Origin of the sequence: Selenomonas ruminantium subsp. ruminantium ATCC 12561 (assembly GCF_000424065.1) — a bacterium.
GTDB classification, from domain to species: domain Bacteria; phylum Bacillota; class Negativicutes; order Selenomonadales; family Selenomonadaceae; genus Selenomonas_A; species Selenomonas_A ruminantium.
Map to the genome: position 1 here is coordinate 1 of NZ_KE384129.1, position 42199 is coordinate 42199.

Annotated in this window: 31 protein-coding genes; 4 read left to right on the forward strand and 27 right to left on the reverse strand. The window is 48.4% G+C overall.

Going from position 1 to position 42199, the window contains the following annotated elements; all coding sequences use genetic code 11:
• The 3 genes from G598_RS0116355 to G598_RS20165 form a co-directional block, all read right to left on the reverse strand.
• Window positions 1-2576: two-partner secretion domain-containing protein (locus G598_RS0116355; RefSeq protein WP_026767829.1), on the reverse strand; the 2576-nt coding region annotated here is incomplete at its 3' end.
• A gap of 94 nt (window positions 2577-2670) precedes the next feature.
• On the reverse strand, window positions 2671-4341 hold the full coding sequence (locus G598_RS0116360; protein WP_037364951.1) for a ShlB/FhaC/HecB family hemolysin secretion/activation protein: 1671 nt from the start codon (window positions 4339-4341) through the stop codon (window positions 2671-2673).
• A gap of 170 nt (window positions 4342-4511) precedes the next feature.
• Window positions 4512-4670, reverse strand: coding sequence for a hypothetical protein (locus G598_RS20165; RefSeq protein WP_157833388.1), 159 nt, complete (start codon window positions 4668-4670; stop codon window positions 4512-4514).
• A 111-nt stretch (window positions 4671-4781) separates the two neighbouring features.
• On the opposite strand from G598_RS20165, the gene G598_RS0116365 reads away from it, so the two are divergent.
• Window positions 4782-6059, forward strand: coding sequence for an L-cysteine desulfidase family protein (locus G598_RS0116365; protein ID WP_026767831.1), 1278 nt, complete (start codon window positions 4782-4784; stop codon window positions 6057-6059).
• 292 nt (window positions 6060-6351) lie between these two features.
• On the opposite strand, the gene G598_RS0116370 is transcribed toward G598_RS0116365, so the two are convergent.
• A complete protein-coding gene (locus tag G598_RS0116370; protein ID WP_336433152.1) occupies window positions 6352-7728 on the reverse strand; it encodes an RNA-guided endonuclease InsQ/TnpB family protein in 1377 nt (458 codons plus the stop codon).
• 4 nt (window positions 7729-7732) lie between these two features.
• Here G598_RS0116370 and bioB point away from each other — a divergent pair, with 4 nt between their 5' ends.
• Window positions 7733-8707, forward strand: coding sequence for a biotin synthase BioB (gene bioB / locus G598_RS0116375; protein WP_026767833.1), 975 nt, complete (start codon window positions 7733-7735; stop codon window positions 8705-8707).
• On the opposite strand, the gene G598_RS0116380 is transcribed toward bioB, so the two are convergent.
• The gene (locus tag G598_RS0116380; protein ID WP_026767834.1) at window positions 8698-9255 is read right to left on the reverse strand and encodes a flavodoxin family protein; all 558 of its coding nucleotides are present in this window, start codon (window positions 9253-9255) and stop codon (window positions 8698-8700) included. The two genes, bioB and G598_RS0116380, sit on opposite strands and share 10 nt — an antisense overlap.
• Before the next feature lie 147 nt (window positions 9256-9402).
• Between G598_RS0116380 and G598_RS0116385 the strand changes: the two genes are divergently transcribed.
• Window positions 9403-10395: an endo alpha-1,4 polygalactosaminidase gene (locus G598_RS0116385; protein ID WP_051180472.1), complete on the forward strand. Its 993-nt coding sequence runs from the start codon at window positions 9403-9405 to the stop codon at window positions 10393-10395.
• Window positions 10396-10440: 45 nt separating this feature from the next.
• Here the strand turns inward: G598_RS0116385 and thiT are convergent, their stop codons facing one another.
• From thiT to trpD, 20 genes are all read right to left on the reverse strand, one after another.
• Entirely contained in the window at window positions 10441-11007 is a 567-nt protein-coding gene (gene thiT, locus G598_RS0116390) for an energy-coupled thiamine transporter ThiT (protein WP_080657076.1), read from the reverse strand.
• A 64-nt stretch (window positions 11008-11071) separates the two neighbouring features.
• On the reverse strand, window positions 11072-14656 hold the full coding sequence (locus G598_RS0116395) for a transporter (protein ID WP_157833389.1): 3585 nt from the start codon (window positions 14654-14656) through the stop codon (window positions 11072-11074).
• The gene (pelG, locus tag G598_RS18345) at window positions 14631-16124 is read right to left on the reverse strand and encodes an exopolysaccharide Pel transporter PelG (RefSeq protein WP_051180474.1); all 1494 of its coding nucleotides are present in this window, start codon (window positions 16122-16124) and stop codon (window positions 14631-14633) included. The genes G598_RS0116395 and pelG overlap by 26 nt, the downstream gene beginning before the upstream one ends.
• A gap of 12 nt (window positions 16125-16136) precedes the next feature.
• A complete protein-coding gene (gene pelF / locus G598_RS0116405; RefSeq protein ID WP_026767838.1) occupies window positions 16137-17552 on the reverse strand; it encodes a GT4 family glycosyltransferase PelF in 1416 nt (471 codons plus the stop codon).
• Entirely contained in the window at window positions 17549-19372 is a 1824-nt protein-coding gene (locus tag G598_RS0116410) for a DUF2194 domain-containing protein (RefSeq protein WP_026767839.1), read from the reverse strand. The genes pelF and G598_RS0116410 overlap by 4 nt, the downstream gene beginning before the upstream one ends.
• The gene (locus G598_RS18350; protein ID WP_157833390.1) at window positions 19365-20276 is read right to left on the reverse strand and encodes a hypothetical protein; all 912 of its coding nucleotides are present in this window, start codon (window positions 20274-20276) and stop codon (window positions 19365-19367) included. Before G598_RS18350 ends, G598_RS0116410 begins: the two co-directional genes overlap by 8 nt.
• Window positions 20273-22375 (reverse strand): NAD-dependent epimerase/dehydratase family protein, encoded by a 2103-nt coding sequence (locus G598_RS19455; protein WP_051180478.1) that lies wholly within the window; start codon window positions 22373-22375, stop codon window positions 20273-20275. Before G598_RS19455 ends, G598_RS18350 begins: the two co-directional genes overlap by 4 nt.
• A 16-nt stretch (window positions 22376-22391) precedes the next feature.
• On the reverse strand, window positions 22392-23438 hold the full coding sequence (gene holA / locus G598_RS0116425; RefSeq protein ID WP_026767841.1) for a DNA polymerase III subunit delta: 1047 nt from the start codon (window positions 23436-23438) through the stop codon (window positions 22392-22394).
• A gap of 175 nt (window positions 23439-23613) precedes the next feature.
• Window positions 23614-24579, reverse strand: a complete 966-nt coding sequence (locus G598_RS0116430; RefSeq protein ID WP_026767842.1) for a type I phosphomannose isomerase catalytic subunit — start codon at window positions 24577-24579, stop codon at window positions 23614-23616.
• 113 nt (window positions 24580-24692) lie between these two features.
• Window positions 24693-26042: an NADP-specific glutamate dehydrogenase gene (gene gdhA / locus G598_RS0116435; protein ID WP_026767843.1), complete on the reverse strand. Its 1350-nt coding sequence runs from the start codon at window positions 26040-26042 to the stop codon at window positions 24693-24695.
• A 144-nt stretch (window positions 26043-26186) separates the two neighbouring features.
• Window positions 26187-28772, reverse strand: coding sequence for a 3'-5' exonuclease (locus G598_RS0116440; protein WP_026767844.1), 2586 nt, complete (start codon window positions 28770-28772; stop codon window positions 26187-26189).
• Window positions 28773-28908: 136 nt separating this feature from the next.
• Window positions 28909-29100, reverse strand: coding sequence for a hypothetical protein (locus G598_RS0116445; protein WP_026767845.1), 192 nt, complete (start codon window positions 29098-29100; stop codon window positions 28909-28911).
• A 71-nt stretch (window positions 29101-29171) separates the two neighbouring features.
• Window positions 29172-31562 (reverse strand): DNA internalization-related competence protein ComEC/Rec2, encoded by a 2391-nt coding sequence (locus G598_RS0116450; protein WP_026767846.1) that lies wholly within the window; start codon window positions 31560-31562, stop codon window positions 29172-29174.
• A 15-nt stretch (window positions 31563-31577) separates the two neighbouring features.
• Complete coding sequence (locus G598_RS0116455; RefSeq protein WP_026767847.1) at window positions 31578-32156, reverse strand: helix-hairpin-helix domain-containing protein; 579 nt, start codon at window positions 32154-32156, stop codon at window positions 31578-31580.
• 104 nt (window positions 32157-32260) lie between these two features.
• Window positions 32261-32614 carry a hypothetical protein gene (locus G598_RS0116460; protein ID WP_026767848.1) on the reverse strand — a complete coding sequence of 118 codons (354 nt, stop codon included), beginning with the start codon at window positions 32612-32614 and terminating at the stop codon, window positions 32261-32263.
• A gap of 202 nt (window positions 32615-32816) precedes the next feature.
• A complete protein-coding gene (gene serA / locus G598_RS0116465) occupies window positions 32817-34403 on the reverse strand; it encodes a phosphoglycerate dehydrogenase (protein WP_026767849.1) in 1587 nt (528 codons plus the stop codon).
• 785 nt (window positions 34404-35188) lie between these two features.
• Complete coding sequence (gene trpA, locus G598_RS0116470; RefSeq protein WP_026767850.1) at window positions 35189-35962, reverse strand: tryptophan synthase subunit alpha; 774 nt, start codon at window positions 35960-35962, stop codon at window positions 35189-35191.
• A complete protein-coding gene (trpB, locus tag G598_RS0116475; protein ID WP_026767851.1) occupies window positions 35955-37145 on the reverse strand; it encodes a tryptophan synthase subunit beta in 1191 nt (396 codons plus the stop codon). Before trpB ends, trpA begins: the two co-directional genes overlap by 8 nt.
• Window positions 37142-37948 carry an indole-3-glycerol phosphate synthase TrpC gene (gene trpC, locus G598_RS0116480; RefSeq protein WP_026767852.1) on the reverse strand — a complete coding sequence of 269 codons (807 nt, stop codon included), beginning with the start codon at window positions 37946-37948 and terminating at the stop codon, window positions 37142-37144. The genes trpB and trpC overlap by 4 nt, the downstream gene beginning before the upstream one ends.
• Complete coding sequence (gene trpD / locus G598_RS0116485) at window positions 37945-38976, reverse strand: anthranilate phosphoribosyltransferase (RefSeq protein ID WP_026767853.1); 1032 nt, start codon at window positions 38974-38976, stop codon at window positions 37945-37947. The genes trpC and trpD overlap by 4 nt, the downstream gene beginning before the upstream one ends.
• A 615-nt stretch (window positions 38977-39591) precedes the next feature.
• Between trpD and serC the strand changes: the two genes are divergently transcribed.
• The gene (gene serC, locus G598_RS0116490) at window positions 39592-40683 is read left to right on the forward strand and encodes a 3-phosphoserine/phosphohydroxythreonine transaminase (RefSeq protein ID WP_026767854.1); all 1092 of its coding nucleotides are present in this window, start codon (window positions 39592-39594) and stop codon (window positions 40681-40683) included.
• A gap of 108 nt (window positions 40684-40791) precedes the next feature.
• Here the strand turns inward: serC and mnmM are convergent, their stop codons facing one another.
• The gene (gene mnmM, locus G598_RS0116495; RefSeq protein ID WP_026767855.1) at window positions 40792-41364 is read right to left on the reverse strand and encodes a tRNA 5-(aminomethyl)-2-thiouridylate-methyltransferase MnmM; all 573 of its coding nucleotides are present in this window, start codon (window positions 41362-41364) and stop codon (window positions 40792-40794) included.
• A 65-nt stretch (window positions 41365-41429) separates the two neighbouring features.
• Window positions 41430-41984, reverse strand: a complete 555-nt coding sequence (gene pyrR / locus G598_RS0116500) for a bifunctional pyr operon transcriptional regulator/uracil phosphoribosyltransferase PyrR (protein WP_026767856.1) — start codon at window positions 41982-41984, stop codon at window positions 41430-41432.
• Window positions 41985-42199: the final 215 nt, after the last annotated feature.

Sequence of the window (42199 nt, forward strand, 5' to 3'; positions counted from 1 at the left end):
TCCGTGTCGTAGAGTTCTCCGGTTTGCTCATAGCTGCCGTCCTGCACATTCGGTGTGCCGTCATAACCTTTGGTCACATCATTTACCGTCAGCGTTAACGAGGCGGGGGTAATGCTGCCATTTACAGTAGGAAGGCCGCCCCCTCCGTTATAACTAGTAGGACCTTTATAGACATAGTTTCCCATATCTTTTCCCACCAGCTGTATAGAATATCGCGCTGTCGGCTTAGACTGTTCAACATGTTTATTAAAAAAGGTTCCCGTTACAGCTAGTGACACATCGTCACCTTCAACAACGCCGGAAAGGGTGCCTGTTGTAGTATAACTTCGTGTACCATCATAAACTTTTGTTGGTTCATTGATTTTTCCCACCGTCACTTCCTTCGGGGTGATGGTGACGATATCGTTCACCCAGTTAATGCCTTTTTCCTGCGTAGAGGTCAGTGTGGCGGCAGTTTTGTACACCCCCGCTGAGGCTGTGCCGTCATATTCCTGACTGGGATGGACAACATCCTTGCGCTTCATAAAGGCGGTTAAAAGCGGCATGGTTGCGCCTTCGTAAATGCGCCAGGCGGCATTTTTGTCCGCGCCATCCGCCGTGAGGTTAAAGCCTGTATAGCTTGCAGCAGCTGTTGCCTGTTCTGCCTCGAGTTTGCCGGTATTAGTGAGCGTACCGTTCCCGCCGCCGCTAATATCACTATGGTTATTCGTTCCCACCTCAACCATATCATTTGCAGCTGCCGCAGTGGTGACTTCTCCGGTGTTATAGGCACCGGTAATCTGCCCGGCAGCCTGTCCGGCAATCCCGCCGGCCAATAGACTGCCCCTATGCATCTCTATCATGTCACCTGCCTTAATACTGCCGGACACTGCGCCGGTATTATAGCTGCTTGTTAAAGTACCATTGCTGCCCTGCATGCCCACGATACCACCGGCATAGAGACCTCCTTTCATCATATTTATCACATCTCCTGACTCTATACTGCCGGAGACCGCGCCGGTGTTATAAATGTTCGTTAAAGCTCCCGCATTGCTGCCGACAAGACCGCCGGCATAAATCCCCGATTGGTCGGAGTCAGAATCCACATACGCTCTCGCATTTAAGCTTGCGGATACCGTTCCCGTTCCATGGTAAGCCTGCGCAATCCCGCCGCTATTGGTTCCGGCCAGACCGCCCACATGCAGGGCAACTGCGTTCCTTCCAACACTCAAACTCTCCCCCGACAGGCTGCCCGTTACCGCACCGGTGGTATAGGCTTTGCTGATTGTGCCTTGATTCTCACCGACCAGACCGCCGACATAGCCCTTTATATCTTTTCCCTCTTCGCGACTGTTAACCCTTCCCCTCTCAGTTGTCTGCACGGTTACGGTATTCGTGCTATATACATTGCGGATTGTGCCTGCGTTCACCCCCGCCAGACTGCCCGCATTAACCGTATAGGCATTTGCTGTCGTACGATCACCGCCAAAGGTCACGCTCACCGAGCCATCCAGCAAACCGACATTTTCCACAACGGCAGCCGCTCCGAGCGAACTGAACAGCCCCACCTTGGAAACCGCCCCATCATACAATACCTGCGTGCTCGTGGCAGCCCCGGAATCGCCGTTCAACTGACGCACATCAATCTGCAAGCCCTTGATGGTATAGCCTAAGCCATCAAATTTACCGGTAAAGCCGTTTTCAGCCGTCATGCCGATGGGCGTGAATTTCTGTATGCCCGACGCATCAATATCTTTTGCCAGCATATAATTGCCGTTCAAATTATTTTGCATATTCTGCAGCTCTGCCGCATTATGCACCAGCATATAGGTCAGCGGTGCCTGCTCCTCGCCTGTGGGCGAGGTAAGCGTCCATTTCGCCCCAGCCAGCCAGTCAGCATCCGGCACAAATTTCGCATTCTCTTCCGTATACTCCGTAGAGTCTACCTCTGTAGATATGTTGCCATCATTTACATCGTAGCCGATATGTGCCGGATTAACCGATTTTACGGTAATGCTCTCACCTTTTTCTGAATCAAGCTGCACGTTTTTCACGTTGGTAAAGGTAACGTTATTGCCCTCGACCGTAATTTCCTTTACGGCGTTCAGCGTTCCCTTGTTGACAATATCCCCGCTAAATTCGGTTGCATTCGCCAAGGCGGCATTTGCTGTAGTAAAATCATTTAAACTATTCTGAATATCCGCCGTAGACAGATGCAGGCTGCCCACATTGACCGTAGCACCGTCCCCAAACAAAATCCCATTGGGGTTTACGAGATAGACATTTGCCTCCCTCCCCGTCAAGGCACCGTAAATCTCCGACATATTATTGCCGGTTACTACATTGAGATAGGTATTGGCACCGGCAAAGTCCACCGTTTCCCCTTTGGCTACCGAAAAATCCTGCCAGGTCAGCAGATTGTCGGTGACGGTACTGGCAATCGTCATGGTGTCTCCCGCAGTCGTAATCGTGGCGGTAGTTGACTGCCCGCCTGTCGGCATGGCACTAGCTGCCGGCATAATGCTGAATGCACCGGCCATCAAGGACGCCAAAATTCCATAACGCGCCCTGCGGGATAATTTTTCATTCCATTTCATCTTCCCTCAATCCTTTCCAAGCCGTTAAGCCATTACAACGAAAAAACTTCCTTTTAACCAAAGGCGGGCACAAGGAGTACCCGCCTTATTTTCATCAGAATATTTTACCCAAGATAAACCACATGCGCTGTTTGCTGTTGGCATCGCGCGAGAGATTGTCGGCAAAGCCTATGCGCCGTGCATAGTCCAAGCGTGCGAACCAGTCATTGGGTTTCGAATAGGTCAGCCCAATGCCCCAGCCTTTCAAAGTCGTACTGCCGGAGACGGATTTTTGCGTTTTGACCGAACCGGCATCAAAGTAAGTGGACAGCGTCAGCCCCGGAACCTGCGTATGGTAACGCAGTTCGAGCGTGCCGAGCAAGCCTTCATCGCCGGATGCTTCGCCCTGCGGATAAGCTCTTACGCCACGGGCACCACCTAAATAGATATGCTCACTGCTGTCCAGATTGCTGGTTGCCTTTTGCCCCGACAATTTCAGCATCACATCGAAGGGGCCGCCCAATTTCTGCACAGCCGTGGCATCCAACGTGCCTTTGGTAAAGCGCCCCTTGGTACCGCCTGCGGTTGCCAGTGTATCGGCTACCGCCGAATCCGGACTAAGCGTCCCCGTATGCAGGGTTACATTGTATTGCAGGGCGTTATTCTGGGTGCGGTTTCTGCCGTTCAGCCCCAAGCTGAAGCTATGGGAATGACGGTCACCGATATTGGTACCATTGAATTCATCATTTAACTTGCGGTAGTTGTACGCATAGATGACATTCAGGCCATTGGCGGCGGTATTTTGCAGGGGTGTTTTCCCATACAGGCTGATGGTATGAGCAAAGCCTTTAACGCCCAACTGACTCCAAATGCTGCCCAGTTCATAGTCCGAGTAGCTGTAGCCAATGCCCACCATCGTAGCACTATGCCCCAGCGGCGTTTCAAAACCGACATTATACCCATGCTGATTGGCGTTGGAGATAAGCCCGCCCACATTGATGCGGCTGCCAGAACCTTCCAGATTGCGCCAGTCGGCCTGTACACCGTAGCGGTAACGTCCTGCGGCGCGGCTGCCGTAGTTTTCGGCATAAACGACATAGGAATCTCGGTCATGATGGTTAATCGTCACCTTGAGATTACTGGTGCCTTGTGTGCTCCCCGGTGCCAGTACCGCATTAACCGCAATGCCCGGAATATCGCGCAGGTTGCGCAGAGCCTTTTCCAGCTTTTTCGTGCGGATAATCTCGCCCTGCTTCAAGCCTGCCAGATACCCTTTGGCCAGCCGTTCCTGCATTACGCCATTGGTTTCCACCGTCACGGTATCAAAACGCCCCGGCTCAATCGCCAGCGTCAGATTTCCCTCTACCGCTGTCTGTTCCGGGATATAGGCAAGCGCCGCCGGATAGCCATGACTGCGGGCGTAGGTCGTAATCTTATCCACTACGGCATTTAACTCAGCGGAGCCGATTTCGTGTCCCGTAAGCTCTGTGGTCAGCGCATTCAGTTCTGCGTCCTTCAGCTTCATATTCTCATGCCTAATGGTGACGCTCTGCAACTGGAAATGCGTGCCTGCTGATGCATCGGTACTTTCCATCTGTGCAGCGGCCACCACCGGCTGGTTATCCGACACCTGCGGACGTTCAATGCTCTCGCCCGGAGCTGGCACAGCAGATGCAGCCCAAACATTTACCGGTGTCGCCCAAAAAGCCGCTGCTGCCGCCACACTCACACCATAGATGATGCTGCTGCGTAATTTGCCTGATTCCTGTCTGTTAAAATTCTTCAATGTGATTTCCCCTTTTTGCCAAGTCAGCCACGCGAAAAAACCTTCCTTTTCCAGACAAATGAGCATAGAAAACTCACCTGCCCGGAAAAGGAAGGCCGATAACTTCACGATTAACTTGTTGATAACCGACTATCAGACAGGCACATTTGCCCCCCCCCGCAAAGACAGTCTCAGGCACACAAAAACCACACCGCATCGCCAAAATCCCCAATACCTGCGTTCCCATGTCCTGTCACTCCCTTTGCGCCAACAAATACCTGCCATAATCTACATACATATTCGCTGCCTTTCGGACAATCTCCTGCCACAAAATCATATTTTCCGTTCATTTATTTTATCGGACAAAAACACGAAAACTTAAATGGTATATATTCTGCTCTATTCTTCTGACGAAAAATCCCGTATAATGATAAACATCATATACGAATGGAGATACCACAATGAAAAAAAACAGCCCCATCTATAACTGCTATGTCGAAATCCTCAAGCGGGAGCTGGTACCCGCCATGGGCTGCACCGAGCCCATCGCCATTGCCTACTGCGCCGCCAAAGCCCGCGCCGTTCTTGGCTGCCTGCCGGATAAAGTCACCATCGCCGCCAGCGGCAACATCATCAAGAATGTCAAAAGCGTCATCGTGCCCAACACCGGCGGCCGCAAGGGCATCGAAGCTGCCGCCGCCATCGGCATTGTCGCCGGCGACGAAACCGCAGGACTCGAAGTTATCGCTAAGGCCTGCGAAGACGATAAGGCAAAACTCGGCGATTACCTCGCGCATACGGAAATAAACGTGGAATTTGCCCAGTCTGACCATGTTCTCGATATCATCGTCAAGGTCAGCAAAGGCGAGGACAGCGCCGAAGTTCAGGTAGTCAACGAACATACCAATATCACCAAAATCACGCGCAACAGCGAAGTCCTGCTCGAAAAGGAAATCGTAACGACCGTAGAGGAAGGCAAACCCGATTACGAATGTATGACCATTGAAGATATCTACGATTTTGCCATGACTTGTGATATCGCCGATGTGCAGGAAATCCTGGACCGGCAGATTGCCTATAACACGGCCATTGCCGACGAAGGACTCAAAAACGATTACGGCGCCAATATCGGCAAAACCCTGCTCAAGGCTTACGGTCAGGACGTCCGCATCCGCGCCCGTGCCAGAGCCGCCGCGGGTTCCGATGCCCGCATGAACGGCTGTGAACTGCCCGTAGTCATCAACTCCGGCAGTGGCAATCAGGGCATGACCGTATCCCTGCCCGTCATCGAATACGCCAAGGAACTCGGTGCCAGCAAAGAACAACTCTATCGCGCCCTGCTTCTCGCCAACCTCGTGACCCTGCATGAAAAAGAAGGCATTGGCCGCCTTTCCGCTTACTGCGGTGCCGTAAGTGCAGGCGCGGGTGCGGGGGCCGGTATTGCCTGGCTGTGCACTGGTGACTATAAGACCGTCATTCACACCATCGTCAACGCGCTGGCCATCACCTCCGGCATCGTCTGTGACGGTGCCAAAGCCTCCTGCGCCGCTAAAATCTCTGCTGCCGTCGATGCCGGCATCTTAGGTTTTGAAATGTACCGCAACGGTCAGCAGTTTTACGGTGGCGACGGTCTGGTGAAAAAAGGCGTAGAAAATACCATTCGCAACATCAGCCGTTTGGGCCGTATCGGCATGAAGGAAACCGACAAAGAAATCATCAGCATGATGATTGACCGATAATTGAGCCAATCCCTTCTGTTCACAAAAAAGCAAATGTCAACCATGCACATTTAGTATGTTGACATTTGCTTTTTTTTCGTCTATTGTAATAGATATCACGAGCAAAGGATATGATGACGTCAACTGCTCCCGCTTGTCGCTTCGCGCCTGAAGCGGGAGCTTGTAACTCGGAGAAGCATAGGTAGTAACGGCATCTAAAGATGCCTTCCTAATTCCGGTTACATTTTAGAAGTGTTTTAGGCTTAACGATACACCACCGGGCAGTTGACAGTGCCCGCTTGGCTACCGAAATTTATTCGGCAGTACTTATTTCGTTAGGTTTGCAAAATTGAGGATTATTGTCCCCAGAAATCCACATGGTTCCAAGAAGCTGGATGTTCATCGCTCCAATGCGGTCATCATTAGAATTGTACCCACATTGACAGCTGTACAGATGCCTATGGTGGTCGCGATTTTCTTTATGGATAGTACCGCATTTCGGGCAGCGCTGAGAAGTATACTTCGCAGATACTTTCAAAACTTCAGAGCGGTTCTCATGGGCTTTATAAGTTAGGAATTGTTCCAACTGATAGAATGCCCAACTACGCAGGTTGTAGTTTTGTTTAGCGTTCTCAGACAGGTTGGATTCTTCGAAACTAACGCCAGTCAAATCTTCGAGTACAAAAAGCGTGTCTTTACCATATTTCTCAACGAGTGTCTTAGAAATCTGATGGTTTACATCAGACATCCAACGGTTCTCTCGCCCAGAAATGGCTTTAAGTCTACGCTTCGCAGATTTAGTACCTTTGGACTGGAGCTGCTTGCGTACTTCTTGGAATTTATGGCGTTTAGTGGCAATCTTTCTACCAGAGACAAACTCGGTTTTACCTTGTTCGTCGTAACTAACCGTAAGAAAACGAAGCCCGCGGTCAATACCGACAACGTGACGGACATTCTCTTTCTGGAAATCCTCGACAGCTTTGGTTACGGGAATATGGAGATACCACAAGCCTTTAAGTTCAACTAGCTTGGCTGTTCCAAGGTCATAGGAGCCGTCAAGGTATTCAGCGAAGTGCTCGCCTTCAAAGGCACATTTGGTTCTCTTGCCGAGCGTATTGATAGATAAAGTTTGCCCGTCATCAACGAAGCTATAATCACGGTTGCGAACCAAATCGGCTTGTGGACGGCTGAAAAACACGGGTTTCCAGAGCCATTCCAAAGTTCTGGCAATACGCTGCCAGTTACCATTTTCATCCTTGTATCTATAAGGATTCTGAAAAAGTTGCTGCTTAACGGTTTTATATCTGGCGATAGCGGTCTTGATGGAAGACTGAGCTAACTGGGATTTCAAGCCAAACAAGCCACGAAGGTCGCTGTACAGCTCTTTATTGAGACTTTGATACGCCATATTGAACTGGTTGTCGAAGATATATTGGGACACAAAGTTACAAGCCTGACGATATTGTTCAGTCATTTGACGGAACAAAATTTCTTGTTTGGACGTAACATGTATGCGAAGTTTTATTGTTTTGGTTAGGTTGGACACTTTTCTCACCTGCCTTTCTAAGACATATATTACTTCATTAAAATTATTATAACATAATTTTTGCTGAAAATCTATTGTTTTGTATTGAAAGGAGGGAGCGGGCATTCCTCCCCGACCTAAGAGGTCAGGGTATCCTGCCCGCATTAAGATGAAAGCCAAACTGACTGCACTTGAAGAAAAGATTATCCACGGCTATCGACTGTCCCGCAAAGATGAAGCTGATGTAAACGAGCTGCTTACTGCTCCTTTGGATGAGTTAATGGCCTGCGCCGGCAGACTGCAAAAGCATTTTTGCGGCAATCACGTCGACCTCTGCACCATCATCAACGGGCGCAGCGGCCGCTGCAGCGAGAACTGCAAATACTGCGCACAGGCAGCCTGCCATCATACCGGCATTGAGGAATACGCTTTCCTGCCCACCGAAGAAATCATCGCCAATGCGCGCGCCAATGAACAGGCCGGTGTAAACCGCTTTGCCATTGTCACCTCCGGCCGGGCGCTGGGCGGAGCAGAATTCGACCAGGCCATAAAAACCTACGAAAAGATGAATACCGAGCTAACCATCGACCTCTGCGCCTCCCACGGCATTCTAAACCGCGAGCAGTTCCGCAGACTGCGTGCCGCCGGCGTCACGAGCTACCATCACAATATCGAAACCTCCCGCCGCTATTTCCCGCAAATCTGCACGACTCATACCTATGACGACCGCATAAAGACCATCCACCTGGCTCAGTCCGAAGGACTCAGCGTATGCTCCGGCGGCATCATCGGCATGGGCGAAACCTGGGAAGACCGCATCGACATGGCCTTCAGCCTGGCTGAACTGAACATCCAATCCATTCCCATCAATGCGCTGATGGCCATAAAAGGCACCGGACTGGAAAACCAGCCTGCTCTGCCCGCAGAAGATATTCTGCGTACCATTGCCATCTTCCGTCTGATTAACCCCGAGGCCAATATCCGTCTGGCAGCGGGACGAAAACTATTGCCGGATAACGGCTCTACAGCCTTCCTGCATGGAGCATCTGCCTCCATCACCGGCAATATGCTCACCACCTCTGGCACCACAATCGCCGAAGATTTGGCCATGCTGGCAAAACTCGGGCTCAGCAATCAGGCTTGACACACCTTTTTCTGTTTCTTGGCCAAATAACGCTTTCGCATAACCAGCTTTCGCTCCATATTAGCAACCATTTGCGCTGCAGCCGCCAAATCCGCTTCATCCGGATGACTGGCGGCTTTTTTCCAGCGTTCTATGGCTGCAGCCCCGCCATGCGGGTCATCAGCGGGAGCATTTTTCCGTTTTTCCAACATAGCTGGGTTAATTTTTCCCTGACAACCAAAAGTTCCCAAAATTTCACAGTTCTTGCCCAAATGATAACCTGCCCGGGCAAATGAGGTAATTGCATGTTCGCTGTTCACCTCTGCTCCATGCGTCTGAAAGAACACCACCCGGGCATTTTCCACCTGTGAAAGATATTGCAAAGTCAACGGGTCAGGCTGGCCCAGCCGCAGCCAATAACCAATAGCCACAATATCATAAGCCGATAAGTCAGTCGGTGCCTCCTGTACCCGAAAGACATCTGCCTGCTCTGCTGCTCCTGCAATAGCCTCGGCTACCATTTGGGTATTACCCGTTACCGAAGAATAAATTACCGCCCATTTGCTCACAATTACCGCCTCCATCAATTTTATCTTCTTCACTTTAACACAGTATCCTAAAAAAAACTGTGCGCATTGTTACATATTGCCCCCTTTTTTCAAAAATGCTACAATAAAAGAATCTCAAAATATATTCGGACAGAAAGGGTTTATACGATGATGGATAAACGTACATGGTGGCAAAGATTATTTTTAGGATTAGGCATTCTTACCGCCAGCACTGCAGCCTTATCCGGAGGCGAGGCTTCTGCTCCTGCCCGCTATGATACTGCAATGGTACAGCTTATCGGCGAGCTGCACGACTATGCCCACAGACACCAGTCGCACTTCCAGCTGATTGCTAACGGTGCGTCATCCCTCTATCTCCCCATTGATGGCAACACGAATGAAAATGCCGCCAAAATGCTGCAAAGCGTAGATGCCCAGTTGGCTGAATCGGTATTTTACGGCTATGATATGCAGGACGGACAGGAAACACCCGCTGAAGAAAATGAATTTTTCCTGCAAACCCTTGACACCGCCCATAATGGTGGCCTGCCTGTATTCGTGCTCGATTATGTAAAAGACGAACAACAAGCCGCTTTGTCTTATGAAAAAAGCTTTGCCAAGGGCTATATCCCCATGGCCACCCCCTATCGCGATCTTGACGGAATCCCCCCCTATGCAATTCCACACGAAAACAGCAACGACATCTCTTCGCTTGCCGATGTACAAAATTATCTGGTACTGCTCAACCCGGGTAAATTTTCCTCCAGTGAAGATTATCTGCGCAGCCTGCAAAACAGCAACTACGACCTGTTGATTATTGACCTCTATATGGAAAACCGTCTGTTAACCAAACAGGAAGTCAACGCCCTGAAACGCAAGCAAAACGGCGGCCAACGATTGGTTTTTGCCTATATGAGTGTCGGTGAGGCAGAAACCTATCGGAAATATTGGCAGGCAGAATGGTCGGAAAAACTACCATCATGGCTCGATAAGCCTAATGAAAACTGGCAGGATAATTACCGCGTCAAATTCTGGCGGTCAGAATGGAAACACCTTCTCTACGGCAGTCCTACTGCTTATTTAGATGAAATCATAAACGCTGGTTTTGATGGTGCCTTTCTCGATGTCATCGACGTATATCAATATTTTCAAAACCAATAAAAATCAGTTCCCCTGCGCAAAAACGCAGGGGAACTTTTCTGTTCTTCAATTGTGGGCCACAACCATACGCTCTGCCATTTTTTTGACAGGCAGCACCTTGAGAAGCAAACAACAAATCAGCATTTCCGGCACAAGATAAGTGGCATTAAACACCAATGAATACCACACAGGCGACACACCTTCAGGTGCGTAACTGCCAAAGAACACCACTCCGGAAATAAAATGACAGCCAAAACGAGCCAAAAAGGCCAGTCCTGTTCCCAGATAAAGATGCTGGCGGCTGATACCAGCAAGGCCCATAGCCATAAACGGCAACGGATAATCAAACAATACCTGTACCGGGTGCAGAATAAAGGGGTCCTGCAACATATTAATCATCCCATAGGCAAAACCAGCCAACACACCGGTGCCCATACCAAAGCGCCAGGCAATCAACAGCAGCGGTACCATAGCCCCGGCTGTAACGCTGCCCCCCTGTGGCATATGAAAAATACGCAACTGTTCCAACACTACCGCCAAAGCCAGCAACAATGCCGAATTGATTAACACAGACGTATCCATCTTTTCACGGCGAATACGCATCAGCCCGAATATCATGACCAATACGCCCATCAACGCGAGAAGAACTTGCGGTTGAGCTAAAATTTCCGACAAACTCCATTCACTCCTCTAACCACTAAAAAGATTTATTCCACATCAGACTCATCTTCCAGCCATGATAGGAATCCGCAGCACTGCCACTAATATTATAGCGTTCGAGCTTTGCCCGGAGTTCTGAAGTATCATTCAGACGGTAATCATAGCCTAAAATAATCGCTTTCATCACGCGGCCGGAATCATATTTCCCCGTACGCCAGTTATAGCTTTGCCCATGCGTTTCACCATAATTCAAGAGTACATAACCGCTTTGCTTTTTATCAAACTGATGTGTCCACCCCAAGCCGCCATAATAGCGATGTGTACCACCAGTATCCGCCGCTTGATAGTTTCCCATAACATAATACTGCAAAGAGTTCTTTCTGTCTATATCCTGACTGCCGAACACCTGCAAAGTCCAATCTTCACCATCATAGTTCCGCCCACTGCCATAGGGCATGTTTAGGCTATACACATGTCCGGCATCATCGGTAAACGATGTTAACGTACTTTTATAATCGGCATGTGTTGCATTTACATGCGTAAACTTGACCGAAAGCTGATTGTCCTCCCCTATATGACGGTACTCCAACTCCTGTTGAAATTTATTGCCGGGGTCAATTTCTTCCTGAGTTTCTATATCGGTTATCGTCTTAGTGGATAAAAGATATGCAGCAGCCACTGGCGAAGCTATCTTTCCATTTTTCGCATCTTCTATTTCTTTTATTGTTGTACTTAGTTCATCAAACAGGCCATAACTTATAGCCTTAATAATATTATCTTTTTCTGCCATTAAATAATTTACTAAATTAGCTATTTTTCCTTTTTTCTCATCAACGCCCCAATTTTTTGATAGCTCTTTCCATTCTTGATAATTATCCAAAACAGAAGACATGTATTCGTCTGTTATATTATGTGCAAGCAATGTTTTTATTTGCTGTACATTTGAAGGAGAAAAAAATATTTGTAGCAATTCAATAGGCACATCGTCATTTTCCAACGAATATACAAATTTAGCAAAAACAACATATTCTAGCCAATCTTCAAACTGCGAAATCATCGAAACTTTATTCTTAAAATCCAGCACCCACGCTATATATTCATCATCCCCCCTTACATTTGGCTCCTTTTCCAATTGATAAATCCTTTCAACAAGATCATAAATATTTAACTCGGAAGCACTTTTCACATTCTCTGCTTTTCCATCTTCAGTTCCATTTCTATACAACAACGCTGTATATATAGCATAATTATTGATTATTTCCCCACTTATTGCTCCATACTTACATAAAGTATTTAACATATCTGCATAATTATTTTTGCCATCAGAAAGCAATTCATCACAAACAGATAAAATTTGATCCTGTGTTGCTTCTTTTAGCGCACCATTAGCAAAATATGTATTTTCAATATATCGCAGCATATCATTGTAATTGGCTAATGAATACGCACTGTTACTCGCTGTTATTTCTTTAAGCAATGATTTATAACTAGTCCAATATTTATATACCTGTTCCGTTTTTACCTGTTCTTTAATCTTAAAGTCATTTACGTTTAGTATATTATATAATTTTATTTCTGTTTCATTTATTCCTCCCAGTTCAGCTATTTTCCCCGCCAAATCATAAACGCTTAAACCAGCAACTTTTTTTACATTTTCCTCCTTATCCCCCTCATCACTATTATCATATAATAATTTTGTATATTTATAATACGCATTAAGCACCCCTTCATCTGTAATTCCATTCTCAGACAGAACCGTCTGCATGTTATCACGATCTAACAAAGAACTATTATCTTCTGACGATGTAATCTGCTGTAATAAATCTCTATAATTACTCCAATATTGATATTGTTCTTTTATTGTTTCATCATTAACATCAATTATCTTTTCTGCAGCTATCCTTTTTAATCCTACACTTATATTACTTATCTGCAACATTTCTGATTGTAAAGCATTTTTTTCCGACTCCGCATAACTTCTCCGATACTTATAATTCCCTCTGAACGTATATCCTAAGCGTCCCGTTAGGCTGTCACGTTCCGTAAATCTGTGCGTCACTTCAATTCCCGGCGTGAACTGCCAGCCTTCACTAAAGGAATTGAACCTTGCCAGATTATCGGCTATCATGGCATTTTGATGGGCATTTTCCTTGCCGGTAGGCACGTTGATATTCAGGGAATAATGCACATCATTGATTTTATGGTTATTTTTATAGGTTATGCCCAATGTTGTATCTGTCCAACCACTGACATGACCATCCGTCAATCCTGTATCCGAATTCAGCCAGCCCGTAGAAAGCGAAAAATCCCATTTTTTCTCTGTGGCATAAAATTCTATTGGCTGATACAGCTGATGCCCATGAGGCTGACCTGCCCCGTGCCAGTTGTAGTATTCAAAGCCGGTACTAAAGCCCTTACCCTCGCCGAAATGTTCTAAATCATAGTCTGCTTTTGTTTTCCAGTCTCGTGTTGTCGTGAGATTTGCCTCTGCCGTTTCCACGCCACGAACAGCCTCTTCATTCCACTTTTCCGCCTCAGCAACGTATTGTTCGCTGTCTTTTAAGTCGCGCTCACCATCCGCTTGCTGTTCCTGCAAATCCTTAACCAGTTCCCGGGCATCACGCTCCGCATCCTCGGCCGCTTCACGGGCATCTTGCAAGGCATCGAGCTGGCTATTTAATTCATCAAGCAGTGACTCTGCACTATCCACAGCCGAATCCAGTTCGGCTAACTGATTGTCATACGCCTGCCATTGAGCTTCCTCGGCCGATTGTTCAGGGACAGTCGCCTGTGTGCGGTTGACCATCGCTATGACATCTTGCAGGCGGTTCTGGGCATAGCCCACACTTTCCCATGCTTTCCGGATGCGTTCTTCTAAATCACCCCGTTCATCGCGCAAATAACCTAACTCTTGTCCGAGCTGTTCATAACTTGCCTGCAGGCTTTGTCGACGTGCCTGTGCGGCCTGCACTGCAGTTTCCTGTGCCCATACCTGCGGTGCAAAATCGGCCACAGCCTGCTGTGCGGCAATGGCTTCCTTGGTTCGCTGGGCACTTTCCACCTGTGCATTGGCTAATTCCTGAGCAACACGCTGCAGATTCAGCTGGGCATTTTCCAAATTCTTCTGTGCTTCTGCCAACCCCTTTTCTGCATTAAGCCTGTCCTGACGAGCCATTTCCAAATCCTGTTCAGCTTGGTTCAGTGCCGCTGCCGCTTCCTGCGCATTGCGCTGGGCTTCATGAAAATCCCGGATACGATTGCGCTCATTGCGCAAAATATCCAGCGCCGCAGGTATTTCATTCATGGCGTTGCTTATCCCAGCAGCTTCACCAGCCACCGGTGGCAGCAGAGCCAGTGCACTGATTGACGCTACCTGCGCCGATTGTCTTAAGGCCGCATCTTCCCGCATTTTCCGTTTACGGCTGCGGGTCATGCGCATATTTTGCAGGACAAATCGTTTCAACCGGGGCGCAGCTCCATCCTGAGCCGCTGCCAACCGTTTACGGCGCTTGCGACTCATTCGGAAAGCTACTGGCGCCCAACGTTTACGGCCTTCTTCTTCAAAACGTTTCGCTTCTTCCAAACGATGCCGTCCCTTACGGCTCATTCTCATTTTTTTCATCTCCCGCTGTTTCCAAATTCACATATTTATCCCCGTAAAGCCACAAGGTGAATTTCGTCAAATAACCATTGTTCGGCCGATAAAACACCGGCTGCGAACAAAAGACCAGATAATTTATCCGCTGGGCAAAGTGATTCAACCGGATAAACGCCCAGATAAAGGACAAGGCCGCCGCCAGGAAAAAGGTAAACCCATAACTATAAGGGCCACCCCAAACAAGGCCCCACAAACCAAAGACCAAATTAGACAGGAAAAATACTGCCGACAGACTGAGTACACTTTTCTGATAGTCAAAGTAGACCAACAGAATATACACCAACTGCAACAGCCCTGTAAAAAAGGCACCAAACAGCAATACATTGTACATATTCACCTGATTATAGTCAATTCCCGACCAGCTCAGCAGGTAATTGCCCACCGCCAGCGCCACCAAGGTAAACACCAGCTGAAACTCAATAATATGCCGCAGTTCAAACCACAGCGTATGCAATAAATCCTTGCGGGCATCATCAATTTCCCGGAAGTTTCCCTTTTGGGTAATAAAGGAAAAATAACGGGCATAACGTTCATAGAAATTCGTTTCCACGGTCACCACAAACATGGTCATTAATGGCAAAATGGACAAAAACGCATAAAACGTCACCACATCATAGATTGGCGAATACAGATACGTTCCCCCAACCAATACGCCCCATTCTCCCTGCCAAATGAGCAGATTGGGCAAAAATAATCCCAACATGTAAAAGGTTGCGGTCAAAAACAACCGCCAATGACGTTCAAAATACGGCAGGAACGCAAAGTTTTGTCCCATTTTGGGCATACCAAAATAATCGGTAATATGCAGTAAAAAGAGCAAATTAATAAGCCCCATACCCATATCCATAGCCAACAGGCCGGACTGTTCCGGATGCAAATTGGTAAATGTCAAAAAGCACCATACAAGAAAGATACTCAGCAAAACACCAATAAAATAACTGATCAACAATCGCGAATAACGCTTTACCGCAGAAAGATACACGCTTTCCGTCCAAGCCAGCAATAACTCGGCAAAAAAGAGATACCCCAACCACTTCGTCAGTAACGGTAATGGCTTATCCCAAAAGAAAGCCCCCGCTGCCATCGCCCCTAAGGTCGTAAGGATTGCCCCCATACCAAACAAGGAAGCGGTAGCATCAGAGAAACGTCCTAAAGACAGGGAATCGGCCAAATAACGGGTCAATACCATAACAAAACCTGCAGATAAAATCTGGGAAAATACAAAGGCATAAACCACTGAAGCCACAAAAATCTGCGATGACTCCCCCTCTACACCATAATAGGCAAAGAGACTTTGCACAGCCAGCACCATGCTGGTCATCAACGCAAAGGGGCCAGCGGTGATAATGGCCGAATAGGAATATGCTTTTATATGTCCTGCTGCTGTACGGGCCGTGAATAACTTCTTTAACTCAAAACCTACACCTGCCACACTTTCTGCCTCCTAAATATAGCGTTCATAAATTTCCCGATAACGCTCCAAAAACTGCTCGTATGTATAATTACGCTTAGTGCGTTCATAACCGATATTACCCATCTTACGCCGCAGTTCAAAGTCCTTCCCCAAACGCGCCATTTCCCGCGCCATCGCCTCAAAATCCATAGGAGCCACCACTGCTCCTGCTTCACCTAAATCATCACTGCTGTCCCCATAGATGAGTTCCCAACAGCAGCCCACATTAGTCGTCACAAAGGGGCGATGCGCAGCAAATCCTTCCAATACAGCAAGTGGCTGCCCCTCACTGATGCTGGAAAGCATCATAAGGTCCATCTTTGGCAGGTATTCTGCCACATTAACCGAGCCGGTAAACTCCACATCCGTAAGCTTTAGCATCGCTACCGTCTGCTTACACAGGGCAAAGTATTCCTTATCCTCATCACACCCGCCCATAACATACAAGCGCGCATCCGGGATTTCTGCCTTCAACAGGAAAAACGCCCGCAAAAGCGTCACAATGTCCTTGATGGGCACCACCCGCACTACAGCCCCGATAGTAAAAGGGCCTTCATGTTCTGTGAGTTCACCAATATGAGCAAATCGCTCCATATGTACCCCATTAGGCACTATGCCGATTTTTTCCGGTGCACAGCCCAAGGACTGTTCAATTTCCCCATTATGCTCAAACAATGTATAGACCCGGTCAGCAGTATTATAGGATAATTTGGCCAAATTATAAAAATACTGAATCCAAACGGATTTAAAATCTCCTTTGGCCCAGTCACTCTTGATAATCTCGACCTCCCGCTCGCGGGAATAAATACCATGCTCCGTGATGATAAATGGCTTATGATAGATTTCTGCAGCCATAGCGCCAATCACGCCGCAATACCCGGTCGCCACACTGTGATACAAATCCGCCTCTGGCAAGTCCTGTTGCAAAAGGTATAACAGCGGCAGCAGTATGGAACGTATCGTCCAAAAAAAATCCGTAAAGGGCAAGTAACTGTATTTTTCCACATAGACCCGCTGAATCACGTCAAAGAAGTCACTGGACATAAAAATATCCAAGGAACTGGCAAAACGGCGGCGGTCACGAAAAATTGAAGTCAACTTCTTGATATCCAACGGTTTTCCGCCAATAACCAGTTCATAGATAGCTTCCCTCTCTTCTGCCGTCAAAATATTTTCCTGCATATTACTGGAATACTGATTCAATATCTCGTCGAGAAATTCTTCCTGTACGCCCTTCACATTTGGCGGGAATTTATACTTAAAGGCCCCTCTATCCTTGGCTTCAGCACCAATGGAATAGATAACGAACTCATGCTGCGGCAATCCCTGTATAAGCATTTGACACCAGGAAGACACCCCGCCGACCACGTACGGGTAAGAACCTTCTGCTAACAAACATATTCTCAATTTTCCGGCTCCTTCCACTTGATTACGGTAGTGCTTTTCTCCGTCTCAATCAGATAAGCATCATCATCGACCTTTTTATAGCTGCCGCCGCTGATTTCAGCAATATCCCGGCATTGCCGCAGGATAAAATGCAAGGGCTGACGGTTGTTCGCTGTGGTAATGGTCATCTTCTCCGGTTCACGTTCCACACGATAATCCATATCCAGATAGTCGGCAAAATAATTCATCAATTCCACATTGGTCACAGCCCGCAGGAAAGGGAAACGACTATTGATTTCTCCCATGAAATCCCGCAGCCCCTTTTCCATATCCCCCCAGCTATAAGCCATACTTTCCTCGTAAAACAATTCATCCGGATGAACAAAATGCGAAAAATTACCGATGTAATTCAACATGCTAATCTGTTCATACATATTCTGCCGTTTGGGATGATAACCTGCAGAAGTCCGAGGCAGCTCATATATCCCGTCATCCGCGCGCTCATAATTCTGGATATAGCTCTTGTCCGCCGCGGCACCATCGTAGAGTGAGGAAATAATCTTCAGTTCAGGGAACACCTCCAACAGGGCTTTCCTCCCCTCAGGACTTAGAATATCCGAAGGCGGCACATAGGAGCGCATCGTATAATCCGGATAGGCATCTTCAATATAACGCCGCAATTCTTGCAAGGATTCTACCATATCCTGCTTGGATTCCCAGGGAACATACTCCAATTCTTCCTCATTATAGCCAGCAGGAGCCAGCGGCTGATGGTTATAACCATGCAAGCCTAGTTCGCCCCCCATATTGAGCAACTCGCGGCCATAAACGATAAAGTTGTCCCGCGCACGCCGCCCAGACGTAGCGGGAAATGGCGCTTTAACTACGTCACCATAGCTTTCAATAATCAGCCCCGTATACTTCAGGTCAAATTCCTTAGCTATCTGCTGCATATACGGCCACCAGCGATAACGATAGAAATCCTCTGTACTCATATGCAGTTCTTCATAAATGCGCGGATGTGTCCCCTCCGGTACCGGCGATGGAAAATCATCAATATAAAATACCTTCGTACCTAAAATGGGGTAGATCGTTTCCGTACCGCAATGAGCCAGGACAGCAGTAAGTAAGCCAATATTGGTCTTATCGTCCCGCACTATACCATTATACACCAAAAAGCGGCCCCGTCCATCCGGATGTTCCCAAAGAAGCGGCGTATTATCCATTCCGGTAATATGCACCAACGCATCATCGGTCAACTGTATCTTGCTGCAGTTGGTGTTGTAGACCGAATCATTACCAAAATGAAACCCGCGCCCGCCAAAGAGGAAATCCGTCTGCAAATTTATCCCCTTAACATCATCACTGCCGCCTAAATGCGCTATCCCCGCCGCCTGCAAGAAATCACCTGCCGGCGGATTTTCCGCCTCCGGGGCAATCAATAACGCTGCCGTACCACCATTTTGTACATAAGACCGCACCTTATCCAAAGCAGCGACCTGACTTAATTTTCCTGTTACCACCAGAACACCACGGTAACTACTGTCCATTTCCACATCCGCATCATTAATCCTGACCGATTGGGAAAATTTTTTCTGTTGGGCAATCAATCTGGACAAACGGTATTCGGCAAAAACACTGGATACATCCCTTGGGTCATAGAGGATTAAAAATTTATCCCGCTGTGCATCCCATTCACTATTTTTCTCGGAAACACTGGGCACGCCAATTAAATTTTTAACGCTATCCAGCTTCAAAAAGCCATCCATACGGGTGAACTGGAAAAAACAGCCTAACAGAATGACAAAGACAATCAACCCCACAATTCCGCGTTTATCCATGCATTGCCGCCTCCCTGTTGCTATCCTTGTCCCAATAACGGATAGCCGTCAGTGCCTCCTGGGATAACTCAATTGGACAGGCTTTCAGTTCCCGGATTTTCTGCTGCATTTTTTTCGGCTTACGCCAACTTTGATAGAGCTTGATATACATCATATAGCTTTCCTCATGTTTTGGAAAACGCTCCTTTAATTCCGCACAGACCAGTTCCGCCTCGGTATAGTTTTCCACAGCCAACAGCTGGCCAATCTCCTCCGTATAATATTCCACGTTATCCGGACACATTTTTTTTAGATAATCCAGCAGGCCGATATAATCGCCCTGTTTTTTCTGATAGGTCACATGGTCGATAAATTTTTTTTGCGCCAGATAATTTTTGAGCATTTGCGTATAGTCTTCCAGCAAGGGAATACTTTCCCGGCTTTCTCCACTGGCGATTACCGTTTCTTTCGCAAACAGCTCATTTTCCAGTTTTTCCATACGAGCAGTGAGCATGGCTACGGCATAATAGGCAATTTCCCTATCCCGGTCATGCATGGCCATTTGCAGAATACGCTCATTGTCCACCACCGCCTGCTTGATGGCGTTCGTGAAAAAGCTCCTCTTCTTCTGAATATCCTCCACTAAGAAGGCATCATTCAGAGGAATAATATCCTCATCCAGCTGTACCCCCTGAAAAAAAGCCTCCGCTTCCTTTTCCACCTCCGGCTGATGTCCATCACCTAAATTCAAGCAATAGCAGCTAAAACGATAGCCCAACATCAGCAGTATACCAAAAAAAGGCAGCATGAAAACGATAATGGTCTCCGTTACCACATGCAGGCGAGGCTTACGCCGCAGATTCCCCAGAAAATAACACAGGGTTAACACGGCATGCAGGAAAAAAAGTGCATAGAAGTCCATCAAACCACCGCCTCACAAACCGCCGTTTTCACACCAGCATGGAGCAGCCGCTGCTGCACCATGGCGGTAACCTCCTGACTTGCATCTGGCAGCAAGATGTAAACACCACTATTGCCTACCCCAACAAAATCCTCATTGCGGATAACATGGCTAAGCCGGCTATCCAGCCCCGCATAATCGAATTCAGACATATCCACCTTGAGCACCGCCACGGGCAGTTCCCCTTGCAATTGACGTCTGTTTTCCAGTTCCATGATGATTTTCTGGAATTCTTCCGCCTGCAAAATACGCGTACCTGCTATAAAACGCTTTTCCTGTACCTCCTGTTCATAACGGTAAGCTCTGCCCATAGAGGCCGAAATCAACCGGGTTGTAATGGACAGGAGATTTTGCTGATACAGGCTCCACTGTTCAAAATGCAGGCCGAAAATCGTAATTACCGCAATGACCTTATCCTGATAAACAATCGGGGCCGCAAGGTCCGGTGTATCCTTTACCAATTCCCGGTTAACAAATATTGTATGCTTCTGCAAGATATCCTGCAAATAGGTGTGATCCGCCACTCGCAGGGAACGCGGCTGTTTTCTCATCAAAAGTCCCATACGAACCTTTTGGCGCAGGTAATAACCATCCGGCCCCACTACATAGATTGCAATATTATCCACCGCGAGGATTTGCGCAGTGACAGCAGCTGCCTGGGTAAAAATATTTTCCGGTTCCACACTGTCCAAACGCGTGATGATGCGATAAAGCCGTCCGATGCTGTCATCGGAATTGACAATCTGCCGATAAAGCTTATCCTTTACGGCTAGGTTTTCCTCATAAAGGCCACGCAAAAAAAACTGGCGTTCACGTGCCTGCTCCCTCTGCCACGCCATTGATTCCCGTTCAAAACGCCGGGCATCTGCAAAATATCCGGTTAAAGCCGCTGTAAACAGATACGCCGTAACATGCAAAATATTTTCTGGCACATACGTGAAAGAAATCAGCTCTCCGCCGCGTGCCAAATAGGCAACAATAAAAATAACTACAGATATCGTCATGGCAATAAAGGCCTGACGCTTGCCATAGAGTATTCCCATTGTACCAATATAGATAAAATTGACATCCAACTGTGTCTGTGGATTTATCGTTTTTCCATTCTGCCAATAGACAATAGCCGCCATTAATATTGCCCCGATGACATTTTCTCCATAGGGAATGACCGCCTTGTACCATTTTTGCCAACGAATGTTCCGGACACGCTTTTGCGCCTCCAAACGATTCGCTTCCACCTTGGCCTGAATGTAATCCCAAGTTTGTGCCAATGCCTCCTTGCGGTCATATTTTAACTGCCAGCCCAATTCCTTCTGCGCTGTTTTGCTCTCCAATACGGGCTGAACATAAGGAAATTCCTTAAAATCGTTACCCTCATCATATATTCCCGGAAGTTCCGTAACTGCTTTTATCCAATCGGCAAAGTCACCTGCGTTCAGCCCCTTACCAGTACCTAAATTCAATACTCTTCCCTGACAGCCACGCGCCACTGCCCGGTATATGCCATAAACCGCATCTGCTGAATACAAAAAATCGCGCGGTGTCGTTTCATCATCCATACGCGGTAAAATTTCTTTTTTCAAGCTGGCATAAAGTGTCCTTGCCACCAAACCGTCCTCAGGGCCGCTGTCCGGCCCAAAAACTTCAGGCAGGCGAATGATGGTCACCGGAATAACAGCCCATTCTGACCATGCTCTGACTGCAGTTTCTGCCACCATGGCCATCCCATCGGCAGCCCGCTCGGCCGTATCCTGTTTCACCGCTGCCGCTGTCGAGATAAAATATACAGACTCCGCCTCATACTCATAGGCCAGTGCCAAAATATCCGCCAGCTGCTGCAAGCCATCTATCCGCTCCTTTGCTATCCGCTCGGCTGGCCAAACATAAATAATCACTGGAATATTATAGATTCGCAGTGTTTCCCGGGTCTGTTCTAAATTATCCGTTGCCTGAAAAAAGTCCCAATTCTCCTTTATAAACAGCCGTTTCAGCTGATTATCCCAAAAGGGCCTTGCCCCGGTCAGCATAACTTTGTGTTTCAGCTGATTTTCCTGCTTTTCAGCCATACCTTATCTCCTTTGCCTATGTCCGCCCGCGGCACAGGTCAATCACGACATATTCCAATACTTCTTCCCCAGCTTGTCCGGTTTTCAAAAAATAATCTGCATCTATGAGTTTAAGCATATTGCGTTTCAATACTGCCTCAGGAAACTGCATGGCAGCCCGTCCCAATTTCTCAGCAATAAAAGGATTTAGTTCCAAAGGTTTGGCCAATGCCTTGCCCCTTATCCCCTGTTTTTGCAAAACTTGTGCCTGCCAAAGCTGCCGCACATGACGGGTCAGCAGTGCCAATATGACCGTAAAATAAGTGCCGTCATTCAATTGCCGCCTTAAGAGCTGCAAGGCTCGCTTCGCCTTCCGCTCGCTGATAGCATCCAGCATAGCAAACACCGATACTTCCGGCAAGCCTGCAAATACCTTGCTCAGCAATTCTTTTGTGATTTGCCGCTCTTGGGTGAACAAGGCCAGTTTGTCAAATTCCTTGTCCAAAAATTCCAATGAAATGGTCTGCATGGTGCTGACCACACCGCTGAAATACGCCATTGCCTCCCTGCTCATATCCTTGTTCAGTGATTGCAGTTTGCCCTGCAGCCAGTCATTGATATTCCAAGCCCGAACAGCCTCTGCTTCAAGCACTGCCCCGCATTTTTCAATAACCTTATACAGCTTGCGCCGCTTATCCGCTTTGCCGTTCAGCACAAAAATAACGTAACTGAAATCCGGCATATCGGAAAGCGTTGCCAACAATCGTTCCATCTTCTTATCCTTGCCGGACTTTTTACTTTCCCCTTCCTCTTTATTCTCTTTAAACAAAGAGGTATCCTGCAGGAGCAGCACGTTCTTGCTGGCAAAAAACGGCGCTGTCTCAATAAGACCAACCAAATCATCTGTATCCAGCGTACCTGTCAGCTTCTGTAAAGCCCCCGCCTGCTCCTGCGGACTGACGAACAACTGCGAAAAAATCTTTTCCCGTGCCTTCTCTATATAATAACGTTCCTCACCAGCCAGTAAATAAACATGCTTTAACTGATTATTTTGCAAACTGGCCATAAACTCGCCAAATTTCACCGTCTATACCTCTGATTATGAAGATTATTTATACATTATAACGCGATTTTAGAAAATAAATCAATGAACACTTAATAAAGCTAAAGCTCGTAAGAGCTGGTATTTTTTCGCAGCGTTTGAGCAGCCTGTCTCTGCTAGGAAAAAATATTGTCAGCTCCCACGAGCATTTTGCACTTTATACTTTACTTAAAATAAATTCTGCCTGTCCTTGCACCTGATAAGTTCCCAGTCCCGCAGGAACAAATACGGTCTTTCCCTTATTTAAGGTAAGATTTTCCCCGTTACCTGTTAATTTCAAGGCCCCTTCCAGCACAGTCAGGCAATGGAAGGAATCTTCGCCAGTATGCATAGCACTATCCCCATGCAGGCAGCCATGATATACCTTAAAGTACTTACATTTGGCCAACAGTTTAATATCTAAATTGGGAAATACATCTATGTCAACCATTTTTTCAGCCGTAGCTTTGGGTACTTCCAGTTTTGTCACGGCCAATGCTTTATCGATATGCAGCTGACGCGGCTTGCCATCTTTGCCAACACGTCCATAATCATATACCCGATAAGTCAGATTGGAACTTTGCTGTACCTCATAAATCAGTATGCCGCTGCCAATGGCATGCAATGTCCCCGCCTTGATGAAGAACACATCGCCCTTATGCACAGGCACTTGGTTACAAACCTCCAATAAGGTATTGTTTTCAATGCGCTGCTGAAATTCCTCTTTGCTGATTTCCTGCTGAAAACCATAGATAAGGCTGGCATCGGGTTCTGCGTCTACTACATACCACATTTCCGTCTTGCCCTGCTCGCCTTCTTCCCGCAAGGCATATTCATCATCGGGATGAACCTGCACGGATAAGTTGCCCTTGGCATCAATGAATTTAATCAGCAAGGGAAAATAATCCATTTCCTGTGCCTTAGTGCCCAGCATCACCTTACCTTCACCAGACAAAACCTCTGCCAGCGTCTCACCCTTGTGCTCGCCACTGTCCACTACGCTAAGACCAGCTTCATGGCAGGAAAGTTCCCAGCTTTCTGCCACGATATCCATATCTGTTTCCTTGCCATATTCATTTTTCAACCGATTGCCGCCCCAAAGATAATCTTGCAACGGTGCTTTTAACAGCATAGGTTTCAACATTCATTCATCACTCCATTATATATTTTTCAAATAAATTATAACGCTAATCAGCATTTTTTTCCATAAAAATTGACCAGCCAATCTGACTGGTCAATTCCAAAATTCTTATTCTCTTACACCAGACCATGCGCCAGCATAACATTAGCCACCTTGACAAAGGCAGTGATGTTGGCACCGGCTACCAAATCGTCGGGGTCTGCATATTTTTCGGCATTGGCCTTGGCATTCTTGTAGATGTTGGCCATGATGTCCTGCAGCTTGCCATCAACTTCTTCAAACGTCCACTGGAGTCTTTCGGAGTTCTGGGCCATTTCGAGTGCGGAAACGGATACGCCGCCGGCATTGGCTGCCTTGCCCGGGGCAAAGAGCACCTTGTTCTGCTGGAAGTAAGCGATTGCCTCCAGCGTGGACGGCATATTAGCACCTTCACCAACAGCGATTACGCCGTTAGCCACGAGGGCTTTCGCGCTTTCGAGGTCGATTTCGCCCTGCGTTGCGCACGGCAGAGCCACATCGCATTTGACCGTCCAAACGCCCTTGCAGCCTTCATGGTATTCAGCCTGCGGATGATTTTCCACATATTCTTTGATGCGGCCGCGGCGAACCTGCTTGATTTCCTTGACAGCATCAAGGTCAATGCCATTGGGGTCATAGACATAGCCGTTGGAATCGGAGCAGGTAACGACCTTGGCACCAAACGCCTGTGCCTTTTCAATAGCATAGGTTGCCACGTTACCGGAACCGGAAACCACAACCGTTTTGTCCTTGAGGCTGATATCTTTAGCGTCAAGCATATTCTTGACAAAATAGAGCAGGCCGTAACCGGTAGCCTCAGTACGGGCAAGGCTGCCCCAATAGTCAACGCGCTTGCCCGTCAGGACACCTGCATCATAGCTGTCGCGGATGCGCTTGTACTGACCGTAGAGATAGCCGACTTCACGACCGCCTACGCCGATATCACCAGCCGGAACGTCCACATCCGGGCCAATATGGCGGTAAAGTTCCGTCATAAAGCTCTGGCAGAAATGCATAACTTCATTGTCGGATTTGCCATGCGGGTCAAAGTCCGAACCGCCCTTGGCACCGCCAATCGGCAGGCCAGAGAGAGCATTCTTGAATACCTGTTCGAAAGCCAGGAATTTCAAAATATCGAGATTTACGCTGGGATGGAAACGCAGACCACCTTTGTAGGGGCCAATGGCGCTGCTCATCTGCACGCGGAAACCACGGTTTACATGAACTTCGCCCTTATCATCCTGCCAGGGTACGCGGAAGGTAATCACGCGTTCCGGCTCGATAATGCGTTCCAAAATCTTCTGTTCCTTGAATTCGGGATGTGCTTCCAACACAGGGATAACGCTTTCCAAAACCTTGGATACCGTATTCTTGAACTGCGGCTGGTCTGGGTCGCGTTTTGCAATCAGGTCTAACGTATCTTGTACATACTGTTTCATGTCTGCCAAAGTAATCGCTCCTTTGTCTATAAAACTCATACAATTGTGTCTACCAATAAATAGTATACTACATTCTCGCCTGAATGTACACAATTTTATCATAACAACAAAAATTTATAAAAAATACTGTATGCATGTTCAGACACACGCACATCATACATTATGCAGATACTTTCGCGGAATATTGCGGATAAAACTGCTGATATGACGGTAATGACCATACATGGTCTGCGACCACGACAGGAACAGCTGCTTTTTCGCCCGGGTCATAGCCACATAAAAGAGCCGTGATTCCTCTGCCAGCCGCCCGCTTTTCTCCGCCTGAAAGCCAGGAAAATTCCCCTCCTGCAAGCCTGCCAAGAATACATAGTCAAATTCCGACCCCTTGGCCTGATGGATGGTGATAATGGGTATCTGCGGACGCTTCGTCAACGCATCCAGCTCCGTATTGGAAAGTGTCGTATAACGCAGGAAACGCTCCACCGCATCGAGTGGCCGGATAGCTTCATCGTCCAAATCCCGTGCCTGCCGGAATAAATCCCGCAAGTGCTCCACGCGCTGTGGTTCCTTGTGTTTTACATAATACTTATCCATGCCCCAGTTCACCACAATCTCCCCCAAGAGCTGCCAGGGACGCAGGTGCTTTGCCTTTTGGCGAACTTCGGTAAGCATGTCTGCCCATTCGGTAAACAACTCCTGATATTTGGCCATAATTTCCTGCCGCGCCTCCACATGAGGACGCAAATCCCGCTCCACGGCATACAGGAGGATTTCCGCCGTCGCCATAATATCATCAAAGGCATCGTGGCTGGATTTATGCTTTACCTCACAGTATTTGCCCAAAAATTCCAGCTTGTGATTGGGCAGATTGGGATAAAACCGCCGGAAGATATCCAGCGTATCATAATACAGCGGATATTCCAGCGGCGGCAAATCCAGCCGGGACAGCTCGCTGCCCAAAATCCGCAAATCGTAGGACACATTATGCCCTACGAGTACCGCCCCTTGGGCAAAGGCGCAAAAATCCTGCAAGACCTTTTTAGGGTCTTCGCCCTGCTCCCGCAGGAAATCATCCGTAAGACCATGCACCCTCACCGAATCGCCGACCTTGCGCAAGGGCGTCAAAAGGCGTACAAACTTTTCCTTGACCGCCCCATGCTTATCCAGGCGGATGCCCGCAATCTGGATGATTTCATCACGAGTCGTATCCACGCCGGTAGACTCCACATCAAACACGACGATATTCTCTGCCGCCAAAGCCGCCAGCAACTGCGCATAAGGCTCGCCGCTCTCACGGGCATCGGCATCGACAAAATCCGTCAGCCGAATGCCCGCACTGCGGATTTCCTCACTGGACAATTTCTTGATGGTCGCCGGGCCAATTCCGGTTGCAAAGCGGTTCAGCACCCGCACCAAACTTGCCACGTCATGCTTATTGACCGCTAGTTTCAAAACCGCCAAGGCGTCCTTTATCTCCTGCCGCCGAAAGAACTTCTGCTCGTCAATCAGCATAAAGGGCAGGCGTTCTTTTTCCGATACAAAACGGCTCAGTGAACGGAAATGAGCAGACAATTCCTTGTTATAGCGGTTGCTGCGGGTCAGTATGCAGACCCGGCTGTAATCGGCAACGGGCAGCTGCTGAATCTGATAATAAATCCATTGGGCTTCCTCACTGAAATCCGCCGCGCCCTTCAGTACAATCGGCTCTCCATGCTCACGACTCACCGCCTGCAGACCGTCAGGATAAAGCAGGTTTACCCGCTCCGGGAAGGAATTTCTGAGCCAGTCAAAGGACGCATTTAAGAGCACTTGCGTAGCCCGATAATTTTCATGGAGCACGATGCGTCTGGGATTATAATCCTGCTGGAACTTGCGCAAGACAAGTTCCGGATGTGAACCGCGCCATTCATAAATGGTCTGAAAATAATCCCCACAAAGGAGCAGATGACTGGCGCCAAAAATCTGGGAGATAATGCGGTACTCCAACAGGCTCGTATCCTGCACCTCGTCGATATTGATATAGACAAACCGCCGCGCCCATTTTCCTGCCACGCTGTCCTGCCGAAAAAGCGTATCCACCTGCACCAGCAAATCCGTAAAATCCAATCCATGCAGCTCGTGAAGGCGCTCATCATATAGCGCAGTCTTCTCTGCACCCCAGACTTGCCAGCCCTCATAAAGCCGCCCGTGGAATTTATAGGCGTCATCCACAGTTAATGCCTTTACTGCAGCGGTTTCCTTTTGCAAAAGCCGCTGCAAGGTCTGCTGATAATCCGCGATTAAATTCCCGCTATCAATGGCATATTCGGCCTTCTTTTCCTTCAGCTGATTGACCAGATTCTGCACCGCCTTGAGCGGCCATTCTTCGTCAATAATCTCCTTTAACAGGCCCTGACAATCTGTTTCATCAAAAATCGTAAAATCCGTGAATAAATCCGAATGACGCTTGGCCTCTGTCTTAATGACCTCATAGCAAAATCCATGAAAGGTCTTTACCATCACCCGGCTGCCATTATCTCCTGCCCGCGCCTCCACACGCTCGCGCATTTCCCGACAGGCCTTGTTGGTGAAGGTCAGACAGAGAATTTCCTCCGGCAGGGCCCGATTTTCCTCAATAATATGCGCAATACGGCAGGCCAGGGTATTGGTTTTCCCTGTGCCTGCCGGTGCTAATAATAAAATATTTTTTTCCAGTTCCTCTACTGCTGCTTGTTGTTCTTTGTTTAATGCCAAATCCATAGTTCCTGTGCCACCTTAATTTCCCGATATGCGTTATTGTACCGGTGCAAAATATAAGCGGTACAGGCTTATAAAACCGCCTGCACCGCCTGTAACATCCTAAAAATAGATCTCTTTATGTACTTTTTATTTATTCTTAATGCGTTGCCAACGCTGCCTCAAATACTTCTACGCAGGATTTTTTTTGTTTTGCTGCCAGTATCTCCTCATAGCTGGCCGGTGTCATGCCCATGCGCAGAAACTTTTCATGCAACTCAACTGTCTGGTTTGCGGCAACTTCTGTAATACCTAATTTTTTTGCTGCACTCTTGAATTCTTCTGCTGTCATAAAAATCATCCCTTCTGCATATTCATCTGATATTATATTATTTCCACTTTTAACAGCAAAATCCTGCTTTTTTATTGATAAGTTTCTACCCGCATGCGCTCCCCATCCGTATAAAAAACCACTGCACCATTTTCATCTGTTCGCAGAGTTTTAATCCCCTGCTCCTTAAATCGTTGCACCACAGCAGGTTTCGGGTGCCCAAACGAATTGTCCGCTCCCACACAAAATACGCCAAATTGCGGTTTGACCGCCTGTAAAAACTCCAACGAACTGGAGGTATCGCTGCCATGATGGCCGATTTTCAGCACACTGCTGGCAGGATTTATCCCCTCTGCCAATAACTGTGCTTCTTTTTCTTTGGTCAAATCCCCCGTAAACAGGAAACTAGCCTTGCCATAGGACACGCGATAGACATTTGATGCCTCGTTGCCCGTTTTATTATCGCCCTCTTGCAACGGCGGGGCAAACAACACTTCAATGGTCACACCATCAACAGTCATACTTTCCCCCTGACGGGCAGTATGGAATTTGTGCAGAAAAGGGTCATTATCCCCCAGTTTCATACTGCGGGCATAATCCACTATGCCTTCATCGGCGGTTATCACCTGCGCAACCGGAATTTTGCGCAGAATGCCACCACAGCCTGCCGCATGGTCTTCATGAGCATGGGAAAGAAAAACGCCATCCAACCTCAACACGCCATAGTGCAATAAATAAGGTACATCCACTTTCGCACCAATGTCAAAATTACCGTCCCGTGTACCACCGGTATCAAACATAAAGGCACGTCCTCCCGGCGTAATAACCAGCGCTGCATCGCCCTGCCCTACGTCGATAAAATGCACCTGCATTTCCTTGGGCTTTGCCAATTGAACACTAGCCAGAAATACAACGGCCACCAACAGCGCCACGCTCAAAGCATTGCGCCGTTTTTTTATGCCGTCCCATAATTGTTCCCGCTGTTGGGCATTCAGCAGGAACAAGCCTAACAGCAAATAATACAATAGGCCCCAACCGAAATTCATACTCGGAATCCATATCGCACTTGCCGGCAGGGCGGCAATTTTCACCGTCATTTCCGTAACCACACCCAAGAGCAGACTTCCACCTGCAAAGACTACACTGCCTGCAAACGGCAGGATAAAAGCTGCTACTCCGGCAAAAAGACCCAGAACGATAATTATTTCCACCAAAGGCACTACCACGAGATTGGCAATCAGAGAGGACAGCGACAACTGATTAAAATACCAGGCAAGTATCGGCAGAGTGGCAAGCTGTGCCGCCAGCGTAATGGAAAGCCCTGCCGCAATATACGCATTACAGCCATGCTCACGAAAATATTTTTGCCAGACAGGCGCCAAATAAAGCAGTCCTGCCGTGGCCAGGAAGGACAACTGAAAGCTGATGTGAAAGAATAACAACGGTGAGACTAAGAGCATAACCAGCCCGGTCAACAGTAAAATCCGCCGTGCATCACGCTCCCTGTCCAAAGCCAGTGCCACAAAAGCCAGACCGCCCATAATCGCCGAGCGGATAACCGGCGGCACCGCACCTGCCAGCAGACTGTAAATAACAATCAATCCCACCACCAGCACCACCGTAACCGTTTTAGGCAGGCGCAGTAATGCCCCCAGCCCTGCCATCACCGCCGCCAACAGACTGATATGCGAGCCGGACACCGAAAGGATATGAACTATGCCTGTAATGGTAAACGAATCTACCAGTTCAGGCTTCAAGCCATCATAGCCGCCAAAGAGCATGGCAAATATAGCCGCTGCATCCGTTTTCGGCATAACCTGCTCCATGCGTTCCCGATAATGACGGCGCACCTCTGCCAATTTACGGGCAAAAGCAGCCGTGTCCACCGGCATGACTTTTATTCCCTGCTTGCCTGCCGATAAGGAAGCGCTGATTCCCTGACTCTTTAACAGCATTTTCGTATCCAGCTGGCCAGGATTCTGATAGCCATGGGGTGAGCGCACCTTTCCGGCGGCTGTCACTTTATCGCCAATCCGCACCTCCGGTGCAGCCTGCTCTGCAGCATATACATACAGCCCGCCGCTGGCCGCCTGCCATTCCTGTCCCTGCTGTTTGACTTTGGTCACATCAAGCAAATACCGCTGTTTCTTCCGTCCCTGGTTATCTTCTGTCAACCGCGGAACTTCCCGCAAAGTGCCCTCGATTTTCACCGTCTCTTTAGCAAAATGGGAAATATCTGTATCCGGCAGATTATCCACCGCCATAAAGCGCAAAAAGCCCACGAAAAAGAACGCCATCAACATGGACAGCCATGTCCACTGCTGAACTCGATGACAGCCATAAATGGACAAAAATAACGCTGCTACCAGCAAGGACACCACAATCCCCATCGGCAATGTAAGCAAACTGGCACAGCCAATTCCTGCGCCTAGAGCCAACAGCAAGCCTGCCAAAAATACTTCCTGATGCTGACCGATTTTCATGCCCTCACATCCTGATTATATGCAAATCCTATCCTTCATTTTGGCAAATTTGGCCTCGCCAATACCACGAATCTTTTTAATATCCTCAATGGATTGGAAGGCTCCTTCTGTTTCTCGATATTCGATAATCCGTTTTGCCATGGCAGGGCCGACTCCCGGCAAAGTATCCAACGCTTTTTCATCGGCAGTATTGATATTGACCTTTTCCCCGCTGTCTGCGCCTTTGGATTTATCCGTTTTTCCCGAATCCGTTTTGCCGTTTGTTCCAGTCTTTTCTGGCACCTTTAACTGTTGGCCGTCCTTGAGACTTTGCGCCATATTGATTTTTTCGCCGTCTGCAGTCGGCAGCAAACCGCCGCAGGCATTGACGGCATCGGCCGCCCGCGCTCCTTCCGGCACCTTCACGAGCCCCGGCTTATTAACTGCCCCGGTTACATAAACCGTTATTTCCTGTTTTGGCGGGCTGCTTTCAGCAGTTGCAGCTGCATCCAGCACTACGGCTTGTTCCTCACTGTACAAACCGTAATAAGTGCCGCCTGCCGCCGCCAGCAAAAGAATTATTAAAACAAATAACTGTTTCTTGTACATCGGCATAATACATTCACCACCTATTATCCACCATTGCTATACATTCTACTTTCGCGCACAAGAAAAAAACTCCTGCCAAATGCAGAAGTTTTTCAGATATCCTATAAAGTTTAAGCTATTGCCGTACGGAAGAAATCCTCCACCCAGCTGTTCCAACCGAGGTCATAGATATTTTCTTCGCCAAGCTCATTCTGATATTCAGCCAGTGCAATCATCATCAGAGAATCGGCTACACAGCCATCATCGTCCATGTTCGCTTCTACATAGCTTTCATGGACGGTATTCACTACCTCCGCCAGACGTTCCGGACGCATGTAGGAAATCCCCTCATACATGGCCTCCAGATACTCCCGCGTATCCTTGCGGTATTCCGCTGGTCTTTCCTTAACCGAATCCACAATCTGACGAATCCGGCTAAGGGCAATCAATTTAATTCTTGTTATATAAAGTTCTTTCGTATACATACACAACACTCCTTACCGTGGATATATAATAGCATAAGTTTACATTAATCGCAAATTGTATGCATGTATACTTAATAAACTGTTTACTGAATTGTGTGAATGTTAATTACATGTATACATAATGCAGACAAAGACAAAACAAAAAGCTCCATGTCCATTGAACACAGAGCTTTGTTTTAGCTTTATATACCGTTTTAACTTGTCAAATAGCGTAGAAATTGACCAGCTTGGCATCAATGATACCATCAATACCTTTGACATCTTTAAGCACACTTGCCGGAATGTCATGGTCAATGGTCAGCACCATCAAACTCGTGCCTTCCACTTCCGTCTTGCCCACCTGCATGCCGGAAATGTTGATGCCATGCACACCAAGGAAAGTACCAATCGTACCGATAACACCCGGTTTGTTGATGTGCGGGCAAACGAGGATGCGCGCCTGCGGATCAACGTCCACACGAAACTTGTTGATGCGCACGATGCGGGCTTCACTGCCAAAGAGCGTGCCCTGTACCGTGAGGTTCTTGCCGCCGCCAATATCGGCTTTGACCGTAATGAGGTTGGCAAAGTCTTCGGCTTCTTTCTTCTTGACTTCCGTCACCTTGATGCCGCGTTCTTTAGCAAGACCCGGTGCGTTGACGTAGTTTACATCGTTTTCCATAATGGGATTCAAGAGGCCTTTGATTACAGCCGTGGTCAGCATGCCCGTGTTGACTTCGGTAATCTCGCCGTTATAGGTAACCTCAACCTTTTTGACCGGTGCTTCAGCCAGCGAAGCAACCGTGCCGCCCAGACGTTCAGCCAGCGTAAGATAAGGAGCAATAACCTTCATCACCTGCGGAGAAACCGGCGCCATATTGACTGCCGTTGCCACCGGTTCACCCTTGAGGGCTGCCAGAATGCCTTCGGATACATCCAAGGATACGCCAACCTGGGCTTCCACCGTGGATGCACCCAGATGCGGCGTCAGCACAATGCCCGGCACACCGACGAGAGGATGGTCCGCACCGACAGGCTCACTAGTGAATACGTCAATTGCCGCGCCAGCCACAATACCCTGTTTCACGGCTTCGGCCAAATCTTCTTCAACGATAATACCGCCGCGGGCACAGTTCACCAGGCGTACGCCCTTTTTCATCTTCTTCATCTGTTCCATGCCAATCATGCCCTTGGTGTCCGGGGTCAGCGGCATATGCACCGTGATGAAGTCCGACTGGGTGATGACATCTTCAAGCGTGCCCACGGTCACGCCCAAATCCTTGGCACGGTCTTCGTTGATATAGGGGTCATAAGCGATGACATTCATATCGAAAGCCATGGCCCTTTTGGCTACGCCGGAACCGATACGGCCCATGCCGATAACGCCCAGCGTCTTATTCCGCAGTTCCACGCCCACATACTGCTTGCGATTCCACTCGCCCTTCTGCATGGTTTCATTGGCAATGGGGATATTGCGGGACATGGCCAGCATCATGGCCATGGTATGTTCCGTAGCGGCGATGGTATTGCCGCCGGGAGAGTTGATGACGATAATGCCCTTGGCCGTAGCTGCCGGAATGTCGATATTATCCACGCCGACACCAGCACGGCCGATTATCTTGAGCTTCTCTGCCCGGCTTATGACTTCAGCCGTCACCTTAGAGGCAGAACGCACCATCAATGCATCATACTGCGGAATAATCTCCAGCAGTTCCTCAGCGGAAATCTTGTCCCGCACATCTACTTCAAACTCCTTCTGCAAAAGCTCAATGCCCTTGGGCGAAATGCCATCAGCAGCCAAAACCTTCATATCCATCGCTCCTTATAATCAAAATAACACTATTCCATTATAGTTTATCCATTTCGCAGTAGCAAGTGTATTTTACCAAAAAACAAATTTTATTTCTAAGTTTAGTTTTATGCTATTAATTCACACTTTATGTAACAAATTGCAGTTTGTCGGGAGTTCAATTCGTGGTAAAGGTATCTTGTTCATACGTGGTCAGGGGCGAACGGGGAGTACTTTTTCTGTTTCCCGCTAAACGACCCCTTCGGCCAATAGCGCTGTCCAGTTACCTGCGCCGGGCAGGCCAACGGCGCTGCTTTCAGCGTATTTGCTTAGCTACCTCCTACAGGGGCCGGCCTTCACTTCGTTCAGGCAGTCGCTCCTAACAGAAAAAGCACTCCCCGTTCGCCCCAAGTTACGGATTAGCTTATTGCCACGAACTCGTTGCTCCCGTAACAAGAACATCGATGTACTTGTTGCTTATCACTGCGAAAGTAACAGCTGGTACGGACATCACTCAGGGCGGAGGTGGTGATGCTTTTCGCCGTGGAACGACTGTCCGAACGTAGTGAGGACTGGCCCACAAACGGCATAGACTAAATACTGGGCTGAACATACGCGCCGCCGGTCTTGCCCGGCGCAGGTGACTAAAAAGCTCATACATTTCCTTGTGGGTCATTTCGTGCAACGGCGAAAAGCATTACCACCTCTGCCCAAACTGAGCTGTAACAAAAAAATTCAGCACGTACTGGCAAACTGCAATTTTTCATGAAAAAGCCCGAGGAAACATCTTTTTCCTCGGGCTGCATTTATAGCAAATTTCTCGGATGCATAGACTTCACATAAGCCCCCACATACTCCGGCGCATCCTTCCCATATTTTTCGAGCAGTTTCACAATCGCCGACCCCACAATCACGCCGTCGGCAATCTGGGCCATGCGTTTGGACTGGTCAGGATTGGCAATACCAAAGCCAATGGCGCAGGGCACATCCGTAACCTTGCGGATTTCCTCCACCATTTCCGTCAGATTCGTGGTGATTTCCTTGCGCACACCGGTAACGCCCAGGCTGCTGACCACATAGATAAAGCCCGTGGCTTCTTTGGCAATCATAGCGATGCGTTCATGGGACGTCGGTGCAATCATGGAAATCAAATCCACACCGTACTTTTCGCTAAGGGCCGCAAATTCTTCTTTTTCCTCATAGGGCAAGTCCGGCAGGATAAGGCCATCAATCCCCACTTCCTGACATTTGGCAAAGAAATCCTCCCCGCCATAGGAGAACACCACATTGGCATAGGTCATAAAGACCAACGGAATCGTGACTTCCTGCCGCAGTTCCTTGACCATTTTGAAAATCTTGTTGGTATTGACGCCATTTTTTAATGCACCCAATGTGGAACGCTGAATTACCGGCCCCTCGGCTGTGGGGTCAGAGAAGGGAATCCCCAGTTCGATAAGGTCAGCGCCGTTATCCACAGCCGCCTTAATCGCAGCCTTGCTCGTTTCCATATCGGGAAAACCGCAGGTAAAAAAGGGAATAAAGGCTTTGCCGTTTTTGAATGCGTTTGCAATATTACTCATGAATATCCTCCCCCCGATAGCGGGCAATGGCGGCACAATCCTTGTCGCCCCGTCCAGATACCGTTACAACGATGATTTTGTTCTTGTCCAGTTGCGGTGCCAGTTTCATGGCATGGGCGATGGCATGGGAGGATTCAATCGCAGGGATAATACCCTCCGTCCGCGAGAGGTATTCAAACGCCTCCACCGCTTCATCATCAGTAATCGCCACATACTCTGCCCGCCCGATATCATGCAAGTGGGCGTGTTCCGGGCCAACACCGGGATAGTCAAGGCCTGCTGAAATGGAATACACCGGTGCAATCTGACCGTTTTCGTCCTGACAGAAATAGGATTTCATGCCGTGGAAAATCCCCACACGGCCTGTATTGATGGTCGCCGCCGTCTCAAAGGTGTCAATGCCCCTGCCGGCAGCTTCACAGCCAATCAGTCGTACCTGCTCATCCTCAATGAAGTGATAGAAACTGCCGATGGCATTGGAGCCACCGCCCACACAGGCCAGCACCGCATCCGGCAGGCGACCTTCTTTCTCTAACATCTGACTTTTGATTTCCTGCGAGATAACCGCCTGAAAGTCGCGGACAATCGTCGGGAACGGGTGCGGCCCCATAACGGAACCTAAGCAATAATGGGTATCGCTGATGCGGGTCGTCCACTCGCGCATGGCTTCGGATACGGCATCTTTAAGCGTTGCTGTGCCGGACGTAACCGCTACAACCTTCGCTCCCAAAAGGCGCATACGATAGACATTGAGTGCCTGCCGCTCCGTGTCCTCCTTGCCCATAAAGACCACACAGTCCATGCCCATCAGGGCCGCTGCGGTCGCCGTCGCCACACCGTGCTGACCAGCGCCGGTTTCAGCAATCAGGCGGGTCTTGCCCATCTTTTTCGCCAGTAGTGCCTGCCCCAGCACATTATTGATTTTATGGGCACCGGTATGATTTAAGTCCTCGCGCTTGAGGTAGATTTTTGCGCCGCCCAAGTCACGGGTCATCTTCTCTGCATAATAGAGCCGTGACGGCCGGCCGGCATAGTCGTTTAAGAGTTCCGTAAGTTCCTTCTGGAACTGCGGGTCATTTTTATAGTGGTTATAGGCTTCTTCTAATTCGATAACGGCATTCATCAAGGTTTCGGGAATGTACTGCCCGCCATGAATGCCAAATCTTCCCTGAGGATTGGTCATTGCAAACGCTCCTTTACTCTATCCGCAGCGGCATAAAACTCCGCTAGTTTTCCATTCTTATCTTCCGCCCGCATCAGGGCTTCTCCCACCAGCACAGCGCTGGCGCCCATCTTCACAGCGGCTTTGACATCTTCTGCATCTTTGATGCCGCTTTCGGCTACAAAAATAATATCTGCAGGCACCAGTTCACGCAAGTTGGCACTATTATTGAGGTCTACGGAAAAATCCTTGAGATTGCGGTTATTGACGCCGATTATCCGCGCCCCCGCATTTAAGGCCATCTTCACTTCTGCTTCATCATGGGCTTCCACCAACGCCGACAGCCCCAGCTTATCGCAGATGGCCAAGTATTTCCGAATCTGCTCCTCCGTAAGCAGGGCGCAAATCAAGAGCACCGCCGCCGCCCCCAAAAGCTTGGCTTCATAAATCATATATTCATCCACGGTGAAATCCTTGCGCAGGCAGGGAATGTTCACCGCCGCCGCAATCTCCCGCAGGTAAGCATCACTGCCTAAAAACTCGCGTGGCTCCGTCAATACGGAAATTGCATCAGCGCCGGCAACCTCGTATTCCTGGGCAATCTGCAAATAGGGAAAGTCCGGAGCAATAAGCCCTTTAGAAGGCGAAGCCTTCTTGCATTCGCAGATAAAGGACAGCTTCTTTTTCCGCAAGGCCTGTTCAAAGGCAAAATCCCCCTTGGGCAGCGCCAACGCTTCCTCACAGATTTGCGCAAGTGGCTTTTCTGCTTTCGCTGCCTCCACTCGTTCGCGGGCGTAACCTGCTAATCTCTTTAATACATTCATGCCACCGCCTGCACTTTCTGACTTATAGCGGCAAATTTCTCCAACGTTTCCATAGCCTTGCCGGAGTCGATAAGCTCTGCCGCAAGTTCTACAGCATCAGCCAAAGTCGGCGCCTTATCGTTAATATAAAGCGCAGCCCCGGCGTTTAAGAGCACCGCATTGCGCTTATGCCCGCGCTCGCCCTGCAAAATACTGCGGGTAATTGCAGCGTTTTCCGCTGGCGTACCGCCCACCAAATCATCCTTCGTGCAGCGCTCCATACCGAAATCCTCCGGCTTAATGGTATAAGCCTTGACCCAGCCATCGCGGATTTCACAGACCGCCGTAGGCGCTGACAGGGAAATCTCATCCAATTTATCCTTGCCGTAAACCACCATGCCCCGTTTAACACCAAGACTGCTGAGCACATGCGCGAGCGGTGCCACGAGGTATTCATCATAAACACCTAAGAGCTGGCGGGTCGGACTGCCGGGATTGGTCAGCGGGCCCAAGATATTAAACACCGTCCGCACGCCGAGTTCCTTGCGGATAGCGCCGACATATTTCATGGAAGTGTGATACTTCTGGGCAAAGAAGAAACACATGCCCACTTCATCGAGCAGTTTCTTGCACATCTCCGGGCTTTGCTCGATATTGACGCCCAGCGCCTCCAGACAATCTGCCGTGCCGCATTTGGAGGATGCTGCCCGATTGCCATGCTTGGCGACTTTTACGCCGCCCGCAGCCGCAACTAAACTTGCCGTGGTGGAGATATTAAAGCTCTGAGAGTGATCGCCGCCGGTACCGACAATATCGCAGATATCCATTCCCGTGTCCACTTTTGTCGCATGGTCACGCATCGCCGCCGCACAGCCGGCGATTTCCTCCGTGGTTTCCGCACGCGCACTCTTGGTGGAAAGTGCCGCCAGGAACGCCGCATTCTGCGTAGGACTAGTCTTGCCGCTCATAATCTCATTCATCACGGCGTAAGCTTCATCGTAAGTCAAATCCTCTTTGCTGACAATCTTTACAATAGCCTGCTCAATCATGGTAAATCCTCCTTCGATACAAAAACTCCGGCACGGTTCTGCCATAACCCAGGCAAAATAAAACGCCCTTGACAGAACAATCCATTCTATCAAGGACGAAAAGTTTTCACACTATCCGCGGTGCCACCTTGTTTTCATGGCTTTCAGCCATGCGCTTTGCAGGATACAACCATATCCCCGGAAACTCACGCGTTCCTCACGTTGCAGAATACTCTGATTTGACCTGTCAAACCATTTGACTGCACCCTCAGCGGTCCATTTGACCATCCGTTTCTTGCCTGACTTCCAGCAACGCAGGCTCTCTGTAAAGGCGTAAAAGCCGTTATCTCCGCTTCATCGGTTTAGGTCACTACGATAAAATAATCTTACAATATTATTTATCGCAGTTCCTTATTGTTTAATTTTGAAATTGATGTAAGCTTATCATTATTCCGCAGGTATGTCAAGATATTTTTCGTAAATCTGTAAAATTTATCTTTTCAGTTTCGCCATCTGTATTTTATAGAGGAACAATATTTGTTTTTGCCCTTGCTTTTATAAAAAATTAGGGGTAAAATAAAGAAAAATATCCGCTATATGTAACATTGTAAGTTTTTTACTTTTAGGAGGTACTCCATGGAAGCAAATCGCGTATATAACTTTAACCCCGGCCCGGCTACCCTGCCCCTGTCGGTACTCAAGGAAGCACAGGCAGAATTCTTAAACTTCGGTGACAGCGGCATGTCCATTCTGGAAATCAGCCATCGTGCTAAGCCCTATGCCGCCGTGCATGCGCAGGCAAAAGCCGATATCAAGGAACTCATGGGCCTCGGCGATGATTACGAAGTCCTGTTCTGTCAGGGCGGTGCCAGCCAGCAATTCGCCATGATTCCGCTGAACTTTGCAAGCACAGACCACCCCGGCAGCTATGTCCTGTCCGGCAGTTTTGCCTCCAAAGCCTACAAAGAGGCGGAACTCTTAGGCGTAGGCGAAATCGCCGCTTCCAGCAAGGACAGGGATTTCAAGCATATTCCCATTCAGGAAGAACTCAAAATCAATCCGAATGCTGCCTATGTGCACCTTTGCTATAACAATACCATTTACGGTACGGAATACCACTACATTCCTGAAACAAACGGCGTGCCCCTCTTTGCCGATATGTCCTCGGACATGCTCTCTCGCCCGCTCGACTTCAAGAAATTCGATTTCATCTACGCTGGCGTGCAAAAGAACTTAGGCCCCGCTGGTGTCGTGCTCGTCGTTGCCAAGAAAGAACTGCTCGCCAAGAGCCCCAAAACTCTGCCGACCATGTTCCGTTACAGCACCTTCCTCGAAAAAGATTCCCTCTACAACACGCCGCCTGCTTTCTGCATCTATATGGTCGGCAAAGTTGCCGCCTGGATTAAGGCTGAAGGCGGCCTTGAGGAAATGGCTAAACGCAACAAAAAGAAAGCCGCTGTGGTTTACGATGCTATCGACAATTCCGACGGTTTCTACAAAGGCCATGCCGACAAGGACAGCCGTTCTTTCATGAACGTCACCTTCCGCCTGCCCTCTGAAGAACTCGAAGCAAAATTCGTAAAAGAAGCTCTTGAGCAGGGCCTTAGCGGTGTCAAAGGCCACCGCAGCGTCGGCGGCATGCGCGCCTCCATCTACAACGCAATGCCCTATGAAGGCGCTGAAAAACTCGCCCAGTTCATGGATAAGTTCCGCAAAGAAAACGCATAAGGTTACTATTTTGTTCATAGCTGACTCGTCAATTGACGGGTCAGCTTTTTAGGTTACAATTGCAGTTTATCGGAGAGTTCGTGATAAATGTATCCAGTTCATACGTTGTCAGTGGCGAACGGGGAGTACTTTTTCCACCACATAGGCATAAGGTGCCGTCCGCGCATGATTGAGCAGACGATAACAACCAACTGTATAATTCTTTTTCGACAACACGGCGAAAAATTCCTCTAAACTGGCCGCTTCCTGTGCCCCTGCCGCATGTCCGGGATAGGCGACAATCACGCATACTCCATTACAGTTCAGCTTGTCCAATACCTGCTTTACCGCGGTCATCGTGCTTTCCGTCTTGGTGGTAACACAATGCTCCTCGCCAGGCAGATAGCCAAGATTAAACATCGCTACATCAATAGGCTCGGACACCAATTCGGCAATTTTATCGTGACTAGCTAAAACATAATTAATCCGCCCAGCATATTTAGCGGTTAGCACCCGCGTATTGTTTAGCGCCGTTTCCTGAATATCAAAGGCATAGATTTTTGCCTCATCGACAGTATGCTCTGCCAAAAACAGCGTATCATGTCCATTGCCGGCGGTTGCATCTACTACTGTCCGTGCATTTTTTAGTGCAGGTTCTATGGCTGCCTTAACCAAATTCAATACATTGCTTACCGTTTGCAAGACTTTTCCTCCTATAAAAAAGCCAAAGCAGAAAAAGCTCTCTGCCCTGGCTACACATTCTAAATTTATTTTTCCTCGACGATTTCCCGCAGGATTACATTCTCTGCTTCATCCGTTGCCTGCAGCTGTACGCTGACTACTTCTTTGGATGATGTTGGCACGTTCTTGCCTACAAAATCCGCGCGAATCGGCAGTTCCCGATGGCCTCTGTCCACCAGTACAGCCAGCTGAATGGTCTTGGGACGGCCATTGTCAATGACCGCATCCAACGCAGCCCTAATCGTACGCCCTGTATAGAGCACATCATCTACCAGCACAACGATTTTGCCCGTAATATCCACCGGCAGTTCCGTGGGACGCACAATCGGCTGATAGGCCAGCGTGGATAGATCGTCCCGATACAAGGTTATATCGAGCACGCCCACAGGCGGCTTTTTACCTTCAATTTTTTCGATGTTCTCGGCCAGACGTTCAGCAATAGGCACGCCCCGAGTACGGATTCCCACGAGAACGACATTATCCACGCCCTTGTTCTTTTCCACAATCTCATGGGCAATGCGGGTCAATGCCCGGCGGATACCTTCGGTGTCCATCAGGACAGTTTTATCAATAAATTCCATATCCTCGCCGTTACTGAAAACTTATAAAAAGCCATAAACCTTCCGTAGAAAGTTAACTTTTATGTTCCATTCCTCATTCACCGCGTCCGCTTTTGCCGTCCTGAAGAACAGACTACTCTCACGTTTGATATAACGCTCCAGAGGCTTAAATTCCCGACTAACGAATCGGTACATATCTGCATTGACTTGTTGGTGTCAGCTTGCAGATTTAGATA

Coding starts and splice junctions, on each gene's coding strand:
- G598_RS20165 (WP_157833388.1), bottom strand. CDS start 4,670: ATGAACGGAAAATATGATTTTGTGGCAGGAGATTGTCCGAAAGGCAGC.
- G598_RS0116365 (WP_026767831.1), top strand. CDS start 4,782: ATGAAAAAAAACAGCCCCATCTATAACTGCTATGTCGAAATCCTCAAG.
- G598_RS0116370 (WP_336433152.1), bottom strand. CDS start 7,728: ATGCGGGCAGGATACCCTGACCTCTTAGGTCGGGGAGGAATGCCCGCT.
- bioB (WP_026767833.1), top strand. CDS start 7,733: ATGAAAGCCAAACTGACTGCACTTGAAGAAAAGATTATCCACGGCTAT.
- G598_RS0116385 (WP_051180472.1), top strand. CDS start 9,403: ATGATGGATAAACGTACATGGTGGCAAAGATTATTTTTAGGATTAGGC.
- thiT (WP_080657076.1), bottom strand. CDS start 11,007: ATGGGCGTATTGGTCATGATATTCGGGCTGATGCGTATTCGCCGTGAA.
- G598_RS0116395 (WP_157833389.1), bottom strand. CDS start 14,656: ATGAAAAAAATGAGAATGAGCCGTAAGGGACGGCATCGTTTGGAAGAA.
- G598_RS0116410 (WP_026767839.1), bottom strand. CDS start 19,372: ATGGATAAACGCGGAATTGTGGGGTTGATTGTCTTTGTCATTCTGTTA.
- G598_RS19455 (WP_051180478.1), bottom strand. CDS start 22,375: ATGGCTGAAAAGCAGGAAAATCAGCTGAAACACAAAGTTATGCTGACC.
- G598_RS0116430 (WP_026767842.1), bottom strand. CDS start 24,579: ATGTTGAAACCTATGCTGTTAAAAGCACCGTTGCAAGATTATCTTTGG.
- G598_RS0116440 (WP_026767844.1), bottom strand. CDS start 28,772: ATGGATTTGGCATTAAACAAAGAACAACAAGCAGCAGTAGAGGAACTG.
- G598_RS0116445 (WP_026767845.1), bottom strand. CDS start 29,100: ATGACAGCAGAAGAATTCAAGAGTGCAGCAAAAAAATTAGGTATTACA.
- G598_RS0116450 (WP_026767846.1), bottom strand. CDS start 31,562: ATGAAAATCGGTCAGCATCAGGAAGTATTTTTGGCAGGCTTGCTGTTG.
- G598_RS0116455 (WP_026767847.1), bottom strand. CDS start 32,156: ATGCCGATGTACAAGAAACAGTTATTTGTTTTAATAATTCTTTTGCTG.
- G598_RS0116460 (WP_026767848.1), bottom strand. CDS start 32,614: ATGTATACGAAAGAACTTTATATAACAAGAATTAAATTGATTGCCCTT.
- serA (WP_026767849.1), bottom strand. CDS start 34,403: ATGAAGGTTTTGGCTGCTGATGGCATTTCGCCCAAGGGCATTGAGCTT.
- trpA (WP_026767850.1), bottom strand. CDS start 35,962: ATGAGTAATATTGCAAACGCATTCAAAAACGGCAAAGCCTTTATTCCC.
- trpB (WP_026767851.1), bottom strand. CDS start 37,145: ATGACCAATCCTCAGGGAAGATTTGGCATTCATGGCGGGCAGTACATT.
- trpC (WP_026767852.1), bottom strand. CDS start 37,948: ATGAATGTATTAAAGAGATTAGCAGGTTACGCCCGCGAACGAGTGGAG.
- trpD (WP_026767853.1), bottom strand. CDS start 38,976: ATGATTGAGCAGGCTATTGTAAAGATTGTCAGCAAAGAGGATTTGACT.
- serC (WP_026767854.1), top strand. CDS start 39,592: ATGGAAGCAAATCGCGTATATAACTTTAACCCCGGCCCGGCTACCCTG.
- pyrR (WP_026767856.1), bottom strand. CDS start 41,984: ATGGAATTTATTGATAAAACTGTCCTGATGGACACCGAAGGTATCCGC.